Source organism: Pseudomonas sp. BN607 (genome assembly GCF_029871175.1).
In the GTDB taxonomy this organism is placed as follows: Bacteria; Pseudomonadota; Gammaproteobacteria; order Pseudomonadales; family Pseudomonadaceae; genus Aquipseudomonas.
On record NZ_SSOE01000056.1, the window covers coordinates 171,569 to 228,006 of the forward strand.

Sequence of the window (56,438 nt, forward strand, 5' to 3'; positions counted from 1 at the left end):
GTTCTTAACACCTCTTTAATTACTGCCCTTCAAGCTGCGACGGCTGACGAAACGACGACGCGAGGGCTTGCGGCTATTGAATGACACAGCCGCTTGACCAGCGCGAAGCTCACGCCAAAACATCGATTTATTCGATTTTTAATCGCAAGTTTTTGCGCTTTTTAATCGAATTAACCGGCGTAGCATTAGACCTATAGAAACAAACAACTCACGATCCCCCGGAGCAATGACCATGAAAAACCAACTGATCCTCACCCTGGCCCTCTCGGTTTTCGCAGCTGGCGCCTTCGCCGAAGATGGCTTCGACCGTACCAGCGCTCACACGTTTGCCGCTGCTCAAGCTCAGTCCGCTCGCTACGCTGAAGATGGCTTCGACCGCACTGGCGGCCAGCGCTTTGCTGAAGACGGCTTCGATCACACCGGCGGCCAGCGCTTTGCTGAAGACGGCTTTGATCGCACTGGCGGCCAACGCTTCGCTGAAGACGGCTTCGATCGTACCGGTGGCCAGCGCTTCGCCGAAGACGGCTTTGATCGCACTGGCGGCCAACGCTTCGCCGAAGACGGCTTCGACCACACCAACGCTCACCGCATCAGCTGATCCCTGCTGCGCGCAACCAGCCCGGCTTTTGCCGGGCTTGATCATTTGCAGGCGGGCACAGGCTTGGCACACTAGGCACCTTGTCCACCAGGAGGTAGGGCCAGCAAGCCCAGTACAGATGTATTACTACGAACCCGCTAAAGGCCACGGCCTGCCCCACGACCCGTTCAACGCCATCGTCGGCCCCCGCCCTATCGGCTGGATCTCCTCGCAGGACCGCGAAGGCCGCTTGAACCTGGCGCCGTACAGCTTCTTCAATGCCTTCAACTACATTCCGCCGATCATCGGTTTCTGCAGCGTCGGGCGCAAAGACAGCCTGAACAACATTGAGCAGACCGGCGAATTCGTCTGGAACCTGGCCACCCGGCCGCTGGCCGAGCAGATGAACCAGAGCTGCGCACCGGTTGCCGCCGAAGTAAACGAATTCGAACTGAGCGGCCTCACCGCCACCCCCTCAAGCATCGTCAAGGTGCCGCGCGTGGGCGAAACCCCGGTAGCCTTCGAGTGCAAGGTCAGCCAGATCGTCCAGCTAAAGCGGGCTGACCAGGAACTGGTGCCCAGCTGGCTGATTCTTGGGGAAGTGGTGGCGGTGCACATTGCCGAGCACCTGTTGAACAACGGCATCTACGATACCGCTGCCGCCGAGCCGATACTGCGGGGTGGTGGCCCGGCGGACTATTTCGAGCTGGGCACACTGTTCAAGATGGGCAGGCCGACAGCCTGATCACCAGATCAGCTCACCCTCGTCGCTGACGCCCTGCAGGCGTTGCAACTCGGCGGTGGCCGCTTCGTCAGCGGCCACGGCGCCCTTGAACACCTGCCCGTCGAGCACTTTGTGAAAACGCGGCGCACCGCCCATGCCCAAGGCCTTGACCGCGATGGCCGCGGTATAACCACCGCCTTCTACCGGCACCATCGCCGAAACCGCTTCGAACTGCGGGAACTCCCTACGTGCCATGTTGCTACCCAATTCGTTGATCGTTGGCTGGCATCTTACGCTATTCACCAGTCTGGCCCTATCGCCGGCAAGCCAACTGCTGCGGTCTTTGTGGGGGCTGGCTTGCCGACGACAGGGCCGCTACAGACAACAAATCAATCGAAGGTATGCAAGTCCAGGCTGCTCACCACCTGCGCCTGCACCAGCTCACCAAACACCTCCAGCGTCGGCGAAGCAAAATACCCACTCATCGCCTGCTGGTCCTGCCAGCTGCCACTGAGCAACCACAAGTCGGCATCCGCCTGCGAGCGCTGTACGGTGAAACTCAGGCAACCCGGCGCACGCAGCGAAGGCTCGAGCAGGTCACGCAGACGCGCCCCCAGCTCCGCCGAGCGCCCGCTGCTGGCACGGATGAACGCAAGATGGGTGACCGGTTGTTTGAGGGTCATTGCACAATCTCCTTGAAGCAGGCGGACGGAAAAGCCAGGCTGCCAAGGTTAGGGGCTCACCCGCGCGACACGTTAGGCCATTACTGCTCGCCAATTGCCTGATCCTGCAGCACGGCAGGATCAGGCAATCGGCGTGCAGCTTTCGACTAGCGTCCGCCATTGCCCAAACCTATGCTGCGACGGTCAGTAGAGGAAAGCCATCATGACCACCGCCACGTCCCCCGACCAGACCCTGGAACTGCAGCGCCAGGAGCTGGCTGCGCTGATTACCCGCCACGCCGGCGAACCGCACGGCCCGGCATCGGCCATCGATGACCTGTACCTGGTGCGTTACACCGAGAACGTGCGTTCAGTGCCGACCCTGGCGCAACCCGCCCTGTGCATCCTGGCCCAAGGCAGCAAAAGCCTGTTCCTCGGCGACGAGCAATACGTCTACGACCCACTGCATTACATGGTGGTCTCGGTCACCTTGCCACTGAGTGGGGCCAAGCTGGACGCAAGCCCGGAAAACCCCAGCCTGGGCCTGCGCATGGACCTGGACCCGGCCGAGATCAGCCAGCTGATCGCCGAGAGTGGGCCAATGCTGGTGCCCAACCGGCCTTCTGGTCGCGGTCTGTACGTGGAGAAAACCGATGCTGCACTGCTCGATGCGCTGCTGCGGCTGATTCGCCTGCTGGACACCCCGCGTGATATCGCGATGCTGGCGCCGCTGTTCCGCCGCGAAATTCTCTACCGCATGTTGCGTGGCCCGCAGGGCTATCGGCTGTATGAGATTGCCTTGGCCAACAGCCAGACGCACCGGGTATGCCAGGCCATTACCTGGCTCAACAACAACTACCAGCAGCCGCTGCGTATCGAGGACCTGGCCCGTGAGGTCAACCTCAGTACCTCGACCTTGCACCACCGCTTCAAGGCGGTGACGTCGATGAGCCCCTTGCAGTACCAGAAACAACTACGCCTGCAGGAGGCGCGCCGGTTGATGCTGAACGACGGGCTGGAGGCGGCTGTTGCAGCCTATCGGGTGGGCTATGAAAGCCCGTCGCAGTTCAGCCGAGAATACAGCCGGATGTATGGTGCACCGCCGATTCGCGATGTGGCCAGGTTGCGCGCTACTGCTGGCTGAGTGTGCTGCTGGCTTGGCGGCGCTAGGGCCGACAAGCCAGCAACGCAAGACTCAAGGTTCAACCAATAACCATGCCCTGCCATTGATTCTGGTCCACCTGAATCAAGGTCGGCCCCTTGCGCTCCACCGCCTGCCCCAACGCTGCCTGCAGTTGTGCCACATCCGCGACAGTCTCCGCAGCAGCGCCCAACGCCCGCGCCACCCCGATGAAGTCCGGGGTATGGATATCCACCCCTACCGGCTCGATCGCCCGGTTGACCATGTACTTCTTGATTTCCTCGTACCCCTGGTTGTTCCACAGCAGCACGATCAGCGGCACCTGCGCCTCCACCGCACTGGCCAGTTCCGGCAGGGTGAACTGCAGACCGCCGTCACCAATCAGGCACACCGAGGGCGCACGCTCGCCAGGCTGCTCGGCGCTGCCCAACCAGGCGCCCATGGCCGCCGGCAAGGCATAACCCAGCGTGCCGTAACCGGTCGAGGCATTGAACCAGCGGCGTGGCTGGTCCATGTCCAGGGTCAGGTTGCCGGTGTACACCGGCTGGGTCGAGTCGCCCACCAGAATGGCATTCGGCAGGCGCTGCAAGATAGCGCTCAACAAGCGTGTCTGGCTCAAGGTCGGCTGATCCCAACCGGCCGCCAGCGCCTGGCGCAGGCTGACCACGCGGGCCACGCCCCAGGTGCTTTCAGGCACAGGTTGCGGCTGAGCCTGCAAAGCAGCCAGCAGCGCTTCGGTAGCCAGCTCGGCATCGGCCACCAGCGCCAGCTCCGGCAGGTAGTTGCGCACGGTCTGGTCCGGGTCGATGTCGATACGCAGCAGGCTGCCCGGGATTTCGAAGCCACCCTTGAAGGTCACGTCATAATCGGTTTCGGCCAGTTCGGTGCCAATCGCCAGCACCACGTCGGCCTCGGCCACCAGCGCCCGGGTGGCCGGCAGCGACTGGGTCGAGCCGATCTGCAACGGGTGGTTGGCCGGCAGCAAACCCTTGGCATTGATAGTCAGGGCCACGGGCGCCTGCAGATGTTCGGCCAGGCGCGCCAGCGCAGGGCCCGCCGCCAAGGCACCGCCACCGGCGAGGATCAATGGTCGGCGTGCACTGGCCAGGCGCTCAGCCATCTGTGCCACGGCCTGCGGTGCCGCGCCCGCCCGGCTGCTGCGCACCGGGCGACCCGGCAGCAGTTGGTCGGCCGGTTCAACCAGCACATCCAGCGGGATCTCGATATGTACCGGGCGCGGCCTGGCACTGTCGAACACGGCAAAGGCCCGCGCCAGCACCTGCGGCAGGTCGGCAGCACTCATCAAGGTATGGGAAAACGCCGCCACACCCGCCACCAGCCCCGCCTGGTTGGGCAGCTCGTGCAGCTTCCCCCGGCCACCGCCCAACTGGTCGCGAGACTGCACGCTGGAAATCACCAGCATCGGAATCGAATCGGCATAGGCCTGGCCCATGGCCGTGGTGATGTTGGTCATGCCAGGGCCAGTGATGATGAAGCACACGCCGGGTTTGCCACGGGTGCGCGCATAGCCGTCAGCCATGAAGCCGGCGCCCTGCTCGTGGCGCGGGGTAATGTGGCGAATGGTCGAGCCCGCCAAGCCGCGGTAGAGCTCCACGGTATGCACACCAGGGATGCCGAAGACATGGTCCACGCCATAGCCTTCAAGGAGTTTGACCAACACTTCGCCGCAGGTTGCCATCGGGTTCACCATGAATCTTGTTAGGTTATGCGCTTATTGGACCCAACCCACGGCTATCGCGACAATGCAAAAAAACACATACTAGCCATGTCTTGTGATCATGGCTTACTGCAATGAAACGCCTCCCGCCCCTGCCTGCCCTGCACACGTTCCTGATCACTGCCCAGTGCTGCAACTTCACCCGCGCCGGGCAGCAGTTGCACATCACCCAGGGCGCCGTCAGCCGGCAGATCGCAGCCCTTGAGGAGCACTTGGGTTATGCCCTGTTCCAGCGTCAGGCCCGCGGGCTGAGCCTGACCCGAGAAGGCCAGGACTGGCTGCCACGGGTGCAACAGGTTTTCGCGCTGATCGAACAAGGCGTGCGTGAAGTGGGTGAGCACAGCACCACCCTTCAGCTCAAGGCACCCACCTGCGTGATGCGTTGGCTGCTGCCGCGCCTGATGGAGTGGCAGGCATTGCGCCCGGACGTCCCCGTGGAGCTGACCACGACCGTGCAGCACGGGGTGGATTTCCGTCGCGAGGGTTTCGATGCAGCGGTGGTGTACGGCGATGCGCCCAACCACGGGGTGCAGGTACGCAAGCTGTTCGATGAGCAACTGACCCCGGTGTGCGCACCGTCACTGCGCGAAGGGCCAGTGCCGTTGCAGCAAGTGGAAGACCTGGCCCGACATATGTTGCTGCACCCCTCGCGCGATGAACATGACTGGCGCTTGTGGTTGCAAGCGGCTGGAGTGACGCTGGCCACGCATGGCCCTAAACAGCATTTCGAGACGCTGGACATGGCGATGGCCATGGCTTCGCAAGGGACAGGGGTGGCGATCGGTGACTGGTCGCTGATTGGCGATGACCTGCGCGGTGGGCGGTTGTGCATGCCGTTCGCACTGAAGGTGCTGACGGGCAAGGGGTATTACCTGGTGAGCCAGGCCAAGCCCTCGCCGCCAGGGTTGCTCGAACTGCTGGACTGGCTGGAGGGCCAGGCCAGCCTTTGAAGGCGCTTTCGCGGGCATGCCCGCCAAGCAGGACTCAATAACCGACTGTGAACCGCTGCCGCGAATGCTTGGGCTTCTCCAGCTCATCCAGCATGGCAATCGCATAGTCGGCAAAAGTGATCCAGCTCTTGCCGTCGGCACCGATCAACAGATGATCCTTGCCCAGGGTATAGCGCCCCGTGCGTTCACCCTCAACGAACTCAGCGGAAGGCGAGAGAAAGGTCCAGTCCAGGTTCGGCTCGCGCTGCAGCGCCTCCAGAAAACGTATGCCGGCAGTGGCCTCGGCTTTGTACGCCTTCGGGAAATCCGGGCTATCGATCACCCGGTGCCCCGATGGCAGCAACAGGCTGCCGGCCCCGCCCACCACCAACAGGCGCTTGACCCCGGCGCGCTTCACCGGCTCGATGATGGCGTGCGGTTCGATCGTCGAGAAATGCGCCGCGCTCAACACCGCGTCCGTACCTGCGACGGCAGTTTGCAGGGCCGCGCTGTCCTTGGCATCCAGCGCTTTGACCGTCACCCCGTCCCGCCCCTGCAGCTTCGCAGGGTCGCGGGCAATGGCCAGTACACTGTGACCGCGGCGCAAGGCCTCTTCCAACAACTGGCTACCCGCGCGGCCAGTGGCCCCGATAATTGCAATTTTGCTCATGGGATACGCTCCATCAATTGAATGGGATTACCACGTCATTCCGCCCTTAGACCACGCAAGTATGTGAACAGGGCGATTGGCTACGCCCTCAGCGTGGCGATACCCGACAGCTTAGTTGCCCAAACCGTGACAAAAAATGCCATGCTTGAACATAGTTTGTTTCTGAAATCGGGCAAATCATGGACCGTCTCAACGCCATGCGCGTCTTCGTCTGCGTGGTCGACCTGGGCAGCCAGTCGGCGGCGGCCGATCATCTGCAACTGTCGCGTCCCGTCGTGTCACGCTACCTGGCCGAACTGGAAGAGTGGGTTGGCGCACGCCTGATGCAGCGCACCACGCGCAAGCTCAGCCTCACCGCAGCCGGCCAGGAAACCCTGCCCCGCTGCCGGCAACTGCTGGAACTGGCCGGCGACCTGCAGGCCGCGGTACAGCAGCCGGATGATCCGCCAAGGGGTGCACTGCGCATCAGTGTCAGTACCTCATTCGGCCAGGCACAGCTGGTGGATGCGGTGGCGGCCTATGTGCGGCACTACCCTGGGGTAAAAGTCGAACTGCAGCTGCTCGATCGCACCGTCAACCTGGTGGACGAGCGCATCGACCTGGCCATTCGCACCAGCAACGACCTCGACCCCAACCTCATCGCCCGGCGCCTGAGCGTATGTCGTTCGGTAGTCTGTGCGGCACCGGGTTATCTCCGCGAGCACGGCACGCCGCAACAGGTCGAGGAACTGAGCCGGCACAACTGCCTGACCCATGCCTATTTCGGTCATAACCTGTGGCATTTCGAAGTGGCTGGCCAGCAGGTTGCCGTACCGGTAGCGGGAAATATCAGTGCCAATGAGGTGATGGCCCTGCAAAAGGCGGCATTGGCTGGTGCAGGTATCGCCATGCTGCCGACCTACCAGGCCGCCGAAGCACTGCGCACAGGTGAACTGGTGCGCCTGTTGCCCGAGGCAAAGCCGCGTGAGCTGAACCTGAATGCGGTGTACACATCGCGCAAGCATATGCCGGCAACCTTGCGCAGCATGCTGGATTTTCTGGTGCAGCGGTTCAAGGACGAGCCGGAATGGGACCAGGATCTATACTGACGAGGCAGGTATCACCTAACGCTGTTCAAGGAGGTGAGCACCATGGGCATCAAATCAAGAAGAGTCGCCCTCGTCATGGCCCTGACAGCAGTTGCGGGGCTTTACGGCTCAGCCTGCTGGCGCGCCGAGCTGCTACGCAGCCAGCCCAGCGCCGCCAACAGTTGCGAGCAGGCACATTGCGTGCCTCACACCGCAACGTTGAGCGCCGTCCGTTGAGTTAGACGGCGCCCTGCCGGTCACTCCTCGACGCTCATGTACTCCTTGGCCCAGCGGATGTAATCCTCGGGTTGGGTGTAGGTGTGCGAGAGTTCGGTAGCACTCAGGTTTTCCGACCTGTTCTGCCGGCCGCGTTGCAACCGCAGGCAATCGTAGGTGGCCTTGATTGCGGCAAAGTAGGCCGCATGGCCATCGACCACAATGCGCACGCCCAAGCGCGCCAGGTGCTCGTCATCGCGCAGGTTCGGGTTGCCATAGGTAACCAGCATCAGCGGCACGGTAAGGTGCTCGGCAATTTTCTCGAGCTGCTCGAAATCCTTCACACCTACCATGCAGATGCCATCGGCACCTGCCTTCTGGTAGCTCTGGGTACGCACGATGATTTCTTCAGTGGTAAGCACGCCAGCATTGGTCCGGGCAATGATCGACAGCGATGAATCGACCCGGGCTTCCAGCGCCGCGCGGATCTTGCCTACGCCCTCTTCGACCGGGATCAGGTCGGTGGACTTGCGCCCGAACTGGGCGGGCAGCAGGGTGTCCTCGATGGTCAGTGCGGCAACGCCGGCGCGCTCCAACTCGATTACCGTGCGCATCACGTTCAGTGCGTTGCCATAGCCATGGTCGGCGTCGGCCAGTACCGGCAACTGCGCGACACGGCCAATACGGGTGGCCTGCTCGACGAACTCGCTGAGGGTGATCAGGGCGAAGTCCGGTGCGGCCAGTACCTGCAACGAAGCGACGGAGCCACCGAGGATGCCGACCTCGAAGCCCAGGTCTGCAGCAATGCGTGCAGACATCGGGTCGAACACAGAGGCGGTGTGGAAACAGGATCCTGAAGCGAGCAGCTCGCGGAAGGCAAAACGCAGATCTTGATGGGAAGCCTTGGGCATGATCACTCCGCAATTATGTGTAAATTTGAACGGTAACTACCGACCCCTGTAATCGGGTCTACCTGACCTGTTCCAACCGTCGCCATCTGGGCGGTCATGCTCGACATGCAGGCAGAGGAATAAAAGGTGTGGGAGACAGCAGCCTGAAAAGCCTGCGGCATAATGTTGCACCAAGCTGGTGCAAGCCGCGACTTTAGGCCCCTGTGGCATACCAACGATATCACGCGGCCATGCAGCACTGGATGAATGCGCCAATGCCGATCTTGCATAGGGGATGCAGATAGTACATAGGGAGCTACCTAACTCGGGTTACAATCCGGGAGCTTCCTGGCGCGCGCACCCGGCTGCACAGGCCCATCGCATCCCGTGATACCTGCGCCGTACCTGTGCCTGCGTACCTGCCCGCGAAGCGGCCAAAACCGATAAACAAGGTATCCCCGTGACAGCCGCCCTGCCCCCCACCACCCTGCGCAACGTGCTCACTGCCCTGATGCTGGCGATCTTCCTTGGCGCACTGGACCAGACCATCGTCGCCGTCTCGTTGCCGGCTATCTCGGCCCAGTTCAACGATGTTGGCCTGCTGGCCTGGGTCATCTCCGGCTACATGGTGGCCATGACCATCGCCGTGCCGATCTACGGCAAGCTGGGGGACCTGTACGGCCGACGGCGGATGATCCTCACCGGTATCAGCCTGTTCACCCTGGCCTCGATTGCCTGCGCACTGGCCCAGGACATGCAGCAATTGGTGCTGGCCCGCGTGCTCCAGGGTATTGGCGCGGGGGGTATGGTCTCGGTCAGCCAGGCGATCATCGGCGACTTCGTCCCCCCGCGCGAACGTGGCCGCTACCAGGGCTACTTCAGCAGCATGTACGCCGTCGCCAGCGTCGCCGGCCCGGTATTGGGCGGCTGGCTGACCGAGTACCTGTCATGGCGCTGGGTGTTCTGGATCAACCTGCCACTGGGCCTGGTCGCCTTGTGGGCGATCCGCCGGGCATTGGCTGGCATGCCAGTCCAGCGCCGAGAGGCACAGGTGGACTACCTGGGTGCCGTGCTGTTGATTCTCGGCCTGGGGAGCCTGCTGCTGGGCATTACCTTGGTCGGCCAAGGTCATGCCTGGGGGGACCCTGCCGTGCTGGCGCTGTTCGCCTGCGCCGTGCTGGGCCTGGTGCTGTTCATCGCCCACGAGCGCCGCTGCCCCGAGCCGCTGCTACCGCTCGACCTGTTCGGCAACCGGGTTGCGGTACTGTGCTGGGCGGTCATCTTCTTCGCCAGCTACCAGTCGATTTCCCTGACCATGCTGATGCCTTTGCGCTTCCAGGGCATCACCGGCGCTGGTGCCGACACTGCCGCCCTGCACCTGTTGCCGCTGGTGATGGGGCTACCCATCGGTGCCTTCACGGGCGGGCGCATGACCAGTCGCACCGGGCGCTACAAGCCGCAGATCCTCGCCGGGGCATTGCTGATGCCGCTGGCCATCCTAGGCATGGCGCTGACCCCGCCGCAGTCCGGGTGGCTCAGTGCGCTGTTCATGTTGCTGACTGGCATTGCCTGCGGCTTGCAGTTCCCGACATCGCTGGTGGGCACGCAAAGCGCAGTGGCCAGCAAGGACATCGGCGTGGCCACCAGCACCACCAACCTGTTCCGCTCGTTGGGCGGGGCGATGGGCGTTGCGTGCATGTCCAGCCTGTTACTGGCGTTGCTGCACCAGGGCGGGTTCGAATTGCTCGGTAATCCCTTGCTGGGGAGCTTGAAGGCGGGCGAAGTGGACCTGGTGACCCAGACGCGGTTGCTGGAGACGTTCCGCCACCTGTTGATGGGGAGTGCGCTGATTGCACTGGTTGGTTTACTGGCTGCGGTGGCGTTGCCGGATCGGCAACTGCGCGGCCACTGAATGCTGTGCAATCCCGTAGCAACAGCCTGTGCTGCAAAGATGCATCACTGGCGAAAAGAGCTGCTGCCCTACGGCTGCCGCAGCAGGACAGCGGTGCGCCGAGCAATGGCGCAGTTACCCGCGAGCATTAATCCTCTCTTAATACAGAGAGGAAACACTCCCTCACAATCCTTAACAAAGTGTCATTTGCGCAGAGCCGGGCTCAAGCGCAGCATATCCAGGCCGGTGTCGACCCATTTTTCGACATCCCCCAACAGGTCGACACTGTCAGGCAGCAGCAGCCAGCGCCCGATCAGGCCATCGACATAAGCGAACATGGCCACCGCCGCGCGCTCGACATCCAGCTCGCCAGGCAACTGGCCCCGGCGCACGGCATTGGCCAGCGCCAGGGTGATGCCCTTGTGGCAATCCAGCACCGCACCCTGGCGCTGCTGGCGAATTTCACACATGTCATCGGTGAACTCGCACTTGTGATGCAGGATTTCATTGATACGCCGGGTTCGGGCATCGAGCACCAGCTCGTTGAACACCTGCAACAGCAGCTTGCGCATGCAGCCAAGCGGGTCGACTTCGTCCTCGCTTTCGCTCGCCCGCGCCAAATGGTCATGGGTCTCGTGCAGGCTGTCGAGCAACGCCTGAACCAGCTCGGCCTTGTTGTTGAAGTGCCAATAGATCGCCCCGCGGGTCACGCCCGCCAGTTCGGCGATGTCGGCCAGGGCGGTTCGCGCAACCCCGCGCTTGTAGAAGGCCTTTTCCGCTGCCTCGATGATCTGGGCGCGGGTCTCCTGGGCTTCTTCTTTGGTTCGACGGACCATGGCAGTACAACCTCATCTGGCCCGGACGCGCGGTGCGTACGGGAAACGCTCCGGGAGCACCTCTGCAGGGCACCTCACGGATGAACTAATCAAGGGCTGTGGCAGTAATCATGTACAACCCGGCGGTATTTACAAACAACCATGAATGTAAGTATATTCCTTAGCAAGCTATTTATCCACCGGATAGCACATTTCTCCAGATCCAGACTCTTCCATTACTCTTGAGCGTCTCCCTGCTCCAGCGACCCGAGGATCCTCATGCAATTCAAGCCAGCCGTTACCGCTCTGGTTTCCGCCGTCGCCCTGGCAACCCTGCTCAGTGGCTGTAAGAAAGAAGAAGCAGCGCCAGCGGCGCAGGCTCCTCAGGTCGGCGTCGTGACCATCCAGCCGCAAGCCTTCACCCTGACCTCGGAACTGCCGGGGCGTACCAGTGCCTTCCGCGTCGCCGAAGTGCGTCCACAGGTCAATGGCATCATTCTCAAACGCCTGTTCAAGGAAGGGAGTGACGTCAAGGAAGGCCAGCAGCTTTACCAGATCGACCCCGCCGTATACGAGGCCACGCTGGGCAATGCCCAGGCCAACCTGCAGGCTACCCGCTCGCTGGCCGAGCGTTACAAGCAGCTGATCGACGAGCAGGCCGTGTCGAAACAGGAATACGACGACGCCAATGCCAAACGATTGCAGGCAGAGGCTTCGCTCAAAAGCGCACAGATCGACCTGCGCTACACCAAGGTCCTGGCACCGATCAGCGGCCGTATCGGCCGTTCTTCGGTCACCGAAGGTGCGCTGGTGAACAATGGCCAGACCAACGCCATGGCCACCATCCAGCAACTCGACCCTATCTACGTCGACGTTACCCAGTCCACCGCCGAACTGCTCAAGCTGCGCCGTGACCTGGAAAGCGGCCAGTTGCAGAAGGCCGGCGACAACGCCGCCTCGGTCCAGCTGGTGCTGGAGGACGGCAGCCTGTTCAAGCAGGAAGGCCGGCTGGAATTCTCCGAAGTCGCGGTCGACGAGACCACCGGCTCGGTGACCCTGCGCGCACTGTTCCCCAACCCCGATCACACCCTGCTGCCAGGCATGTTCGTACATGCGCGGCTGAAGGCCGGGGTCAACGCCAACGCCATCCTGGCACCGCAGCAAGGCGTGACCCGCGACCTGAAAGGCGCACCGACGGCCCTGGTGGTCAACCAGGACAACAAGGTCGAACTGCGCCAGCTCAAGGCCAACCGTACCCTGGGTAGCGACTGGCTGATCGAGGAAGGCCTCAACCCGGGTGACCGCCTGATCACCGAAGGGCTGCAGTACGTGCGCCCAGGCGTCGAGGTCAAGGTCAGCGAAGCCACCAACGTCAAGAAGCCGGCCAGCCCTGATCAGGCCAACGCGGCGAAAGCAGACGCCAAAGCGGAGTAAACCATGTCGAAGTTCTTTATCGATCGCCCGATCTTCGCCTGGGTGATCGCCTTGGTGATCATGCTGGTCGGGGCCTTGTCGATCCTGAAGCTGCCGATCAACCAGTACCCCAGCATCGCGCCACCGGCCATCGCCATCGCCGTGACCTACCCGGGCGCCTCGGCGCAAACCGTGCAGGACACCGTGGTGCAGGTGATCGAGCAGCAGCTCAACGGTATCGACAACCTGCGGTATGTGTCGTCGGAAAGTAACTCCGACGGCAGCATGACCATTACCGCCACCTTCGAGCAGGGTACCAACCCCGACACCGCTCAGGTGCAGGTGCAGAACAAGCTGAACCTGGCCACCCCGCTGCTGCCGCAGGAAGTGCAGCAGCAAGGTATCCGCGTCACCAAGGCAGTGAAGAACTTCCTGCTGGTGATCGGCCTGGTGTCCGAAGACGGCAGCATGACCAAGGACGACCTGGCCAACTACATCGTCTCGAACATGCAGGACCCAATCTCGCGTACTGCAGGTGTGGGTGACTTCCAGGTGTTCGGTGCGCAGTACGCCATGCGTATCTGGCTCGATCCGGCCAAGCTGAACAAGTTCCAGCTGACTCCGGTCGACGTCAAGACCGCGGTTGCCGCGCAAAACGTGCAGGTGTCCTCCGGTCAACTCGGCGGCCTGCCAGCCATGCCGGGTACCCAGTTGAACGCCACCATCATCGGCAAGACCCGCCTGCAGACTGCCGAGCAGTTCGAGAAGATCCTGCTCAAGGTCAACAGCGATGGTTCGCAGGTAAGGCTGGGCGATGTCGCCCAGGTTGGCCTGGGCGGTGAAAACTATGCGGTCAGCGCCCAGTTCAACGGCAAGCCGGCTTCCGGCCTGGCGGTAAAACTGGCGACCGGCGCCAACGCCCTGGACACCGCCAAGGCACTGCGCGAAACCATCAAAGGCCTGGAACCGTTCTTCCCGCCTGGGGTGAAAGCGGTATTCCCGTATGACACCACTCCGGTGGTCACCGAATCGATCAGTGGGGTGATCCACACCCTGATCGAAGCCGTGGTCCTGGTGTTCCTGGTGATGTACCTGTTCCTGCAGAACTTCCGCGCTACCATCATTACCACCATGACCGTACCGGTGGTGTTGCTGGGTACATTCGGCATTCTTGCCGCCGCGGGCTTCAGCATCAACACCCTGACCATGTTCGCCATGGTCCTGGCCATCGGTTTGCTGGTGGACGATGCCATCGTCGTGGTGGAGAACGTCGAGCGGGTCATGTCCGAGGAAGGCTTGCCGCCCAAAGAGGCGACCAAGCGCTCCATGGAGCAGATCCAGGGTGCCCTGGTGGGTATCGCCCTGGTGCTGTCGGCAGTGCTGCTGCCCATGGCATTCTTCGGTGGGTCCACAGGTGTGATCTACCGGCAGTTCTCCATCACCATCGTCTCGGCCATGGGCCTGTCGGTGCTGGTGGCACTTATCTTCACCCCGGCGCTGTGCGCCACCATGCTCAAGCCGCTGAAGAAAGGCGAGCATCACACGGCCAAAGGCGGGTTCTTTGGCTGGTTCAACCGCAACTTCGACCGCAGCGTCAACGGCTACGAGCGCAGCGTGGGTACTATCCTGCGCAACAAGGTGCCGTTCCTGCTGGGCTATGCCCTGATCGTGGTCGGCATGATCTGGCTGTTCGCCCGCATTCCTACCGCGTTCCTGCCGGAAGAAGACCAAGGCGTACTGTTTGCCCAGGTACAAACCCCGGCCGGTTCCAGTGCCGAGCGCACCCAGGTGGTGGTCGACCAGATGCGTGAGTATCTGCTGAAGGACGAAGCCGACACCGTGTCGTCGGTGTTCACCGTCAACGGCTTCAACTTCGCCGGTCGTGGCCAGAGCTCGGGCATGGCGTTCATCATGCTCAAGCCATGGGATGAGCGTTCCAAGGAAAACAGCGTGTTTGCCTTGGCCCAACGCGCCCAGCAACACTTCTTCACCTTGCGCGATGCGATGGTGTTCGCCTTTGCCCCGCCAGCGGTGCTGGAACTGGGCAACGCCACCGGTTTCGACGTGTTCCTGCAGGACCGCGGCGGCGTTGGCCACGAGAAGCTGATGGAAGCGCGCAACCAGTTCCTGGCCAAGGCCGCGCAAAGCAAAGTGCTCAGCGCCGTACGCCCGAACGGCCTGAACGACGAGCCGCAGTACCAACTGACCATCGATGACGAACGTGCCAGCGCCCTGGGCGTGACCATTGCCGACATCAACAACACCCTGTCGATTGCCTTGGGGGCCAGCTACGTCAACGACTTCATCGACCGCGGCCGGGTCAAGAAGGTCTACATCCAGGGCGAGCCGAATGCGCGGATGAGCCCGGAAGACCTGCAGAAGTGGTACGTGCGCAATGGTGCTGGCGAGATGGTGCCGTTCTCCTCCTTCGCCAAAGGCGAATGGACTTACGGGTCACCGAAGCTGTCGCGTTACAACGGCGTTGAGGCCATGGAGATCCTGGGTGCACCGGCCCCAGGCCACAGTACCGGTGAAGCCATGGCCGAGGTCGAGCGCATCGCTGGCGAATTGCCGGACGGTATCGGCTTCTCCTGGACCGGCATGTCCTACGAGGAAAAACTCTCCGGCTCGCAGATGCCGGCGCTGTTCGCCCTTTCGGTACTGTTCGTGTTCCTGTGCCTGGCAGCCCTGTACGAAAGCTGGTCGATCCCGATCGCCGTAGTGCTGGTAGTACCTCTGGGTATCATCGGTGCGCTGATCGCCACCAGCCTGCGCGGCTTGTCCAACGACGTGTACTTCCTGGTCGGCCTGCTGACCACCATCGGCCTGGCGGCGAAAAACGCCATTCTGATCGTCGAATTCGCCAAGGAACTGCACGAGCAGGGCCGCAGCTTGTACGACGCGGCGATCGAAGCGTGCCGCATGCGTCTGCGCCCGATCATCATGACCTCGCTGGCGTTCATCCTCGGCGTGGTACCGTTGACCATCGCCAGCGGTGCCGGTGCCGGCAGCCAGCACGCCATTGGTACGGGCGTGATCGGCGGCATGATCAGTGCGACCGTGCTGGCAATCTTCTGGGTACCGCTATTCTTCGTCGCAGTGTCGTCGCTGTTCGGCAGCAAAGAGCCGGAAAAAGACGCCACCCCTGAAACTCCACGTTATGAGGCTGGGCAATGACCAAGTCTTTATTGTCCCTGGCGGTCACCGCTTTGATTCTTGGCGGCTGCTCGCTGATCCCTGACTACCAGACCCCGGAATCGCCGGTGGCAGCGCAGTGGCCGCAAGGCCCTGCGTACTCCCCGACCCAGTCGGCAGACGTTGCCGCCGCCGAACAGGGCTGGCGCCAGTTCTTCCACGACCCGGCACTGCAGCAACTGATCCAGACCTCGCTGGTCAACAACCGCGACCTGCGCGTCGCTGCGTTGAACCTCGACGCCTACCGCGCGCAGTACCGCATCCAGCGGGCTGACCTGTTCCCGGCGGTTTCAGCCACCGGCAGCGGCAGCCGCCAGCGAGTGCCGGCGAACATGTCGCAAACCGGGGAGTCGGGCATTACCAGCCAGTACTCGGCCACCCTCGGCGTCAGCGCCTATGAGCTGGACCTGTTCGGCCGGGTCCGTAGCCTGACCGAGCAAGCCCTGGAGACCTACCTGTCCAGTGAGCAGGCGCGCCGCTCCACGCAAATCGCCCTGGTGGCCAGCGTGGCCAACGCCTATTACACCTGGCAGGCCGACCAGGCGCTGTTCAAGCTGACCGAAGAAACGCTGAAGACCTACGAGGAAAGCTACAACCTCACCCGTCGCAGCAACGAAGTCGGCGTGGCTTCGGCACTCGACGTCAGCCAGGCGCGTACCGCCGTGGAAGGCGCCCGGGTCAAGTACTCGCAGTACCAGCGCCTGGTCGCCCAGGACGTCAACAGCCTGACCGTGCTGCTGGGTACCGGTATTCCTGCGAACCTGGCCAAGCCACTGGAGCTCAATGCCGACCAGCTGGCCGAAGTACCAGCCGGCCTGCCGTCGGACATCCTCCAGCGTCGTCCGGACATCCAGGAAGCCGAACACTTGCTGAAGGCCGCCAACGCCAACATCGGCGCCGCCCGCGCAGCGTTCTTCCCGAGCATCAGCCTGACCGCGAACGCCGGCAGCCTGAGCCCCGACATGGGCCACCTGTTCGCGGGTGGTCAGGGCACCTGGCTGTTCCAGCCGCAGATCAACCTGCCGATTTTCAACGCCGGCAGCCTGAAGGCGAGCCTGGACTATTCGAAGATCCAGAAGGACATCAACGTCGCCAAGTACGAAAAAACCATCCAGACCGCCTTCCAGGAAGTCTCCGATGGCTTGGCTGCGCGCAAAACCTTCGAAGAGCAATTGCAGGCCCAGCGTGACCTGGTGCAGGCCAACCAGGACTACTACCGCCTGGCCGAACGCCGCTACCGGATCGGCATCGACAGCAACCTGACGTTCCTTGACGCCCAGCGCAACCTGTTCAGTGCCCAGCAGGCGCTGATCGGCGACCGTCTGTCGCAGCTGACCAGCGAGGTCAATCTGTACAAGGCACTCGGCGGTGGCTGGTACGAGCAAACCGGTCAGGCGAACCAGCAGGCATCGGTGGATACACCGAAAGGCTGATTGCAGCTGTTGCCTCATCAAGCCCACCCTCGCGGTGGGCTTTTTGCTTTCTGGCGCCTGCACAGGCGATAGGGCCAGCACTGCAAAATTATTAACTAACCGGAACATTCCGTTCGATTATCGCCCCGTTCCGTTTGCGGCGAATTGCCTCACCCCCGTACAACCCCGCACCATCCACCCACGCAACGTTGCCCAAGTTCATCAAGAAAAGACCCGCACCTGCCGGCCCGACCCCGCAGTGCACCGGCTCGCCCCATAAAAACAAGAGATCCACGACAGATGAGCACTTTGCAACCCGCACGCCAGCTGCTGCCCGGCCTGTTGGCCATGTCCTGCGCCCTCCCCGTGTTCGCCGCCGACCAAGGTGGTTTCCTGGAGGACGCCAAGGCTACCCTCAACCTGCGCAACTTCTACATCAACCGCAACTTCGTCGACCCGGCCCACCCACAGGGCAAGGCCGAAGAATGGACGCAAAGCTTCATCCTCGATGCCCGCTCTGGCTTCACCCAGGGCACCATCGGTTTCGGAGTGGACGTACTTGGCCTGTACTCGGTCAAGCTCGACGGCGGCAAAGGCACCACCAACACCCAACTTCTGCCGGTACACGGCGATGGTCGCCCGGCCGATGACTTCGGCCGCCTGGGTGTGGCGCTGAAAGCCAAGTTGTCCGAAACCGAGCTGAAAGTCGGGGAATGGATGCCGGTCCTACCGATTCTGCGCTCAGACGACGGTCGTTCGCTGCCGCAAACCTTCCGCGGCGGCCAGCTGACGTCGAAGGAAATCGCCGGCCTGACCCTGTACGCCGGCCAGTTCCGCGGCAACAGCCCGCGCAACGACGCAAGCATGGAAGACATGTCGCTGAACGGTAGAGCGGCGTTCACCTCCGACCGCTTCAACTTCGGTGGCGGCGAGTACACCTTCAACGACAAGCGCACCATGATTGGCCTTTGGGATGCCCAGCTCAAGGACATCTACCGCCAGCAGTACCTCAACCTGACGCACAGCCAGCCGCTGGGCGACTGGACCCTGGGCGCCAACCTGGGCTACTTCATCGGCAAGGAAGATGGCGCCGAACGTGCCGGCAAGCTGGACAACCGCACTGCCTCGGCGCTGCTCTCGGCACGCTACCAGGGCCACACATTCTACGTCGGCCTGCAGAAAGTCAGCGGCGACGATGCCTGGATGCGGGTCAACGGCACCAGCGGCGGCACCCTCGCCAACGATAGTTACAACTCCAGCTTCGACAATGCCAAGGAACGTTCATGGCAGGTGCGTCATGACTTCAGCTTCGCTAGCGTCGGCGTACCCGGCCTGACCCTGATGAACCGCTACATCAAGGGTGACAACGTTACCGCTGGTGGCGTGGATGACGGCAAGGAATGGGCACGCGAGACCGAGCTGGCGTACGTGGTGCAGTCGGGCAGCTTCAAGGACCTGTCGGTGAAGTGGCGCAACTCCACCATGCGCCGCGACTTCAGCACCAACGCGTTCGATGAAAACCGGCTGATCGTGAGCTACCCGCTGAATCTGCTCTAAATCAACTGGCCTCTCGCGGGTAAACCGGCGCTTACGGGGTGACTACAGTTTCAAAAGCTGTGGCCACCCTGTGGGAGCCGGTTTTATACGCGAGGCGGTGAAAAATAACTTTCAGCTATAAACAAATCCATAAACCTTCTTTGACGACATAAGCAGTAACCGCTTGAATAGGGCCCCGCCCCGCCCTAGAGCCGTGAAATGGACCTTCGCCAGCTGCGCTACTTCATCGCCCTCACCGAATACCGCAGTTTCGTTCGTGCCGCCGAAGCCATGGGCATCACCCAGCCCGCCTTCAGCCGCGCCATCCAGGGCCTGGAACACACATTCGGTTGCCCGCTGGTCGACCGCGCCAGCAAGGCCCTGCCGCCTACCCCGGAAGGCCAGGTGGTGCTGCAACACGCCCGCCGCCTGGTGCAAGGCGCGGCGCAACTGAGCAACGAAGTGCTGCAAATGACCAAGCTCGACGCCGGCGAGCTGCACTTCGGCAGCGGCCCGACGCTGGCCGTGCGCCTGGTGCCCGATGCCCTGCGCCACTTCATCGAACGCCACCCTGGCATCCATACCTCGCTGCTGGTGGACAACGCCGAACGCCTTGGCCAGGCACTGCGCCGTGAACAGATCGAGTTTTTCGTCGACGATATCCGCCCGTTCGAAGCAGACCCCAGCTTTCACACCGAACCTTTGTCACGCCGCCCAGGCCTGTTTTTCTGCCGCCCGGGCCACCCGCTGCTGGCCAAGGAAAGCCTGTCGACCAACGACCTGTTCAGCTATCCGCTGGCCAGCGGGCTGCTCGCGCCCGGGGTACGCAAGCGCCTCGCCAACCTGAGCGGGCGCAGTGACTTCACTCCGCATTTGCAGACCGAGCACCTGGCCATCCTGCGCAGCGTGGTGCAGGCCAGCGATGCCATCGGTATTGCCAGCGAGGAAGCCCTGGCCGATGACCTGGCCAACGGCACCCTGGTGCGCCTGCACTGGCGCAATCTGCCGCCGGCGCTTGAGGTGCTCAGCGTGTACTGCGGGGTGGTCAGCCGCAGCGGCTACCGGCTGTCGCCAGCGGCGCGGGCGATGATCGAGACCTTGGTCGGGCTGGATATGCCAGTGCGGGCCGCCGCCATTCGCTGAGCTGATGATGGTGGTGGCTGCGGGCTATCCTGAGCTATATCGGTTGCCAGTTCAGGCCCTATCGCCGGAACCGGCAACACCCCCGACCAGGCAAACCAGGGAGGCACAACAATGAAAACCCTCGTCGACCACCTGAGCCAGTACGCCAGCTATCACCGCGACCCACGCAACATCGTCACCCACTTCATCGGTATCCCCATGATCGTGCTGGCGGTCACCATCCTGCTGTCGCGCCCCGGCTGGCAAGTCGCGGGCATGTGGCTATCCCCCGCCCTGCTGGCAGCGGCCGCCTCGGTATGGTTCTACCTGCGCCTGGACCTGCGCTTCGGCCTGGTGATGGGGTTGCTGCTGGGCTTGTGCCTGTGGGTCGGTCAGGCTCTGGCGGTTCAGGCTACCGGGCTGTGGCTTGGCGCCGGGGTGGGGGGATTCGTGGTGGGCTGGATCATCCAGTTCGTCGGCCATTACTACGAAGGCCGCAAGCCCGCCTTTGTCGACGATGTCAGCGGGTTGATCATCGGGCCACTGTTCGTGGTGGCCGAAGCGGCATTCATGCTAGGGCTGTGCCCGGTCCTGAAACAGGCCGTGGAGAGCCATGCAGGGCCGGTGGCCGTGCGGCCCATGTAAAAACTTACGCGGGCTGTGCGGGAGCGGCCTTGTGTCGCTCCCACAGTAGGGGACTGCGTAGCGATCAGCTACGCGACTCCACCCCCAGTTCATCCCACACCGACTCTGCCATGTGGAAGGTGGCATTGGCCGCCGGAATGCCGCAGTAGATCGCGCTCTGCATCAGCACTTCCTTGATCTCGTCGCGGGTCACGCCATTGTTGGCCGCTGCACGCAGGTGCAACTTCAGTTCATCGTTGCGGTTCATGCCGATCAGCATGGCAATGGTGATCAGGCTGCGGGTATGGCGCGGCAGGCCTGGGCGGGTCCAGATGTCACCCCAGGCGTGGCGGGTGATCATTTCCTGAAATTCGCCGTTGAAGTCGTTGAGCTTCTCCAGGCTGCGGTCCACGTGGGCATCGCCAAGTACCGCGCGGCGCACTTGCATGCCGGCGTCGTAACGTTGTTTCTCGTCCATGGCAGTGTCCTCAGTGAGCCAGCAGGAAGTCGAGGACGCGACGGCTGAATGCCTCGCCAATCTCGACGTTGGACAGGTGTGCCGCCGGGAAGTCGACGTACTCGGCACCGGCAATACCGGCTTGCATGAAACGGCCATGCTCTGGGGTCGTCACCACGTCCTCGGTCCCCGACACGATCAGTGCAGGCACCTGGATACGGCCCAGTTGCTCACGATAATCGGCGTCACGCACTGCCGCGCAGTTGCCGGCATAGCCCTGCGGGCTGGTTTGCGCCAGCATCTGACAGATGCGCTGGGCCTCTTCAGCCTGCGCCTGGGCGAAGCCTGGGGTGAACCAGCGGGCGATCGAGGCATCGCGCAGGTCGACCATTGCCTGCTGGCCGCCCTTGAGCACGGTGTCGATACGGGTGTTCCACACCTCGTCGTTGGCGATCTTGGCGGCAGTGTTGCACAGGGTCAGGCTGTGCAGGCGGTCGCCGGCATTGATGCCCAGCCACTGGCCGATCAGGCCGCCCATCGACAGGCCGACGAAGTGGGCCTTCTGAATGTCCAGGCCGTCGAGCAGTGCCAGCACGTCGCGGCCGAGTTGTTCGATGCTGTAAGGGCCTTCAGTGACCAGCGATGCGCCGTGGCCTCGGGTGTCGTAGCGCAGCACACGGAAGTGCTGGCTCCATAGCGGTATCTGGGTGTCCCACATGCCCAGGTCGGTACCCAGCGAGTTGGACAGGACCAGCACCGGGGCGTTTTCCGGGCCATCGATCTGGTAATTCAAAACGCCATCAGCCAGTTGCAAATGCGCCACAGCGGTCTCCTTCAGGCAGTGAAACGTTGATGTTCGGACACGGCACGCGCCACCCAGACGCGGGCCTGGCCCAGGTAATGGGCTGGGTCGAGCAGGCGATCGAGTTCCTCAGCGGACAGCTCGGCACTGACCTGGGGTTCGTCACCCAGCACAGCACGCAGGTGACGCTGCTCGGCCACCGCGCGCTGACAGCATTGCTCCAGCAGGTGGTGGGCCCGGTCGCGCCCCAGGCGCTGGGCGAGGACGATGCTCACGGCTTCGGCCAGCACCAGGCCCTGGGTCAGGTCGAGGTTGCGGCGCATGCGCGCGGCATCCACCTCCATACCCTCGGCAATCACCTGGGCCTGGCGCAGGGCGCCGGAGACCAGGCAGCAGATATCAGGCAGGGTTTCCCATTCGGCATGCCACAGGCCCAGGCTGCGCTCATGCTCCTGAGGCATGGCACTGAACAGCGTCGAAACCAGCCCTGGCACCCGGGTCGCAGCGCCGATCAGCACGGCAGCGCCGACCGGGTTGCGCTTGTGCGGCATGGTCGAAGAACCACCCTTGCCCGGCGCGGACGGTTCGAACACCTCCCCTGCCTCGGTTTGCATCAGCAGGCTGATATCGCGGCCAAACTTGCCCAGGCTGCCCGCAACCAGGCCCAGTACCGAAGCAAACTCGACCAGTCGATCGCGCTGGGTATGCCAGGGTTGCTCGGGCAGGGTCAGCTTGAGTTGCCCGGCCAACGCCTCGGCCACTGGCATCGCCTTGCTACCCAAGGCGGCCAGGCTGCCCGAGGCACCGCCGAACTGCAGCACCAGCAAGCGCGGGCGCAGCTCCTGCAGGCGCTGGCGGTGGCGGGTCAAGGCGCCCAACACCCCGGCCAGCTTCATGCCCAGGGTCACCGGGGTGGCGTGTTGCAGCCAGGTGCGGCCCACCAGCGGTGTATCGGCATGCTTCAGGGCTTGCTGCGACAGCGTCTCGGCCAGCCTGCCAAGGTCGGCTTCGATCAGGTCGAGGGCATCGCGCAACTGCAGGATCAGCCCAGTATCCATCGCATCCTGGCTGGTAGCCCCCAAGTGCACGTAGCGCTCGGCTTCAGGCACGCCAGTGGCGATTACCTTGCCCAACGCCTTCACCAGCGGGATCGCCGAGTTGCCCGCGGTCGCGATGGCATTGGCCAAGGCGCCAACGTCATAGCGCTCGGCCTGGCACGCTGCCTCGATGGCCGCCACTGCGCTGTGCGGGACCAGCCCGGCAGCAGCTTCGGCATGGGCCAGCGCGGCCTCGAAATCGAGCATGCCCTGCAGGCGGCCACGGTCGGAGAAGATCTCGCGCATGGCCGGCGCGGTGAAGTAGGCGTCGAACAGTTGGTTGCTCATGCAGCATCCTTAGTGATCATGGTGCAGGTACTCGGCCTGCTTCGGCAGGCGCAGGCTGAACAGGAAGGCTATCGCCATCATCGCCGTCACGTACCAGTAGAAGGTATTTTCCATACCCATGGTCTTCAGCCCCAGGGCCACGTACTCGGCCGAACCGCCAAATGCGGCGTTGGCCACCGCATAGGCCAGCCCCACACCCAGCGCGCGCACCTGCGGCGGGAACATCTCGGCCTTCACCAGGCCGCTGATGGAGGTGTAGAAACTGACGATGCACAGTGCCAGGCTAATCAGCACGAAAGCCATGAACGGGCTGGTCACGGTTTTCAGTGCCATCAACAGCGGCACGGTGCACAGCGTACCCAAGGCGCCGAACAGCAGCATCGAATTACGCCGCCCGATGCGGTCGGAGAGCATCCCGAAGAATGGCTGCAGCACCATGAACAGGAACAGCGCGCCGGTCATCACGTAGCTGGCGTTCTTCGCCGTCATGCCCGCGGTGTTCACCAGGTACTTCTGCATGTAGGTGGTGAAGGTGTAGAAGATCAGCGAGCCGCCAGCGGTATAGCCAAGCACGGTGACGAAGGCCGCAGCATGGTTGCGGAACAGCCCCTTGATGGTGCCAGCGTCCTTGTCCTGGCGGGTTTCGGCGCTGCTGGTCTCATGCAGCGAGCGGCGCAGCATCAACGAGATCAGCGCGGCGATGGCCCCCACCACAAAGGGAATGCGCCAGCCCCAGGCGCGCAGTTCATCTTCGGTCAGCAACTGCTGCAGGATCACCACGACCAGCACCGCCAGCAACTGGCCGCCGATCAAAGTCACGTACTGGAACGAGGCAAAAAAGCCGCGCTGCCCGCGCAGGGCCACTTCGCTCATGTAGGTGGCGGTGGTGCCGTACTCGCCCCCCACCGACAGGCCCTGGATCAGGCGGGCCAGCAACAGCAGCGCCGGAGCCCAGGTGCCAATGCTGGCGTAGGTAGGCAGACAGGCGATCATCAGTGAGCCGAAGCACATCATCAGCACTGAGATCATCAGGGAATTCTTGCGACCATGGCGGTCAGCGAGGCGGCCGAATATCCAGCCACCGATGGGGCGCATCAAAAAACCTGCGGCGAATACGCCTGCGGTGTTCAGCAGCTGAACGGTAGGGTCGTCGGAGGGGAAGAAGGCCGGGGCGAAGTAGATCGCGCAGAAGGCGTAGACGTAGAAGTCGAACCATTCCACCAGGTTGCCTGAAGAGGCACCAACGATAGCGAAGATGCGCTTACTGCGCTCTTCGCCGGTGTAATAGGTTGAGGTCATGACGGTTTTACTCCTGGAGGGTCCTAGGTAAGTCTAGACATACCTAGTAACACACTCGTTCCGCTATCTGGCTGGCAATTGGCCCTACGTCTGACAAGTCCGGCCTCTTCGCGGGTAAACCCGCTCCCACAGGGGTTGCGTGGATCCCTGTGGGGGCGGGTTCACCCGCGAAGAGGCCGGTACAGGTCAAACTCGCTCGATGGCCAGCGCCAGACCTTGGCCGACACCTACACACATGGTCGCCAGGCCCTTGCGTCCACCACTCTTCTCCAGCTGATGCAGCGCCGTCAGCACCAGGCGCGCACCGCTCATGCCCAGCGGGTGGCCCAGGGCGATCGCGCCGCCATTAGGGTTCACCTGCGGCGCGTCATCGGCCACACCCAGCTCACGCAGCACCGCCAGGCCTTGGCTGGCGAAGGCTTCATTCAGCTCGATCACATCGAAATCATTCACCGCCACACCCAGGCGCTCGGTCAGCTTGCGCACCGCCGGCACCGGGCCGATACCCATCACCCGCGGTGCAACGCCGCCGCTGGCCATGCCCAACACGCGGGCACGTGGGGTCAGGCCGTGTTTCTTCACTGCTTCGGCCGAGGCCAGAATCAACGCTGCTGCACCGTCGTTCACGCCCGATGCGTTGCCAGCGGTGACAGTCTTGTCCGGGCCATTGACCGGCTTGAGCTTGGTCAGCGCTTCCAGGGTGGTTTCCGGGCGCAGGTGCTCGTCACGCTCAACGATGACTTCGCCTTTCTTGTGGGCGATACGCACCGGTACGATCTCTTCGGCGAAGAAGCCAGCAGCCTGGGCAGCAGCCGCCTTCTGCTGACTGCGCAGGGCGAAGGCGTCCTGGTCAGCACGCGACACCTGGTAATCGTCGGCCACGTTGTCAGCGGTTTCCGGCATGGAGTCGACGCCGTACTGGCTCTTCATCAGCGGGTTGATGAAACGCCAGCCGATGGTGGTGTCTTCCAGCTTCATGTTGCGCGAATAGCCGCTCTCGGCCTTGCCCATGACGAACGGGGCACGCGACATCGACTCGACGCCGCCGGCAATCGCCAGCTCCATTTCACCGCTGGCGATAGCGCGGAAGGCGGTGCCGATGGCATCCATGCCGGAGGCGCACAGGCGGTTCAGGGTCACGCCTGGAATGCTTTCTGGCAGACCAGCCAGCAGCAGCGCCATACGTGCCACGTTGCGGTTGTCTTCACCGGCCTGGTTGGCGCAGCCGAAGAACACCTCGTCGACCTGGTCCCATTGCACGCCGGGGTTGCGCTCGATCAGCGCCTTAAGCGGCACAGCGGCCAGGTCGTCGGCCCGCACACCCGCCAAGGCACCGCCAAAGCGGCCGATCGGGGTACGGATGGCGTCACAGATGAATACGTCTCGCATCAGGCTTCTCCTGCCGGCTGGCCATGGGCCGCGGCGGTACGGGCATCGAGGTCACGCAGGGCGGACAGCTCGATTTCGGTGGGTTCGGTAGTGGTCTGCACGTGGCATTTGGAGGCTCCTGGTCAGGGTGCTTCAGTGAGCTCAGATTAAGGAGACTGGTGGGTGGCTTACAATCCGATAATCGACTCTATGTGCGGTTATCGAACAATTTGTTGTCCTGCTACTCATCTCCGTTCGGGGGCTGCTCGGCAGCCTTACCGCGACACAACGCCACTTCTACAGAAGAGCAGTGAGGCGATAAGGCCGCAGAGCCACCCCTGCTTTCACGTCGCGTCGGCGTGGCTCACCAGGCCCTTCACGACCACACCCACGGTCGCCAGCGCTGCCGGCACCAGCAATGCAGTCAGCACCTGCTCGAAGTTCCAGCCCAGCCCCAGCAACGTCGCGCCACTCCAGGCGCCGAGGATGGCACCAAACCGACCGATGCCCAGCATCCACGATACACCCGTGGCACGGCCCTGGGTCGGATAGAAGCGTGCTGCTAGCGATGGCATCGCCGACTGCGCGCCGTTCACGCACATGCCCGCGATCAGCACCAGCGTGGCCAGTACGGTGATATTGCCCAGGCTCTGCCCGACGGCGTAAGCGAAAACCCCGGCCAGCAGGTAGAAAATGCCGATCACCTTGTGCGGGTTGAAGCGGTCCATCGCCCAACCTACGCCAACGGCACTGAGCACGCCGCCAAACTGGAACAGCGCGCCGATGAACGCGGCCTGCTCCATGCTCGCGCCACTGTCACGCATCAGGGTGGGCAACCAGCTGGTCAGCAGGTAGACGATGACCAGGCCCATGAAGTAGGTCAGCCACAGCAGCACGGTCCCCAGGCCATAGGTGCCAGAGAAGATCACCGCAAACACGTTGCGCGCGGCCACGGCCTTCTGTTCCGGCACGCTGAAGCTACCCGCCTCGGCCACTACCTGTGGCGCAATCGGCGACAAGGTCTTGCGCACCTTGTCGGTGCCACGGTTGCGTACCACCAGGAACCGCGCCGACTCCGGCAGCCAGACCATCAGCACGACCGCCAGCAGCAAGGGCAGCACGCCGCCAATCACCAGCAGACTGTGCCAGCCATAGGCCGGGATCATCTTCGCGGAAATGAAGCCACCACCGGCCATGCCCAGGTTGAAGCCGCAGAACATGCTGGTCACCAGCAACGACTTGAGGCGCTCCGGGGTATATTCGGACAGCAGCGTGGTGGCGTTGGGCATGCCGGCGCCAAGGCCCAGGCCGGTCAGGAAACGCAGCACCAGCAACTGGTCGACATTGGTGGCATAGGCCGAGGCCAGGCTGAAGCCACCGAACACCAGTACCGCCCCTACCAACACACCCTTGCGGCCAAATCGGTCGGCCAGCGGCCCGGAGCCGAGAGCGCCGAATACCATGCCGATCAATGCGGCACTCATCACCGGGCCGAGACTGGCGCGGTCGATGCCCCATTCCTGTGACAGCGCCGGGGCGATGAAGCCCATGGCGGCGGTGTCAAGGCCATCGAGGAAGACGATCAGGAAGCACAACAGCACGACCCGCCACTGGTAGCGGGACAGCGGCTGCTGATTGATGAACGACTGGACGTCGAGGCTTTTGCCGACGTTGTTTTGCGCTTGGTTCATTGTTGTTATCCAGAATATGAGGCACAGCCAAGCCACTGCACGCGGCTAACCGGTACAAGTTGGCAATGATCGGAAAAATCGGCCTGTGTCAGCCTGGATACAACGGGACTGCATGCGGGTGCGGCCGCGGCAGCGAAGGGACAGTATGCATGGTGAGTGCCTCTTATGTTTTTCTTGTTCGGTCGGCACAGCCGACCGTTGCGAGAAACATTAATCAGCGGGCGCAGGTGACGCAATTCACCGGGAGCGACACTGTGCGTTTATCGCACAGAGATGGCTTTTACCTGTTCTATTTTGGGGCCGCTTTGCGGCCCCGGCCAGATCAACCAAACAATTGATGGCAAAGGTCGCGGCTGGCCGCCAGCAGAATCGGCAGGAAGCGCTGCTCCAGCTCGCTGCGCGTTACCCGCCCAACATGGGTGCTCACGTTCAACGCCGCCAGTACCTGCCCCGAAGCGTCATACACTGGTACTGCAATCGACCGCAGCCCCTGCTCCAGTTCCTGGTCCACCACGCACCAGCCCTGGGCACGCACCTGCTGAATGCAGGCAAACAGCGACTCAGGGTCATGCAGTGTACGGCTGGTCCGCGCCTTCAGGTCGGCGCGCTCCAGGTACTCGCGCAAGCTGGTGTCATCCAGCGCCGCCAGCAGGATGCGCCCCATCGACGTGCAATAGGCCGGCAGGCGCCCGCCCACCGACAGGTCCACCGAAATCAACCGCTCGACCGTGGCCGATCGGGCTATATAAAGGATGTCATCGCCTTCGAGGGTGGCCATGTTGGCCGCCTCATGCAATTGGTCGCTGATACGGTCCAGGTAAGGCTGGGCCGAAATCGCCAGGGGCGTCGACGACAAGTAGGCATGCCCCAAGGTCAGCACTTTCGGCAACAGCGAATAAGTACGCCCATCGGTGGTGGCATAGCCGAGCTTGATCAACGTGTGCAGGCAGCGGCGCACGGCGGCACGCGGGATTTCCGTGCGATGGCTGATCTGGGCGATGGTCAGGTGGCGCTTGCGCTCCTGGAAGGCCTGGATGACGGCCAGCCCACGCGCCAGCGATGTCATGAAGTCCGGATCGCCGGTAAAAGCCTGGATGCGCTTGGCCGGGGAGGCCACGATTGGCGGCGCCATGGCCGCAGACGCAGGTCGCCCCGCCTCCGGATTGGCGGAATCGTTGTCCACGGTTTGGTCACTCATCGCACACCTCAAAAAAAACGCCGGTTCGTGCGATTATCGAACAAACGGCCGATAATCGCAATTGACCGCTGACACTTTTGCTTATACCTTTCTCATGCCACTTGTGGCTTCTTTGGAGAGACTGGTCAGGTACCCACCGTAGAAGTCCCCAGGCAACGGCCTCGCCTTGCGGCGAGGCCGTTTTTCATAACTACCCCGCCCGTACATTTCAGCGAACTTTTATCCGCGTTGCCTTTCCAAGTTGTACGAAAGGCCCAAATTGTTTGCGGGCACCTTCTACTCGTTATGTCAGGCGATGTCAGGCTTGGTTAAATAACGCTGTTCGGCGATTTATCGATTGCTATAATCAAGTGCACAGGCCCCACTGTACGTAGTGGCAGTGCAACCTTGCGGTCATGAAGCCGTTGCGGCCTGCGAGGGGTGTGCGTACTGCACATCGCCCGACATTAGCCATTACTCTTAATTCAGGTACTGCATGTGACGAAAGATGAACTGCGCGCAGAACTCGAGCGCCAGGCTGAACGTTACAAGGATGTTTACGGCGGCGAAGTGACCACTTATGCCGCGCAACCCGATCCGGAACGCAAACCTTGGCGCAAACGCGCCAGTGTGCGCGACCAGGCCTTCAGCCAGGAACTGGAACGTATTGAAAAGGAACTGCGCAGCGACGCTCCCTGACCCGGGACCACGCCAGCGCGTCGTCGCCCGGCCAGCCCGGGCGCGGTCGATCTTTACTGCTCGGCCGATGATGAAATGGAATTACACAAATTTCATACGACCGTTTGAATCTCGATGGCACTGTTTTTTTTGGCATTTTTTGCCTAGTTTCGGCATTTTTCGCGCTTTTTGAACGATTTTTACCTGCCTGAACGCCCCGCCTTGCACCACGCCTTGCGGCCATGAAGATTGCCATCGGTCTGTAGCGGGTGCATCGATTGCCAAGGTTTTCTGGCATAATCCCGCCCCCCTATGACCGCCAGACAACCTTCATGATCGATTTATTCAGCGGACTGGATGCCTGGGTGTTGGTGAGCTTGCTGCTCGCCTTGACCTTCGTACTCGCCTTCGAGTTCATCAATGGCTTTCATGACACCGCCAACGCGGTAGCTACCGTCATCTATACCAAAGCCATGCCGCCGCACCTCGCCGTGTTCTTCTCCGGCGTGTTCAACTTCCTTGGCGTTCTGCTGGGCGGTGTCGGGGTGGCCTATGCCATCGTGCACCTGCTGCCGGTAGAGCTGCTGATCAATGTGAACACCGGACACGGCCTGGCCATGGTTTTCTCGCTGCTGGCTGCGGCCATCACCTGGAACCTGGGCACCTGGTACTTCGGTATCCCCGCCTCCAGTTCGCACACGCTGATCGGCTCCATCCTTGGTGTCGGCCTGGCCAATGCGCTGATCAACGACATTCCGCTGGGCGACGGCGTCAACTGGCAGAAGGCGATCGACATCGCCATGTCGCTGGTGGTCTCGCCGATGGCCGGCTTCGCCGTTGCAGCCCTGGTACTGATCGGCCTGAAATGGTGGCGCCCGCTGTCGAAGATGCACAAAACCCCCGAGCAGCGCCGCAAGCTCGACGACAAAAAGCACCCGCCGTTCTGGAACCGCATGGTGCTCGTGGTCTCGGCCATGGGCGTCAGCTTCGTGCACGGCTCCAATGACGGTCAGAAAGGTATCGGCCTGATCATGCTGGTGCTGATCGGTATCGTCCCGGCCAAGTTCGTCCTCGACCTGAACAGCACCACCTACCAGATCGAGCGCACCCGCGACGCCACCCTGCACATGAGCCAGTTCTACCAGCGTAACGCCGCTACCCTGGGCGACTTCCTGGCCCTGGGCAAGGCCAAGGCCAGCGACCTGCCGGAGCAGTTCAGCTGCAACCCGCAGCAGACCGAGCCGACCATCGCCGCGCTGCAGTCCTCGCTGCAGGGCGTAACCGACTACCACAGCCTGGATACCGAAAAGCGCATCGAAGTACGCCGCTACCTGCTGTGCCTGGATGACACGGCGAAGAAGGTTGGCAAACTGCCTGGCCTGGATGCCCGCGAAAAGGCCGACCTGGAAAAACTGCGCAAAGACCTTACCGCCACCACCGAATACGCCCCGTTCTGGGTAATCGTGGCCGTCGCCTTGGCCCTGGGCCTTGGCACCATGGTTGGCTGGAAGCGCGTGGTGCTGACCGTTGGCGAGAAGATCGGCAAGCAGGGCATGACCTATGCCCAGGGCATGTCGGCACAGATCACCGCAGCCTGCGCCATCGGCATGGCCAACGTGTTCGCCCTGCCGGTGTCGACCACCCACGTGCTGTCGTCCGGTGTGGCCGGCACCATGGTCGCCAACAAGAGCGGCCTGCAGGGCGGCACCGTGAAGACCATCCTGCTGGCCTGGGTCCTGACCCTGCCGGCCTCGATGGGCCTGGCCGCTGGTCTGTTCTGGCTGGCGTCCAAAGCCATTGGCTGAGTGACACCGCTATTGAAAAAGGCGCCATCGGCGCCTTTTTCATTGGTGTAACCCCTGCACCGGCACTACTTCTTCTTGCTCCCCAACAACGACCCCATCAAGCCTCGCATCAACTGCCGCCCCAACTGATTGGCCGCCTGGCGCACCGCCGACTTGATCGCCTGCCCCGCCGCGCTCTGCAAGAAATCACCGGCCTTGTCGGCAAAGCTCTCTTCATCGACCTTCGGTTGCGGCGCCGGCTCCACCGCCTGGCCTTTACGCTGAGTCAGCATTTCATAGGCCGACTCACGGTCCACCGGTTTGTCGTAACGCCCCGCCAACGGCGAAGCGGCCAACCGTGCACCGCGCTCCGCAGCACTCAACGGCCCGATTCGCGATTGCGGCGGTGCAACCAGTACCCGCTGCACCATGGCCGGCGTGCCCTTCTCTTCCAAGGTACCCACCAGCGCCTCGCCGATCCCCAGCTCGGTGAGCACTGCCAGGGTGTCGAATGCCGGGTTGGGCCGGAAACCATCAGCCACAGCCCGCAACGATTTCTGCTCCTTGGCAGTGAACGCCCGTAAGCCATGCTGAATGCGCAAGCCCAGCTGGGCCAGCACTGCATCCGGCAAGTCGCCGGGTGACTGGGTAACGAAGTACACGCCAACCCCCTTGGAGCGGATCAGCCGCACCACCTGCTCCAGGCGGTCCTGCAAGGCCTTGGGGGTACCGTTGAACAGCAGGTGCGCTTCATCGAAGAACAACGCCAACACCGGTTTGTCGGCATCGCCGCGCTCGGGCAACTGCTCGAACAACTCGGCCAGCAGCCACAAAAGAAAGGTCGCGTAAACCTTGGGCGCCTCATGCACCAGCCGGGTGGCATCAAGCAGGTGGATACGGCCTCGGCCATCCGCGTCGGGGCGCAGCAAGTCCTCAAGTTGCAACGCCGGCTCGCCAAACAGCGCCTCGGCGCCCTGCTGCTCCAGGGTCGCCAGCCGCCGCAACAAGGCCTGGGTAGAAGCCGTAGTCATCAACGCGCTGTCTTCGCCCAGCAGCTGTGGGTTGTCCTTCAGGTGCGCGAGCAGTGCCTTGAGGTCCTTGAGGTCGAGTAGCAGCAGGCCCTCGCGATCGGCCACCTTGAACGCCGCATACAACGCCGCCTGCTGGCTGTCGGTCAGCTCCAGCAAGTTGCCCAGCAGCAGCGGCCCCATTTCGCTGAGTGTGGTGCGCAACGGGTGGCCGGACTGCCCGGCGATATCCCACAAGCTGACCGGATAGGCCTGCGGCACATGCCCCAGCCATGGCATGCCGGCGATCCGTTCCGCCACCTTGCCCTGTGGCGCACCGGCAGCACCCAGGCCGCAGAGGTCCCCTTTGACGTCGGCGGCAAACACTGCCACCCCGGCGTCGCTGAACACTTCCGCCAGGTGTTGCAGGGTGACGGTCTTGCCAGTACCCGTCGCACCCGCCACCAAGCCGTGACGGTTGGCAAGTCGCATGGCCTGCCCGACTGGCTGGCCATCCGGGCCAGCACCTACAACGATGGTCGAAGTTTCCGGCATCTCATCAATCCTCTGCTCAAGCTTTAACTAAATTCGGCCGATACCTTTGGGTGATATTCGCCTTAATAGAGAGGAACAACCGAAAAGGGACTTTTCGGGATGTTGCACTGGCTACAGCTCCACTCGTGCGAACGCCTGATATAAAACCTTAGCGGAACCGATTACGCCATGAACAAAAGCCTTCGTTTCAGCCACAAGATTCTATTGGCAGCATCACTGATCGTGATACTCGCCTTCAGCCTTTTCACCCTCTACAACGATTACCTCCAGCGTAATGCGATCCGCGAGAACCTGGAAAACTATCTGGCTGAAATGGGCACCTCCACTTCCACCAATATCCGCAACCTGTTCGAAGGCCGGATCAAACTGGTGGAAAACCTGGCGCAGAACATTGCCCAGGACCCGGCCAACGCCGAGACCCTGATGGGCCAGAATGCACTGGTTTCCAGCTTCCTCACCGTCTATCTGGGCAAGGTCGATGGCGGTTTCAGCGTGCGCCCTGATTCGAAGATGCCGGACGGCTACGACCCGCGCACCCGCCCTTGGTACAAAGATGGCATGAATGCCAGCGGGGCGACCCTGACCGAGCCGTACATCGACATGACCACCAACAAGATGGTCATCGGCATCCTCAGCAAGGTCTCCAGCAGTGTTGGCGTAGTCGGTGGCGACCTGGCCCTGGACGGCCTGGTGCAGATCATCAACTCGCTGAATTTCGGCGGCATGGGCTACGCCTTCCTGGTCAACGACCAAGGCAAGGTTCTGGTGCATCCGGACAAAGACCTGGTGATGAAGTCGCTGTCAGACCTGTTCCCGCAGCACACGCCTAAATTGACCGGTGAGCTGACCGAAGTACACAGCGATGGCCAGACCCGCCTGCTGACCTTCAGCCCCATCACTGGCCTGCCATCGGCCAACTGGTACATCGGCCTGTCGGTGGACAAGGACAAGGCCTTCTCGATGCTCAGTACTTTCCGCACCTCGGCGGTGATCGCCACGGTGGTGGCGGTGGTAATCATCATCGGCCTGCTCGGCCTGCTGATCCGCGTGCTGATGCAGCCGCTGCACACCATGACCCGTGCCATGGAAGACATCGCCGAGGGTGAAGGGGACCTGACCAAGCGCCTGCGCATCCACAACCACGATGAATTCGGCATCCTCGGCAACGCCTTCAACCGCTTCGTCGAACGCATTCACAGCAGCATCAGCGAAGTTTCCTCGGCCACCGAGCAAGTCAACGAAGTGGCCCTGCGGGTCATCAGCGCTTCCAACTCGTCGATGACCAACTCCGACGAGCAGTCCAACCGCACCAACAGTGTTGCCGCCGCCATCAACGAACTGGGCGCCGCAGCCCAGGAAATTGCCGGTAATGCCGCCCAGGCTTCGCAGCACGCCAGCTCGGCGCGCCTGTTGGCCGAAGAAGGCCAGCAGGTGGTCGAGCGCAATATTGCAGCCATGAACCGCCTGTCGGACCTGATCGTCACCTCCAGCGAGCACATCGAAACGCTGAACAGCAAGACCGTGAACATTGGCCAGATCCTCGAAGTGATCACCAGCATTTCCCAGCAGACCAACCTGCTGGCGCTGAACGCCGCCATCGAAGCGGCCCGCGCCGGGGAAGCCGGGCGAGGTTTTGCCGTGGTTGCCGATGAAGTGCGCAACCTGGCACATCGCACCCAGGAATCAGCGCAACAGGTACAGACCATGATCGAAGAACTGCAGGTCGGTGCCCGCGAATCGGTCGAGACCATGGACCAGAGCCAGCGCCACAGCCAGGACAGCATGCAGATCGCCAACCAGGCCGGCGAACGCCTGGACAGCGTGACCGTGCGCATTGGCGAGATCGACGGCATGAACCAGTCGGTGGCCACGGCCACTGAAGAACAGACCGCCGTGGTCGAGGCGATCAACATGGACATCAACGAGATCAACATGCTCAACCAGGAAGGCGTCGAGAACCTTCAGGCCACCCTGCGTGCGTGCGCCGACCTTGAACAACAGGCCGGGCGCCTGAAGCACCTGGTGGGCAGTTTCCGCATCTGACAGGTACTCCACCGCCCCTGCAGGAATAGCCTTGTGCTGCGAAGCGGCCAGTTCAGCCTAAACAGCTGTACTCGCCCTTCGCAAAACAAGGCTGCTCCAGCAAAACAGCGGTTTTCCTTCCTGCTACACCCCGCCCAACCCCGATCGAACAAACTATCCTTCACAAAGGTCAACCTTTAGGCGTGTCATCGCCGGCAATCCAGCGCCGGATGACAGACCCGAAGACGATCCCGGAGGGATGCTGATCGTGCACATCGCCGACATCACCATGTTCTACGCCCCGGCCAGCGGGGGCGTACGTACCTATCTTGATGCCAAACACCGCCGCCTCGACGCCATCCACGGCGTACGCCACAGCCTGTTGATTCCCGGCCCCAGCGCCCAGCACGCTGATGGCGTCTACCAGGTACCCGCCCCCCCTCTGCCGTTTGGCAAGGGGTACCGCTTTCCGGTACGCCTGGCCCCGTGGTGCAAGACACTGCGCACCCTCAAGCCCGACCTGATCGAAGTCGGCGACCCTTATCTGACCGCCTGGGCAGCGCTGGAGGCACGGCGCCAGCTCGATGTCCCGGTGATCGGCTTCTACCATTCCGATCTGCCGCTGCTGGTCAGCAACCGTATGGGCAACTGGTTCACCCCCAATGTCGAAGCCTATGTCAGCAAGCTTTACGGCAATTTCGACCGGGTGCTGGCCCCCAGCCAGGTCATGGCCGACAAGCTGCGCCGCCTGGGTGTACGTGACGTCCACGTGCAGCGCCTGGGTGTCGACCTGGCCACCTTCCACCCCGAACAGCGTGACCCGGGCCTGCGCGCGCAACTGGGCATTGCCGACACCAGCCGGCTGCTGATCTACGCCGGTCGCGGCTCGCGGGAGAAGAACCTGCCGGTTCTGCTCGACTGTATTCAGCAGCTTGGTCAGCCCTACCACCTGTTGCTGGTGGGCTCGAACATGCCGGCCAATGTGCCGCACAACGTCAGCGTGATCGACCACTTCTGCCCCGCAGCAGAGGTCGCCCGGCTGATGGCCAGCGCCGACCTGCTGGTGCATGCAGGTGACCAGGAAACCTTCGGCCTGGTCATTCTCGAAGCCATGGCCAGCGCCACCCCTGTGGTCGCAGTGCGCGCCGGTGCGTTTGGTGAAATCATCAACGAGCAGTGCGGCCGCCTGTGTCGCCCCAACGATGCCCAGGCCATGGCCACGGCAGTGCGCGAGGTATTCGAAACCGGAGTAGACGAACTCGGCGCACAGGCCCGTCGACATGTAGAACAGCACTACTCCTGGGAGAATGTGGTCACCGGCCTGCTGCAGCACTACCAGGCTGTGCTTGGCCACCAGCCGCAGGTACTCGCCCATGGTTGAGCCACTACCGGCATCGCGCAGCCTGATGCTGGTGCTGCACGATGTCGCGCCCGAGACCTGGCCCGACTACCAGCCCTTCGTCCAGGCCGTCGATGCCATCGGCGGCGTGCCCATGACCTGGCTGGTGGTACCGGACTTTCACCAGCGCAACCCGCTGCTGCGCTCACCGGGCTTCTGCAGCCTGCTGGAGCGGCGCCTGGCCCAAGGCGATGAGTTGGCCCTGCACGGTTATCACCATGCCGACAATGGCCCGCCGCCGCGCACCCCCGGCGAATACTTCATGCGCCGTATTTACACCCACGAAGGCGAGTTCTACGGCCTCGACCAGCAACAGGCGCTGCAACGCCTGAAACACGGCCTGGCGCTGTTCGACCAGCAGGGCTGGCCGGTGGCCGGCTTTGTCGCGCCGGCCTGGCTGATGAGCGAAGGTACCCGCCAGGCCCTGCGCCAGCTGCCCTTGCGCTACACCAGCACACCGCAGCATCTGTACCGCCTGCCGGAGTTCACCCCGATCAAAGCCCCCGGGCTGGTATGGAGCGCCCGCAGTGCCTGGCGCCGCGGGCTGTCGAGGGCGCTGTGCGACTGGCAATGCCGGCGCTGGCAGAATGCCGAAACCTTGCGCCTGGGCCTGCACCCGGTGGACATGCGCCACCGCACCTCCCGTGAATACTGGCTAAGCACCTTGCGCAGCCTCATGGCACAAGGCCGCGAGCCACTGACCAAGTCGGCCTGGCTGGACCGCCAGGCCAGCGCATGAATCGCCTGGCCTGGCTCGGCCTGGCGCTGATCGGCGCCGTGCTGGTGCCAACCTTGCTCGGCGGCAGCGAGCTGCTGCCCAGGCTACAGCGCTTCGACCCCGGGCTGATGCTGACGCTGCTGGGCATGATCCTGTTGTGCTGGGTAATCAACGCAATGCGCCTGCGCTTGCTGCTCGGCCAGCAGGGCTCAAGGCTTGGACGCATTCGGAGCCTGGGCGTGGTGATGGCCACCGAGTTCGCCATCTGCACGACCCCCGGCGGGAGCGGTGGGCCACTGACCCTGATGGCCCTGCTGGCGCGTGAGCGTATCGGCCCCGCGCGCAGCGGCGCGGTATTCGCCATGGACCAGCTGAACGACCTGGTGTTTTTCTTTTGCGCCATGCTGGCAATCGCCGGCTATGCGTTGTTCCACAGCCTGGGGCGTAGCCAGGAAAGCATGTTGCTAGGCAGTGCACTGCTGCTCTGCAGCGCGTTGGCTGGCGTGATCGGGTTGTTGCGCTACCGACGCCCGCTGATGCGTCTGAACGGCAAGCTACTGCAACGCCTGGGCGTAGGCCACCCGCGCAAACGCCGCTGGGCGCGCAAGGTGTTGCATTTCATCGACGCGCTGGCACAGACCTGGGGGCTGCCTAAACGCACGCTGACAACGGTGTTCATCCTCACCTGCGTCCACTGGGGGCTGCGCTACAGCGTGCTGTATCTGGTATTGCGCGGGTTGGGCGTGGACCTGGCGTGGATCCCCAGCTTCCTGGTGCAGATGGTGTCGCTCAGTGCCGGCCAGTTCAGCTTGCTACCCGGCGGAGCAGGTGCTGCCGAGCTGACCTCGGCCAGCCTGCTGACGCCACTCGTGGGCAGTTCCACAGCAGCTGCTGCGATCCTGATATGGCGAGCGGTTACTTATTACTTCTACCTGTTGGCCGGTGGGCCGGTGTTCGTATGCCTGCTGGCGCGTCCGTTACTGGAGCGCTGGCGGCGTCAGGCGGGTTGAGCTGTTGCCAGAGCTCGGCAGCACCGGGGAAGTCGGTGCCGTCGGTGTCGGCCAGGGCTTCGGGGTCATAGCGGGCAAGGCAACCTTCGCCCAGGGTGGGAGGGGGTGAGGCATGGGGTTGGTTGCGCCGCTTGGCCATCGGGATCTCCCTCAAGGTTGCCGGGGGCCCTTCCCACCCCAACCGCCGGCAAGCCAGGTGCAATACCTGTGAAAGCTTGCCGACGCTGGGCTGCAAGGCAGCCCCCTACACCATCAATCAAACACCACAGTCTTGTTGCCATGCACCAGTACGCGGTCTTCCAGGTGATAGCGCAAGCCACGAGCCAGCACCATCTTCTCGACATCGCGGCCAAAGCGGACCATGTCCTCGATGCTGTCGGCATGGCTGACACGTACCACGTCCTGTTCGATGATCGGGCCGGCGTCCAGCTCTTCGGTGACGTAGTGGCAAGTTGCGCCGATCAGTTTCACGCCACGCAGCGAGGCCTGGTGATAAGGCTTGGCGCCCACGAACGACGGCAGGAAGCTGTGGTGAATGTTGATCACCTTCTCGGCATAGTCCCGGCACAGTTGTGGCGGCAGAATCTGCATGTAGCGGGCAAGCACTACAACGTCGGCAGCATGCTCCTCGACCAGGCGCGACACTTCGGCAAAGGCCGGGGCCTTGTCCTTGGGGTCGACCGGTACATGGAAGAACGGAATACCGTGCCACTCGACCATGCTGCGCAGGTCGTTGTGGTTGGAGATCACACAGGGAATCTCGCAATCCAGCTCATCGGTGTGCCAGCGGTGCAGCAGGTCGGCCAGGCAGTGCGATTCACGGCTGGCCATCAATACCACGCGTTTTTTTTGCGCCGAGTCGGTAACACGCCACGTCATCGAGAACTCTTCGGCGATGGGGGCAAACGCCTCGCGGAAGGCTTCAATACCGAACGGCAGCGATTCAGCGCGGATTTCATGGCGCATGAAGAACCAACCGCTCTGCTCATCGGAGTGGTGGCTGGCTTCGTTGATCCAGCCATTGTACAAGGCCAGAAAATTACTGACTTTCGCCACGATGCCTACACGGTCGGGGCAGGCGATCACCAGACGATAGGTGCGCATGAATGAGACTCCAGAACTTCGCAAAGGCGCCTATTCTAGCGGCCCGCCAGGAAAAACGCAGTATCGATTGCAGCAGCCGGGCCGGAGTGGCGAAGGCGACGTACTGTAGCCGTGTGTGACAGACATGACCAAACACAGGGCTTTATGTAAATTTTTGTTCACCTGAGAAATATTGTCACAGCTTAATTAACAGTTAACTGGCCAATATTAGGTTTACTTGCGAGTATCGCCTGTCTATTATTGCCTCACACATTTTCCGAACACGCATTAAGGAACACTCCATGTCCCTGATCAACGAATACCGCGCTACCGAAGAAGCCATCAAGGAACTTCAGGCCCGCCTGGCCAACCTGTCCCAGGATGACAAGCTGAAGAAAGAACTGGAGTTCGAAGGCAAACTGCGCAACCTGATGGGCGAGTACTCCAAGTCGCTGCGTGACGTGATTGCCCTGCTGGACCCAGAGTCGAAACTGAGCAAGGGCCCGCGTGGTGCAGTCAAGGCTGTTGCCACCAAGCGTGCGCGCAAGGTCAAGCAATACAAGAACCCGCACAACGGTGAAGTGATCGAAACCAAAGGCGGCAACCACAAGACCCTGAAAGAGTGGAAAGCCAATTGGGGCGGTGATGTGGTTGAAAGCTGGGCTACCCTGCTGGACTGATTGTCCGCCTACGCCCTTGCTTATCGCAGCAACAACGCCGGCATATTGCCGGCGTTGTTGTTTCTGGCCTTCAGCCAATTGCAAACTGCTGCTGCAACTGCCGGGCATGCACTTGCCAGGCCTCCAGCACACGCCGGCCCGCCTCATTGGCGCCCTCCCAGGCTTGCTGGCGCGCCTGTTCGAAGTCGCCCAGCGTGTTTGGCGCGCCCCATTGCGGCTCGCTCAGGCGCTGCCGACAGAAGCCATGCCAGCGTTGCCGCTCTTCGCCACTTAGGGTCTCGGGGAAGTTGCGCGCCCGATAGCGGAACAACAGTTCCGGCAATCGCGGGTCGTCGAACATCCAGTGGCCGTGGCTCAACTGCGCCGGTTCCAGGCCCCGAACTTGCTCGCACAAACGGCGGTCACGGTCACCGATAAAACCGTCATACAACTGCTGTTCAGGATCTTCACTCGGGGCGAAGTCTTCCGTGCCGTAGATGTGTTCCAGCTTGTCTTGCCATTGCGCCTGTTGATTGGCCAACTGTTCGCCACGCAATTGTAACAACGTCAAGTCCAGGCCTAACCGTTGTTGATCGGCTGGTCGTAATACCGACAGCGGCGCCAGTACCGGGCAGCGGTTGATCTGTACCAGTTTCAACGGTACCGGTAATTCCCCGTCGGCCAATTCATCATGCCGGGTGTACAAACGCTGGCGCAAAACTTCGGCACTTTCCCTCAGTAACGGTAGGGTTTCCTGATGCAGATCGCACACAATCAATGCATTGCGATTGCGGGGGTGCCACGCCAGTGGCAATACGACACCCAGGTAATTACGTGCTGCTGAAAAGCGCCCGGAAATATGCACCAGTGGCTGCAATAAACGGATCTGCTCCATCACTTTGTGCTTGCTGCGCAACTGGAACAGCCAGTCATACAACTTGGGCTGCTTCTGGCGGATCAGGCGGGCCAGTGCAATGGTTGCCCGCACGTCGGAAAGCGCTTCGTGGGCATGGCCGTGGTCAATGCCATTGGCCTTGCTGAGCAATTCCAGGCGCAGGCTGGTGCGCCCGTCCTGCTGCGGCCATTGAATGCCGTCGGGGCGCAAGGCATAGGCGGTGCGCACGATGTCAATCAGGTCCCAGCGGCTGTTGCCGCCCTGCCATTCACGGGCATAGGGGTCAAAAAAGTTGCGGTACAGACTGTAGCGCGTCACTTCGTCATCGAAGCGCAGCGTGTTGTAGCCAGCGCCACAGGTACCCGGCTGCGCCAGCTGTGCGTGCACCCGGGTCATGAACTCGGCTTCGCACAGGCCCTGCTCGGCCAACAGTTGCGGAGTGATGCCAGTCACCAGGCACGCCGCCGGGTGCGGAAGGATGTCGTCGGAGGGGCGGCAATAAAGGCTGATCGGCTCATCGATCTCGTTGAGGTCGAAGTCAGTGCGCACGCCGGCCACCTGCAGCGGCCGGTCGCAGCGCGGGTTGATGCCGGTGGTTTCGTAGTCGTGCCAGAAAATGCTGGAGGTCACGGGGTCGTCCTGTATCAAGGTCGACCCGATTCTAGCGCGATTCCTGGCGAACCAAGGCTCAGACGGAGGCGTTGGCGGGGCGGAAGCTGAAATAGTCGCGCAGCGAATGCACGAAATCATCGTACTCACGGGGCGCTTGCAGCAGCATGAAGCCCGAATCGTAATGCCCTGGCGTCTGGTCTTCGCTGCACCACAGGCAACTGGCGGTAAGGTTGACGAACTGATGGCCGCCGCCAACCAACGGCATGCGTAATTGCAGCTCGTAGTCGGGCCCGACCAGCACAGGTAACTGGCTGATGACCATCAGGCCGTCTTCGGAGGCGTTGCCCAGCTGGCCGATCTCCTGACCGGTAAAGCGGTTGAACACCTTGAGGACGCAAGGCAGCTGATGGCGTTCGATGTGGCGCTTGTTGAACATGATCGCGAGTGTATTCCGTACCTGATGCCAGGAATACAAGGTACTGGCGGTTGTTGTAACAGCTGAGTTACAGATTAGCGCAGGGCGCGCGGCAAATCCCGTGAAATAAATCACACCTTGGCATTAACGCCAAGGTGCACTCGTCACCGGGCTGGCCACGGCAGCTTCGCCGCGACGGTAATGCCCCAGTTTCTCGAGGGTCTGCAGGCGTGCCTGGGCGCGGTAGGCGTATTCGTTGCCCGGGTATTTCTGGATCAAGTACTGGTAGGTCTGCGCGGCATCAACGTACAAGGCCTGCCGCTCGAGGCATTGGCCGCGCAGCAGCGACACCTCGGGGTGGATGAACGGCCGCGCACGGCTGGTGCGGTCGACTTGCGACAGCTCAAGCATGACCCGCGCACAATCGCCACGGTCGTAGGCGCGATAGGCATTGTTCAGGTGGTGGTCCATGGACCAGCGGGTGCAGCCGACAGCGCTGGCGGCCAGGGCTAAAACGATCAGGGCTCGCATGGGGATCTCCTTTGATACCAGTGTATCGGCGTTTGCATGCAAATCTTCACACCCTTTTGCCAGGATACCTTGCCCGTTCAAATGCCACCCTGCCTTGGTCGCAGGTAGTGCAACGGAACAATGACTACAGCGCAATTGAGGAGTAGCCTTTCGCTGCGCTTCACTATAGGAGTCTGTGCATGAGCATCCGCCGTACCAAAATCGTCGCCACCCTTGGCCCCGCCAGCAACTCGCCGGAAGTGATCGAACAGCTGATCCTCGCCGGCCTGGACGTGGCACGCCTGAACTTCTCCCACGGCACTCCGGACGAGCACAAGGCCCGCGCGCGCCTGATCCGTGACATCGCCGCCAAGAACGGCCGCCATGTTGCACTGCTGGGCGACCTGCAGGGTCCCAAGATCCGCATCGCCAAGTTCGCCAACAAGCGCATCGAACTGAAGATCGGTGACAAGTTCACCTTCTCCACCGCTCATCCGCTGACCGAAGGCAACCAGGACATCGTCGGTATCGACTACCCCGATCTGGTCAAGGACTGCGGCGTCGGTGACGAACTGCTGCTCGACGATGGCCGCGTGGTCATGCGCGTCGAGACTGCCACCGCAGACGCCCTGCACTGCGTGGTGATCATCGGTGGCCCGCTGTCGGACCACAAAGGCATCAACCGCAAAGGTGGCGGCCTGACCGCACCGGCCCTGACCGAAAAAGACAAGGCCGACATCAAGCTGGCGGCGGAAATGGACCTGGATTACCTGGCCGTATCCTTCCCGCGCGATGCCAGCGACATGGAATATGCCCGCAAGCTGCGTGACGAGTCCGGCGGCAGCGCCTGGCTGGTGGCCAAGATCGAACGCGCCGAAGCGGTAGCCGACGACGAGACCCTGGACAAGCTGATCCTCGCTTCCGACGCCGTCATGGTTGCCCGTGGTGACCTGGGCGTGGAAATCGGCGACGCCGAGCTGATCGCCATCCAGAAGAAGATCATCCAGCACGCTCGCCGCAACAACAAGGCGGTGATCGTGGCGACCCAGATGATGGAGTCGATGATCCAGAACCCGATGCCGACCCGTGCCGAAGTGTCCGACGTGGCCAACGCCGTGCTGGACAACACCGACGCGGTAATGCTGTCGGCCGAGAGTGCTGCCGGTTCTTACCCGATCGAAGCCGTACAGGCCATGGCCCGTATCTGCTCCGGCGCCGAGAAGCACCCGACCAGCCAGAAGTCCAGCCACCGCCTGCACACTACGTTCGAGCGCTGCGACGAGAGCATTGCCCTGGCGGCCATGTACACCGCCAACCACTTCCCGGGCGTGAAAGCGATCATCGCACTGACCGAAAGCGGCTACACCCCGTTGATCATGTCGCGCCTGCGTTCGCACGTGCCGATCTTCGCCTTGTCGCCGCACCGCGCTACCCAGGCCCGTGCCAACATGTTCCGTGGCGTCTACCCGATTGCCTTCGACCCGGCCTCGTTGCCGGCCGACAAGGTCAGCCAGGCAGCCGTCGACGAACTGCTCAAGCGCGGCCTGGTGGAGCAAGGTGACTGGGTGATCCTGACCAAGGGTGACAGCTACCACACCATCGGTGGCACCAACGGCATGAAAATCCTGCACGTCGGTGATCCGCTGGTCGGTTGATAGCGCCGAGGGGCCGCGTTGCGGCCCAATCGCCGGCAAGCCAGCTCCCACAGGCTCAGGCCTGATGCAATCCTGTGGGGCTGGCTTGGCGGCGATCAGGCCAGACTCATCACCCCCAATGCCTCAGGCATGCTCAACGAACACATCTGCGTACACCTGCCCCCGCGGCACCCCGGCAATGAACAGCCGCCGGGCAAACCGCTCTACACTCCCCGGCGCGCCACAGAGCAACGCTACCGTCTGCCGTGACGACGGGCGCAAGCTGGCAAGCGCTTCATCCAGCTGATCCGCCAGCACCAGCTCTACATTCACCCCGGGCAACGCCTGCAGCGCCTGCGCCAAATAATGCCCTGCCTGATCCCGCGCTACATGCAGCAGCCGAATCTCCCCCCGGTGCCCCTGGCGCAATGCATCGCGCAAGATGCCCCACAACGGCGCCAGCCCGGTCCCCGCTGCCAATAACCAAAGCGGCCGCTCCTGCCAGTCCGGGTCGTAATGCAAGGCTCCGCCCCTCAGCTCACCCAGGCGCAGCTCATCGCCAACCTGTAACCCCCGCGCCTTGTCACAAAAGGCACCCGGGCGCAGGCAATCGATATGAAACTCAAGGTAATCATCCTCACCCGGCAGGCTGGCCAGGGAATAAGGCCGGGCAACCTCGCCCAGCCACAGCACCACATGCTGGCCCGCCTGATAACGCAGTGCTCGCGTGGGCTGTAAACGTAAACGCAACACATCGCCGAACCAGTCCAGTGCACTGACCTTGGCCGGCACACCATCGTGCCGAGGGTCGAACAGTGCCACGTGCACGTCTTCGACCACCCGGCACTGGCAGGCCAGGCGCCAGCCTTGGGCATGCTTGTCCAGGGCCAGGGCCTCGGGCATGGCGTCCAGCAGCTGCCCGCCCTGGCAATGCACCAGGCAGGCATGACAGCTACCGGCGCGGCAACTGTACGGCACATTCAACCCGGCCTCGTTCAAGGCATCGAGCAGGTTGCTGCCGGTCGGCACCGCCCAGCGGCGCTCGCCCACGCAAAGTTCGGGCATGTTCAGGTATCTCTTCCACTGCAGGTTGTTGGGGGCGCAAAAGAGCCACCAGAGATTTTAAGGCCAGTCACAAGTGTCAGCAGCAAAAAGGATGCCTGCCCCCCAACCGACCATGGTCCAGACCACTCGCAGGTGTTTCACGCCGTGAGGCACGCTATACTGCCGCGCCCTTTTGCGTCGGCCATGCTGCCGGCGCGCCTTTGCAAGGCGTTTCGACATGCTGGTCGGCACCGTCGAGCGTCTCTATGAATGTTCCCGTCTTTAAGAGGAGCGCGCTGCATGACCGTGATCAAGCAAGACGACCTGATTCAGAGCGTCGCCGACGCCCTGCAATTCATCTCGTACTACCACCCCGTCGATTTCATCCAGGCCATGCACGAGGCCTATCTGCGTGAGGAGTCGCCTGCTGCACGCGATTCCATCGCCCAGATCCTGATCAACTCGCGCATGTGCGCCACCGGCCACCGCCCGATCTGCCAGGACACCGGTATCGTCACCGTGTTCGTGCGCGTGGGCATGGACGTGCGCTGGGACGGCGCCACCCTGAGCGTCGACGACATGATCAACGAAGGTGTGCGCCGCGCCTACAACCTGCCTGAAAACGTCCTTCGCGCTTCGATCCTGGCCGACCCGGCAGGTGCCCGCAAGAACACCAAGGACAACACTCCGGCAGTGATCCACTACTCCATCGTCCCTGGCGACAAGGTCGAGGTCGATGTCGCAGCCAAGGGCGGCGGCTCGGAGAACAAGTCGAAGATGGCCATGCTCAACCCGTCCGACTCGATCGTCGACTGGGTGCTGAAGACTGTGCCGACCATGGGTGCTGGCTGGTGCCCGCCTGGCATGCTCGGCATCGGCATCGGCGGTACCGCCGAGAAGGCCGCGGTCATGGCCAAGGAAGTGTTGATGGAGTCCATCGACATCCACGAACTCAAAGCGCGTGGCCCGCAGAACCGTCTGGAAGAAATCCGCCTGGAACTGTTCGAGAAGGTCAACCAGCTGGGCATCGGCGCCCAGGGCCTGGGTGGCCTGACCACCGTGCTCGACGTCAAGATCATGGACTACCCGACCCACGCCGCTTCCCTGCCGGTGTGCATGATCCCCAACTGCGCAGCCACCCGCCACGCTCACTTCGTGCTCGATGGCTCCGGCCCGGCCGAGCTGGAAGCGCCGTCGCTGGACGCCTACCCGGAAATCGTCTGGGAAGCGGGCCCAAGCGCCCGTCGCGTCAACCTCGACGACATTACCCCGGAAGAAGTCGCCAGCTGGAAGCCGGGCGAAACCATCCTGCTCAACGGCAAGATGCTGACCGGTCGCGATGCCGCGCACAAGCGCATGGTCGAAATGCTCAACCGTGGTGAAGCGCTGCCGGTGGACCTGAAAGGCCGCTTCATCTACTACGTCGGCCCGGTCGACCCGGTCGGTGACGAAGTGGTAGGCCCAGCCGGCCCGACCACCGCCACCCGCATGGACAAGTTCACTCGCCAGATCCTCGAGCAGACTGGCCTGCTGGGCATGATCGGCAAGTCCGAGCGTGGCCCAACCGCAACCGAAGCGATCAAGGACAACAAGGCCGTGTACCTGATGGCCGTGGGTGGCGCTGCCTACCTGGTGGCCCAGGCCATCCGCAAGTCGAAGGTCCTGGCCTTCGCCGAGCTGGGCATGGAAGCGATCTACGAGTTCGAGGTCAAGGACATGCCGGTGACTGTTGCCGTAGACAGCAATGGTGAGTCGGTGCACATCACTGGCCCTGCCCTGTGGCAGAGCAAGATTGCCGAAAGCCTGGCCGTCGAAGTGAAGTAACCTGATGTAACTGCGGCAGCTGCTTCGCGGGCAAGCCCGCTCCCACAGGTAACGCGTAGCCTTCTGGCTTGCGCTGTCCTTGTTGGAGCGGGCTTGCCCGCGAAGGGGCCGCCACTGTCATTAAAGGACTCTCTCAAACTGCTCCGGCCAGTCCCGCCAGGTAAACACCTGCCCCTCCCGCCTCACCCGTCGCACTTCCTCCAGGTCCACCTCACACACCAGCCACTGGCTGCAGTCCGGGTTCAACTGCTCACTCAACGCCACCACGCCATCGCCCGGCATGCCGTGATCCGGCGGCACGAACAAGCCTGCCCGGCCGATATTCTCGTCCAACGCCGGCGACCAGGGCGCCACCCCCACCGTAGGGCTCTGCAACACAGCAATCTGGTTCTCCAGGGCTCGTGCCTGAGCGCCAATCCGCACCCGGTGGTAGCCGGCCTCGGTATCGGTACAACTCGGCGCCAGGATCAGGTCGGCACCACCCTCGGCCAGGCGCCGGGCCAGCATCGGGAATTCGTTGTCATAGCAGATCAGGATCCCCAGGCGGCCCAGTTCGGTCTCGAACACCTGCAGTCCCTGGCCCGCCGCGATGTCCCACTGTTCCCGCTCGAAGCGGGTCATCATCAGTTTGTCCTGGTAACCCAGCATACCCTTGGGCCCGAACAACCAGGCCCGGTTGCGGTAGCGCCCGTCGCTGTCCAGCACCGGCACACTGCCCGGTTGCAGGTAGATCCCCCAGCGCCGGGCAAGGCTTTCACACAAGGCTTTCCACGGTTCGATCAGCGGCTGGATACCGGCAATCGACGCCTGCAGGTCACCGCGCAGTTCAACGCTCAACTGGCCGCTGAGCACCAGCCCGGCGTACTCCGGCAACAGCAGCAAGCGGGCACCCGCCTCCACGGCTTCAGCGCACAGGCCTTGCAGGTGGTCGGCGTAAGACTCCCAGGTTTCATGCAGCTCGACGGCATACTGGCAGGCCGCCAGGCGGATCATATCGGCAGTTCCTTGAGCCAGAACGACATCAGCTTGTCGGAGCTTTCTGCTTCGTCAATGTCGCGCCAGGCATAACGGGTACGCAGCGATGGGTCGTGCAGGAAGCCGCGGTTGCGCCAGAAGCCATGCAAAGGCTTGTAATCGGCGGGCCGGCGTGGGTGCACACCCGGCCGCTCGACCGCGCAGAACGCGCAGTAGTCGAACTCGGCCAGTTTGTGCGCGTAGGATTCGCGTTCGATGAAGAACCGCACCCCCAGGCCCTGGCCGCGGTATGCCGGCAGTACCAGGGACTCACCGAAGTAGTAAACGCTGGCCGGGTCGCGCCCCTGAGCCACGAAGGGCTGCTGGAATTCAGGCGCTACGTCCACCAGCGGCAGGCCGGTGGAGGCGCCGACCACCTCGCCGTCATCCAGTGCCAGCACCACCAGGCTGCGCCCGGAACGGGCGTAGCTGGCGAGGTAATCAGCTTCGTACTCCGGGGTGCCGTCGTAAAGGTAGGGGAACTCGCGGAACACACTGAGGCGCAGGCGAGCGAGGTCATCGATGTAAGGCGCGATAGCGGCGCCGTGCAACAGGCGTATTTCCATGCTTGGCGGTCGTTTTGTCGATGTGGATGACGCGCTCGGCTAAGCCGGGCTTGAGGGGAAACCCTATCATCCGTCGCAACGACCCGCCTTTTCCCTACACGACAGGTATTGTTCCATGACCGCTACCGAACTGGTAAATGCTTACTACGCCGCCTTCAACGCTGGCGACATGCAGGCCTTCATGGCGCTGCTCAGCGAGGACGTGATCCACGATATCAACCAGGGCGAGCGGCAGATGGGCAAGGCCAGGTTCGCCGCGTTCATGGACAAGATGAACCGCTGCTACCGCGAGCGCCTGGCCGATATCGTGGTGATGCAGAACGCCGACGGCAGCCGTGCAGCGGCAGAATTCACGGTGCAGGGTGAATACCTGGCCGATGACGAAGGGCTGCCGGCGGCCAACGGGCAGACCTACGTGCTGCCGGCGGGGGCATTCTTCTATATCCACTGCGGCAAGATTGCCCGGGTGACCAACTACTACAACCTCACTGACTGGGTTGAGCAGGTAGCCTGAAGCCTGTTTGAGCCGTGTTGGCTGCACTGGCCTCTTCGCGGGTAAACCCGCTCCCACAGGGACCCACTGAACCTGAGAAGTGTGATGTACCCGCGAAGAGGCCCTGTCAGGCGATGCGGGTGCCCAGCACCTTCAGGAATGCCGCCAGCCAGGCAGGGTGAGCCGGCCAGGCCGGCGCGGTGACCAGGTTGCCATCCACATGCGCCTGGTCCACCGCAATATCGATGAACGTGCCGCCCGCCAGGCGTACCTCCGGTGCACACGCCGGGTACGCACTGCATTCGCGCCCCTCCAGCACGCCAGCCGCCGCCAGCAGTTGTGCGCCATGGCACACCGCCGCAATCGGCTTGCCGGCCTGGTCGAATGCCCGCACCAGCTCCAGGACCTTCTCATCCAGGCGCAGGTACTCCGGCGCGCGGCCACCCGGGATCAGCAGTGCGTCGTAACCCTCGGGCCGCACCCGCACAAAGTCATAGTTCAGGGCAAAGTTGTGCCCAGGCTTTTCGCTGTAGGTCTGCTCACCCTCGAAATCGTGAATCGCGGTGCGCACGGTCTGCCCCGCCAGCTTCTCAGGGCACACTGCATGCACCGTGTGGCCGACCATGCTCAGCGCCTGGAAGGGCACCATCGCTTCGTAATCCTCGACGTAATCGCCAACCAGCATCAAAATCTTCTTAGCCGTCATCGCACCCACTCCTTCGATTGCCTTGGGACAGTCACTGCACGATAGCCGCTCTCAGTCGCGACGGTCGAGCAAGTTCACCACCAGGCGATCGAGCCAGCCCCACACCCGCTGCTTCACCCGCCGCCACAACGGCCGGGCATGCCAGTGAGCCAGGTCGATTTCCTCGCTCAGGGCAAAGTCGCGCTCGAAGCTGGCGACCACGGCGGCCGTCAAAGGCGGGTCCAGTGCCTCGATGTTGGCCTCAAGATTGAAGCGCAGGTTCCAGTGGTCGAAGTTGCACGACCCCACACTCACCCAGTCGTCCACCACCGCCATTTTCAGGTGCAGGAAGCACGGCTGGTATTCGAATATCCGCACCCCGGCGCGCAGCAGGCGCGGATAGTAACGGTGCCCGGCATACCGCACCGAAGGGTGGTCGGTGCGTGGGCCGGTCAGCAACAACCGCACGTCAAGCCCTTTGCTGGCCGCACGGCGTAACGAGCGGCGTACGCTCCAGGTGGGCAAGAAGTATGGCGTTGCCAGCCAAACCCGCTGCTTGCCACTGTTCAGCGCCCGTACCAGCGCATGCAGGATGTCCTGATGCTGACGGGCGTCGGCATAGGCTACCCGGCCCATGCCCTGCCCCTGCGCCGGTACCTTGGGCAGGCGCGGCAAGCCAAAGCCCTCGGCCGGGCGCCAGGCGGTGCGGCGGTTGTTTGCCTGCCACTGGCGGTCGAACAGCAGTTGCCAGTCAGTCACCACCGGGCCTTGCATCTGCACCATGACCTCGTGCCAGTCGCTGCTCGGCTCACCCGGCGTCCAGAACTCGTCGGTAACCCCTGTCCCGCCCACCACGGCCCAGCGCTCATCCACCAGCAACAACTTGCGGTGATCGCGGTACAGGTTGCGCAACCCGCGCTTCCAGCGCAGGCGGTTGTACCAGCGCAGGTACACGCCCGCGTCCAGCAGGCGCTGGCGCAATTTGCTGTTGAACGCCAGCGAACCATAGTCATCGAACAGGCAGCGTACCCGCACGCCACGCCGGGCGGCCTGCTCCAGCGCCTCGACCACTGCATCGGCACAGGCGCCAGCCTCTACCAGGTACAGCTCCAGATCGACCTGGAACTCGGCGCGCACAATCGCCGTGAGCATCCGCGGAAAGAACTCGGGTCCGTCGATCAGCAGTTCGAACTGGTTGCCATCCCGCCAGGGGAAGACCGGCCCCGGCATGTCAGCGAGCGGTGAAGATCAGCACCGCATTGACCGGTACCGACGGGTTGATGGATTTGAGCTTGGCGAATTTACGCAGGCTTTCCAGCCCCGGCAGCAGGCCGAAATCCTCGGCACGCAGCACCAGTGGCTCAAGTGTCACCACCTGGAACCGCCGCGCATCCAGACGGGTGGCCAGCAACAGCGCATTGTAGCTGTGCGATTGGCCATGCAGGGTAACTGTCAACGGCAGGCGCAACTCGATCTGCGCGCCGTCGGCCAGGTCGTTGATCGGCCGCAGGTCGATGTGCGCCCGCACGGTCGCCTCGGCAAAACGCTCGACCTCGAACAGGCTGTCGCGCATCTGCTCATCGCGCAGCGGAATACCACTGCTGACCGAATCCATCTCGATCCGCAGCCCGGCCGTGCCCTTGCGATCGACACTGCCGTGCAACACCAGAAAACGATGGACTTCGGCGGTATCACCGTTCTTGCCGGTCACGAACGACAGGCGCGAAGACTCGCCATCAAGATGCCAGTTGGCATGGGCGGGCAGGCACAAAGCCAGCAACAGGGCGGGTAGCAGGCGGGGCAACTTGAACATGACTGATCTCGTGAAACCAAGCCGCCAACCTTACCCGCCCACCTTCACGGCAGCAAGCGGCAGCCCTCGCGAGGGCCTTGCCAGGCAGCCTGGTTGCGCTGGCCAAGGCCCTCGGCGGTAACCAGACGCTGCAGGCTGTTTTCCTCCAGCCGGCGCAACGGCAGCCATTGCTTCACGTAGCCCCGGCAGTACGCCTCGTCGAAGCCCATGACGAAGCGGCACGAGCAGTACTCCTTGGCCGAGTAAGCCGAGAGAATGCCCGGGAAGTCTGCCAGCGCCTGGCGCTCCAGCCACGCCCAGCCGAGCAAGGCGAGCATGGCCAGCAACAGCGCACGCCTCATGCACCCTCCTTGGGTAACGCCGCCAACACCCGCTTCAGCAGTTCGTCATGACGGTAGCTGCCGTCACGGTCATCGCCGTAACGCACGATAACCAGCTTCTGCGAAGGCAGCACATATAGCGCCTGGCCCCAATGACCCAGGGCGGCGAAGGTATCGGCGGGCGCACTCGGCCAAGGCCGATCGGCGCCGGTCAGCGGTTGGTTGAGCCACCAGTGGCCGCCGGGGTTGGCCTCGCCGGGCAGCGCTTCGGCCTGGGCAAAGGCTGTACGGTTGAAGGCCACCCAAGCCCGGGGCAACAGTTGTTGGCCCTGCCAGCGCCCGTCGCGCTGCATCAGCAAGCCAATGCGCGCCAGGTCGCGGGCGGTGAGGTACAGGTAGGAAGAACCGACATAGGTGCCTGCCCGGTCACGCTCCCACACGGCACTGTCGATACCCAGTGGGTGGAACAACGCCTGCCAGGGGTAGTCAGCATACTGCCCGGCGTCGAGCATGCCGCGCAGTGCGGCGGCCAGCAGGTTGCTGTCGCCGCTGGAATAGAGGAAGCGCTGACCGGGGCTGGCCGCCGTACCCCGCGCAGCGGTGTAGGCGGCCATGTCCTCGCGGCCGCGGGTATACAGCATGGCCACCACCGAAGACTTGAGCGGGGCATACTCGTAGTCTTCCTGCCAACTCAAGCCACTGGCCCAGTGCAGCAGGTCGACCATGCGTATGTCCGGGTGGGTGCGCATGGCCGGGTAGAAGCGGCTGACCGGGTCTTGCAGCTGGAACCGGCCCTGGCCCTGAGCCACGCCCAGCAGCGTGGCCAACACGCTCTTGCTGATCGACCAGGTGAGGTGCGCGGTGGCAGCGCTGCTGGGGGCGCTGTAGCGTTCGTGGAGAATACGGCCGTCGCGGATGATCAACAGGGCGTCGGTACGGATGCCTTTGCGCTCAGGCACGGAAGTTGCGGGGAACGCGTAGGCGTCAACGGCTTGAAAGTCGAGGCTGGCAGGGTCGATCAGCCAGTCCGGCTGGGGCCAATCTTCTGCCCAGGCGCACCCCGTAACCAGCGCCAGTGTCAGCAGGAGTGCCTTCATCGTGTTCGCCTTCTTTGGGGCCGCTTTGCGACCCCGGGGTTCATCGAATCACAGCAAACTATCAGGCATTCATGACAATCCCGCAGCAGCCCAAGCCTTGCTCAGCCGCTTCTCTCGCGCCGCCATGGCCAGCGCCATCACCCCCTGGTCACGCTGCCAAAGCTCGGCCCAATGTGCCGGCCCCGCCGCCAACGCTGCGTCGATCTCCCCTCGCAGCGCCTGAAACTGCGCAAACAACCCGCCCAGCAACAAATGGCAACCCGGGCTGTCGGCACACTGCCGGCTACCCTCGGCACACCCGGCCAACAGCCCCAGCAGTTGCAGGCGCAACCCCTGTGGCCAGCCACATGCCTGCCCCACGCCGTACAGCCAGGCCGTCAACGCCGTAAGTACATACAAATCCTCCAGCGAGCGGAACGGTTTAACGTAGGCATCCCAACCGTCACCGGCCAGCAGCTCGCACGCGGCCTGTTCCAGCAGCAGCCGGCCGTGGCCCACTTCCGGCATCAGCGGCAAGGTCGGCAGCGGCTCCAGCGTCACCCCCGGCTCGCCGGGGTAAACCACTGCAAGTTTCAAGCGCGGCGCCGCACCTGCCGGCTCGCTGCGCGCCGCCACCAGCAGCCACTCTGCCTCAAGCCCAGCGGTGACGAAATCCTTGCTACCCGTCAGCCGCAAACCGTCCAGCCGCGTGTGCATGTCGGCCGGCCGCACGCTGCGCCGCTCCGTGGCACACAACGCGCCAAGGCTGGGCGGCGCACTGGGCCACAGCACGCGCAAGGCCGCCTGGTAACCCACCAGGAAGGCCAGGCCCGGGGTGGGCATCGCGCGCCCGCCCAGTACCGCCAGTTCGAGCGGCGCAACCGGGCCAAGGCGCTCTAGAAGCGCGGCATAGGTTTCGCCCAGGGTGCCCGCCAGCGCTTGGCGTAGCGGGTCGTTGAGTCGTTGCAACCAGGCCATGAAACAGCTCCTTGCCGGGGGCTTTCGATGAAGGCTCAGGGGGTGTCACGCAAGCATCACCAAAGGTTCACAGGGGTGACACCGCGTCTACCTAGGCTGACTTTGCACAACAAAGCCGACCGGCCGCAACCCTTCATGGCTGGCTTATGGAGACTCGTAATGACTCGGATCGCTCACGCTGGCGACAACAGCACCGAACGCCGTCTGCAAGCCGAACGCCTGGTTGGCGCCGCGGCGCTGCAAGAGGCCCAGGCCCTGCGCTACAAAGTGTTCAGCGCAGAATTCAAGGCCAAGCTCAAAGGTGCCGAACATGGCCTGGACATGGACGACTACGACGTGCACTGCCGCCATATCGGTGTACGCGACCTGAGTACCGGCAAGCTGGTTGCCACCACCCGCCTGCTCGACCACCAAGCGGCCAGCAGCCTCGGCCGCTTCTACAGCGAAGAAGAATTCAGCCTGCACGGCCTGGTGCAACTGCAAGGACCGATCCTTGAACTGGGCCGCACCTGCGTGGCCCCCGACTACCGCAACGGCGGCACCATCGCCGTGCTCTGGGGCGAACTGGCCGAGGTCCTCAACGAAGGCCGCTACAGCTACCTGATGGGTTGCGCCAGCATCCCCATGCAGGACGGTGGCGTGCAGGCCCATGCCGTGATGCAGCGCCTTCGCGAGCGCTACCTGTGCACCGAACACCTGCGAGCCGAGCCGAAGAAGCCGCTGCCGAGCCTCCCGCTGCCCAGTAACGTCATCGCCGAAATGCCACCGCTGCTCAAGGCCTACATGCGCATGGGCGCCAAGATTTGCGGCGAACCGTGCTGGGACGAGGACTTCCAGGTGGCCGACGTATTCATTCTGCTCAAGCGCGACGAGCTGTGCCCACGCTACGCCCGCCACTTCAAGGCCGCGGTCTGATGGCCAAGCTGCGGGTACTGGCCCGCCTCTGCAGACTGATGCTGGTATTGCTGCTAGGCATGCTGATGGCCAGCGTTATCGCCGTGGGCGAGCGGCTGGGCATCAAGACGTCGATCGAGCGACGCCAGCGCTGGAGCTGCCTGTTCATGAAACACCTGGTCGCGGCCCTGCCCTTCGATGTGCGGGTAGTCGGCGAGCTGCCTCAGCGCCCTATGCTGTGGGTCAGCAACCATGTTTCCTGGACCGACATTCCGCTGCTGGGCATGCTGCTGCCGCTGTCGTTCCTGTCCAAGGCCGAAGTGCGCCATTGGCCAGTGGCCGGCTGGCTGGCGGAAAAGGCCGGCACCCTGTTCATTCGCCGTGGTGGTGGTGACAGCCAGCGCTTGCGCGAGCAAATTGCCGGGCAATTGGGCCTGGCCCGCCCGTTGCTGATCTTCCCCGAAGGCACCACCACCAGCGGTCGCACCCTGCGTACCTTCCATGGTCGCCTGCTGGCAGGCGCCATCGACCGTGGCGTGGCGGTGCAGCCGGTGGCTATCCAGTATTTGCGTGACGGCCAGATCGACCCGGTTGCGCCGTTCATCGGTGATGACGATCTGGTGTCACACCTGCTGCGCCTGTTTGCCCAGCCCCGCGGCGAGGTGTGCATTCACCTGCTGGCGCCGATTGGCAGCGTGGGCAAGGAGCGCGCGGCGCTGGCGGTGCAGGCGCAGCAGGCGATCCACCGGGCGCTGTTCGGGGAGGACGACGTCGAGTTTGCCCCACGGCGGCAGGCTCGAGCTGCCTGAGCTTTTTGCACTGTCCGTGCAGGCTTGGGGTTGTCAGGTGTTCGCCATGGCATCTTCAGCGCCTGTGAAATCGAGCGCCGCCCGCGCGGCGCTCGATCTCACAGGCGCTGCATACCTTATGACCAGAACCTGTCAGCCCTGATGCGATCCCTTTGCGGCAAGCCCGCGAAAAAGGGCAATACAAAACTAACGGCCAGACACCCGCCGTGCCGCCGCAAACGCCTGCAACTGCGGGTAAAACTCGCGGAAATCCGCCATCAGCGGCTCATACAGCCGTTCCAGCTCAGTCATGACCCCAGCCATCCCCTCGGGCCGCGACAACCTTCGGGCAATGCCGTTGAACACCTGCTCCAGCGTGGCGAACTCGCCATACGCCCCTAACCAGTCATCCGCTGCCATGAAGGGCGCAATCCGCGCCAGCCGCCCCGGCAAATCCGGCTCCGCCAGCAGCACCCGATAAAAATCCCCGGTGAACTGATCCAGCGGCTGCTCGGCATAGTCGCCCCAGTGCCGCGCCAGGCAATGATCGAAGAACACATCCAGCACGATCCCGGCAAACCGCCGCCGCTCGCGCGGAAAACGCGCCAGCGCCGCCAGTACCAAAGGGTGTTGGTCGGTGTAGCTATCGATATGCCGGTGCAGCCGAATGGCCGCCTCCAGCGCAGGCGGAAAACGCCCAGCCAGCGAACCTTTGACGAAGTCACCATACAGGCTGCCCAGCAGTTGTTGCGGCGCCGGGCCGCCCAGGTGCAAATGTGCGAGGTAGTTCATGTGGGCATTCTAGCATCGCCCCTGTCTATATCGTTGTAACGCGATATAGCGATTCGTACTCAGCTCAGAACCTCTTCATATTTGTATATCGGAATTCTACGATTTATATTTCGTCCTATCGCGATATACCGCTACAACGAGCCAACCCCATGCCACTCGATCTCGACGAAATCATAAAAGCGCTGGCCCATCCGGTCAGGCGAGAAATCCTCAGCTGGCTGAAAGACCCGGCAAACCAGTTCCCCGACCAGTACCACAGCACCGAAAACGGTGTGTGTGCCGGGCAGATCGACCAGCGCTGCGGCCTGTCGCAGTCGACCGTTTCTGCCCACCTGGCCACCTTGCAACGCGCCGGGCTGATCAACAGCC

53 protein-coding genes and 1 pseudogene (1 of these 54 cut by a window edge) are annotated in these 56,438 nt (G+C 62.9%); 25 read left to right on the plus strand and 29 right to left on the minus strand.

Annotated features, from left to right (window positions below; genetic code table 11):
• Positions 1–232 precede the first annotated feature (232 nt).
• Entirely contained in the window at positions 233–598 is a 366-nt protein-coding gene (locus E8E68_RS14690) for a heme utilization protein (RefSeq protein WP_280342467.1), read from the plus strand.
• Between the two features lie 118 nt (positions 599–716).
• Positions 717–1,322: a flavin reductase family protein gene (locus tag E8E68_RS14695; RefSeq protein WP_266031805.1), complete on the plus strand. Its 606-nt coding sequence runs from the start codon at positions 717–719 to the stop codon at positions 1,320–1,322.
• Here E8E68_RS14695 and E8E68_RS14700 read toward each other — a convergent pair whose 3' ends face one another.
• On the minus strand, positions 1,323–1,556 hold the full coding sequence (locus E8E68_RS14700; protein ID WP_110742690.1) for a hypothetical protein: 234 nt from the start codon (positions 1,554–1,556) through the stop codon (positions 1,323–1,325). It lies immediately after the preceding gene.
• A gap of 134 nt (positions 1,557–1,690) precedes the next feature.
• Positions 1,691–1,984, minus strand: coding sequence for an antibiotic biosynthesis monooxygenase family protein (locus tag E8E68_RS14705; RefSeq protein WP_003251976.1), 294 nt, complete (start codon positions 1,982–1,984; stop codon positions 1,691–1,693).
• A gap of 202 nt (positions 1,985–2,186) precedes the next feature.
• Between E8E68_RS14705 and E8E68_RS14710 the strand changes: the two genes are divergently transcribed.
• Positions 2,187–3,107: an AraC family transcriptional regulator gene (locus tag E8E68_RS14710; RefSeq protein ID WP_266031808.1), complete on the plus strand. Its 921-nt coding sequence runs from the start codon at positions 2,187–2,189 to the stop codon at positions 3,105–3,107.
• A gap of 58 nt (positions 3,108–3,165) precedes the next feature.
• On the opposite strand, the gene E8E68_RS14715 is transcribed toward E8E68_RS14710, so the two are convergent.
• Positions 3,166–4,803, minus strand: coding sequence for a 5-guanidino-2-oxopentanoate decarboxylase (locus tag E8E68_RS14715; RefSeq protein WP_280342473.1), 1,638 nt, complete (start codon positions 4,801–4,803; stop codon positions 3,166–3,168).
• Positions 4,804–4,916: 113 nt separating this feature from the next.
• Here E8E68_RS14715 and E8E68_RS14720 point away from each other — a divergent pair, with 113 nt between their 5' ends.
• Positions 4,917–5,792, plus strand: coding sequence for a LysR substrate-binding domain-containing protein (locus E8E68_RS14720; protein ID WP_266031812.1), 876 nt, complete (start codon positions 4,917–4,919; stop codon positions 5,790–5,792).
• Positions 5,793–5,826: 34 nt separating this feature from the next.
• Here the strand turns inward: E8E68_RS14720 and E8E68_RS14725 are convergent, their stop codons facing one another.
• Positions 5,827–6,441 (minus strand): NAD(P)-dependent oxidoreductase, encoded by a 615-nt coding sequence (locus E8E68_RS14725; RefSeq protein ID WP_280342478.1) that lies wholly within the window; start codon positions 6,439–6,441, stop codon positions 5,827–5,829.
• Between the two features lie 179 nt (positions 6,442–6,620).
• Between E8E68_RS14725 and E8E68_RS14730 the strand changes: the two genes are divergently transcribed.
• Entirely contained in the window at positions 6,621–7,529 is a 909-nt protein-coding gene (locus E8E68_RS14730) for a LysR family transcriptional regulator (protein WP_266031816.1), read from the plus strand.
• 236 nt (positions 7,530–7,765) lie between these two features.
• Here the strand turns inward: E8E68_RS14730 and E8E68_RS14735 are convergent, their stop codons facing one another.
• On the minus strand, positions 7,766–8,635 hold the full coding sequence (locus E8E68_RS14735) for an oxaloacetate decarboxylase (RefSeq protein ID WP_266031817.1): 870 nt from the start codon (positions 8,633–8,635) through the stop codon (positions 7,766–7,768).
• 439 nt (positions 8,636–9,074) lie between these two features.
• Between E8E68_RS14735 and E8E68_RS14740 the strand changes: the two genes are divergently transcribed.
• Positions 9,075–10,526 (plus strand): MDR family MFS transporter, encoded by a 1,452-nt coding sequence (locus tag E8E68_RS14740; RefSeq protein ID WP_280342483.1) that lies wholly within the window; start codon positions 9,075–9,077, stop codon positions 10,524–10,526.
• Positions 10,527–10,708: 182 nt separating this feature from the next.
• On the opposite strand, the gene ttgR is transcribed toward E8E68_RS14740, so the two are convergent.
• Positions 10,709–11,341, minus strand: a complete 633-nt coding sequence (gene ttgR, locus E8E68_RS14745) for an efflux transport transcriptional regulator TtgR (RefSeq protein ID WP_266031820.1) — start codon at positions 11,339–11,341, stop codon at positions 10,709–10,711.
• Between the two features lie 258 nt (positions 11,342–11,599).
• Between ttgR and ttgA the strand changes: the two genes are divergently transcribed.
• The 6 genes from ttgA (at position 11,600) to E8E68_RS14775 (ending at position 20,643) form a co-directional block, all read left to right on the plus strand.
• Positions 11,600–12,754, plus strand: a complete 1,155-nt coding sequence (ttgA, locus tag E8E68_RS14750) for a toluene efflux RND transporter periplasmic adaptor subunit TtgA (RefSeq protein WP_266031822.1) — start codon at positions 11,600–11,602, stop codon at positions 12,752–12,754.
• 3 nt (positions 12,755–12,757) lie between these two features.
• On the plus strand, positions 12,758–15,910 hold the full coding sequence (gene ttgB, locus E8E68_RS14755; RefSeq protein ID WP_266031823.1) for a multidrug efflux RND transporter permease subunit TtgB: 3,153 nt from the start codon (positions 12,758–12,760) through the stop codon (positions 15,908–15,910).
• Positions 15,907–17,361, plus strand: coding sequence for an AdeC/AdeK/OprM family multidrug efflux complex outer membrane factor (locus E8E68_RS14760; RefSeq protein ID WP_266031824.1), 1,455 nt, complete (start codon positions 15,907–15,909; stop codon positions 17,359–17,361). The genes ttgB and E8E68_RS14760 overlap by 4 nt, the downstream gene beginning before the upstream one ends.
• A 279-nt stretch (positions 17,362–17,640) precedes the next feature.
• Positions 17,641–18,897, plus strand: coding sequence for an OprD family porin (locus E8E68_RS14765; protein ID WP_266031825.1), 1,257 nt, complete (start codon positions 17,641–17,643; stop codon positions 18,895–18,897).
• Between the two features lie 198 nt (positions 18,898–19,095).
• The gene (locus tag E8E68_RS14770; protein ID WP_280342489.1) at positions 19,096–20,019 is read left to right on the plus strand and encodes a LysR family transcriptional regulator; all 924 of its coding nucleotides are present in this window, start codon (positions 19,096–19,098) and stop codon (positions 20,017–20,019) included.
• A 111-nt stretch (positions 20,020–20,130) separates the two neighbouring features.
• Positions 20,131–20,643 carry an Mpo1-like protein gene (locus tag E8E68_RS14775; protein WP_110742678.1) on the plus strand — a complete coding sequence of 171 codons (513 nt, stop codon included), beginning with the start codon at positions 20,131–20,133 and terminating at the stop codon, positions 20,641–20,643.
• Between the two features lie 64 nt (positions 20,644–20,707).
• Here the strand turns inward: E8E68_RS14775 and pcaC are convergent, their stop codons facing one another.
• From pcaC to pcaR, 8 genes and pseudogenes are all read right to left on the minus strand, one after another.
• On the minus strand, positions 20,708–21,100 hold the full coding sequence (gene pcaC / locus E8E68_RS14780) for a 4-carboxymuconolactone decarboxylase (RefSeq protein ID WP_012273983.1): 393 nt from the start codon (positions 21,098–21,100) through the stop codon (positions 20,708–20,710).
• A 10-nt stretch (positions 21,101–21,110) separates the two neighbouring features.
• Positions 21,111–21,902 (minus strand): 3-oxoadipate enol-lactonase, encoded by a 792-nt coding sequence (gene pcaD / locus E8E68_RS14785; RefSeq protein WP_266031827.1) that lies wholly within the window; start codon positions 21,900–21,902, stop codon positions 21,111–21,113.
• Positions 21,903–21,913: 11 nt separating this feature from the next.
• A complete protein-coding gene (locus E8E68_RS14790; RefSeq protein ID WP_266031828.1) occupies positions 21,914–23,266 on the minus strand; it encodes a 3-carboxy-cis,cis-muconate cycloisomerase in 1,353 nt (450 codons plus the stop codon).
• A gap of 9 nt (positions 23,267–23,275) precedes the next feature.
• Positions 23,276–24,565, minus strand: coding sequence for an MFS family transporter (locus E8E68_RS14795; RefSeq protein WP_110742675.1), 1,290 nt, complete (start codon positions 24,563–24,565; stop codon positions 23,276–23,278).
• 186 nt (positions 24,566–24,751) lie between these two features.
• Positions 24,752–25,957: a 3-oxoadipyl-CoA thiolase gene (gene pcaF / locus E8E68_RS14800; protein ID WP_175442624.1), complete on the minus strand. Its 1,206-nt coding sequence runs from the start codon at positions 25,955–25,957 to the stop codon at positions 24,752–24,754.
• Positions 25,954–26,055 (minus strand): annotated as a pseudogene (locus E8E68_RS14805) (CoA-transferase subunit beta); the annotation flags it as partial. The gene pcaF and the pseudogene E8E68_RS14805, both read right to left, overlap by 4 nt.
• 222 nt (positions 26,056–26,277) lie before the next feature.
• The gene (locus tag E8E68_RS14810) at positions 26,278–27,624 is read right to left on the minus strand and encodes an MFS transporter (protein WP_266031829.1); all 1,347 of its coding nucleotides are present in this window, start codon (positions 27,622–27,624) and stop codon (positions 26,278–26,280) included.
• 322 nt (positions 27,625–27,946) lie between these two features.
• Positions 27,947–28,822, minus strand: coding sequence for a pca regulon transcriptional regulator PcaR (pcaR, locus tag E8E68_RS14815; RefSeq protein ID WP_110742673.1), 876 nt, complete (start codon positions 28,820–28,822; stop codon positions 27,947–27,949).
• 477 nt (positions 28,823–29,299) lie between these two features.
• Between pcaR and E8E68_RS14820 the strand changes: the two genes are divergently transcribed.
• Positions 29,300–29,500, plus strand: coding sequence for a hypothetical protein (locus E8E68_RS14820; protein ID WP_110742672.1), 201 nt, complete (start codon positions 29,300–29,302; stop codon positions 29,498–29,500).
• 311 nt (positions 29,501–29,811) lie between these two features.
• The gene (locus E8E68_RS14825; RefSeq protein ID WP_110742671.1) at positions 29,812–31,284 is read left to right on the plus strand and encodes an inorganic phosphate transporter; all 1,473 of its coding nucleotides are present in this window, start codon (positions 29,812–29,814) and stop codon (positions 31,282–31,284) included.
• A gap of 65 nt (positions 31,285–31,349) precedes the next feature.
• Here E8E68_RS14825 and E8E68_RS14830 read toward each other — a convergent pair whose 3' ends face one another.
• A complete protein-coding gene (locus tag E8E68_RS14830; RefSeq protein ID WP_266031830.1) occupies positions 31,350–32,825 on the minus strand; it encodes a helicase HerA-like domain-containing protein in 1,476 nt (491 codons plus the stop codon).
• Positions 32,826–32,993: 168 nt separating this feature from the next.
• On the opposite strand from E8E68_RS14830, the gene E8E68_RS14835 reads away from it, so the two are divergent.
• The 4 genes from E8E68_RS14835 (at position 32,994) to E8E68_RS14850 (ending at position 37,974) form a co-directional block, all read left to right on the plus strand.
• Complete coding sequence (locus E8E68_RS14835) at positions 32,994–34,868, plus strand: methyl-accepting chemotaxis protein (protein WP_266031831.1); 1,875 nt, start codon at positions 32,994–32,996, stop codon at positions 34,866–34,868.
• Positions 34,869–35,106: 238 nt separating this feature from the next.
• Positions 35,107–36,228: a glycosyltransferase family 1 protein gene (locus E8E68_RS14840; protein ID WP_266031832.1), complete on the plus strand. Its 1,122-nt coding sequence runs from the start codon at positions 35,107–35,109 to the stop codon at positions 36,226–36,228.
• Positions 36,221–36,985, plus strand: coding sequence for a DUF2334 domain-containing protein (locus E8E68_RS14845; protein WP_266031833.1), 765 nt, complete (start codon positions 36,221–36,223; stop codon positions 36,983–36,985). Before E8E68_RS14840 ends, E8E68_RS14845 begins: the two co-directional genes overlap by 8 nt.
• A complete protein-coding gene (locus tag E8E68_RS14850) occupies positions 36,982–37,974 on the plus strand; it encodes a lysylphosphatidylglycerol synthase transmembrane domain-containing protein (RefSeq protein ID WP_266031834.1) in 993 nt (330 codons plus the stop codon). Before E8E68_RS14845 ends, E8E68_RS14850 begins: the two co-directional genes overlap by 4 nt.
• A 252-nt stretch (positions 37,975–38,226) precedes the next feature.
• Here the strand turns inward: E8E68_RS14850 and purU are convergent, their stop codons facing one another.
• On the minus strand, positions 38,227–39,078 hold the full coding sequence (gene purU, locus E8E68_RS14860; RefSeq protein ID WP_110742665.1) for a formyltetrahydrofolate deformylase: 852 nt from the start codon (positions 39,076–39,078) through the stop codon (positions 38,227–38,229).
• A gap of 281 nt (positions 39,079–39,359) precedes the next feature.
• Between purU and mvaT the strand changes: the two genes are divergently transcribed.
• The gene (gene mvaT / locus E8E68_RS14865) at positions 39,360–39,737 is read left to right on the plus strand and encodes a histone-like nucleoid-structuring protein MvaT (RefSeq protein WP_110742664.1); all 378 of its coding nucleotides are present in this window, start codon (positions 39,360–39,362) and stop codon (positions 39,735–39,737) included.
• A gap of 70 nt (positions 39,738–39,807) precedes the next feature.
• On the opposite strand, the gene sbcB is transcribed toward mvaT, so the two are convergent.
• The 3 genes from sbcB to E8E68_RS14880 form a co-directional block, all read right to left on the minus strand.
• Positions 39,808–41,241, minus strand: coding sequence for an exodeoxyribonuclease I (gene sbcB, locus E8E68_RS14870; protein ID WP_280342503.1), 1,434 nt, complete (start codon positions 41,239–41,241; stop codon positions 39,808–39,810).
• Positions 41,242–41,299: 58 nt separating this feature from the next.
• The gene (locus E8E68_RS14875) at positions 41,300–41,659 is read right to left on the minus strand and encodes a PilZ domain-containing protein (protein ID WP_110742662.1); all 360 of its coding nucleotides are present in this window, start codon (positions 41,657–41,659) and stop codon (positions 41,300–41,302) included.
• A gap of 123 nt (positions 41,660–41,782) precedes the next feature.
• Positions 41,783–42,169 carry a tetratricopeptide repeat protein gene (locus tag E8E68_RS14880; RefSeq protein ID WP_110742661.1) on the minus strand — a complete coding sequence of 129 codons (387 nt, stop codon included), beginning with the start codon at positions 42,167–42,169 and terminating at the stop codon, positions 41,783–41,785.
• Positions 42,170–42,348: 179 nt separating this feature from the next.
• Between E8E68_RS14880 and pyk the strand changes: the two genes are divergently transcribed.
• On the plus strand, positions 42,349–43,803 hold the full coding sequence (gene pyk / locus E8E68_RS14885) for a pyruvate kinase (protein WP_110742660.1): 1,455 nt from the start codon (positions 42,349–42,351) through the stop codon (positions 43,801–43,803).
• Between the two features lie 123 nt (positions 43,804–43,926).
• On the opposite strand, the gene E8E68_RS14890 is transcribed toward pyk, so the two are convergent.
• On the minus strand, positions 43,927–44,847 hold the full coding sequence (locus E8E68_RS14890) for an iron-sulfur-binding ferredoxin reductase (protein WP_280342509.1): 921 nt from the start codon (positions 44,845–44,847) through the stop codon (positions 43,927–43,929).
• Positions 44,848–45,126: 279 nt separating this feature from the next.
• Between E8E68_RS14890 and E8E68_RS14895 the strand changes: the two genes are divergently transcribed.
• Positions 45,127–46,650 (plus strand): fumarate hydratase, encoded by a 1,524-nt coding sequence (locus tag E8E68_RS14895; protein ID WP_280342512.1) that lies wholly within the window; start codon positions 45,127–45,129, stop codon positions 46,648–46,650.
• A gap of 120 nt (positions 46,651–46,770) precedes the next feature.
• Here E8E68_RS14895 and E8E68_RS14900 read toward each other — a convergent pair whose 3' ends face one another.
• Together E8E68_RS14900 and E8E68_RS14905 are read right to left on the minus strand one after the other, a co-directional pair.
• A complete protein-coding gene (locus E8E68_RS14900) occupies positions 46,771–47,643 on the minus strand; it encodes a carbon-nitrogen hydrolase family protein (protein ID WP_110742658.1) in 873 nt (290 codons plus the stop codon).
• Positions 47,640–48,230 carry a GNAT family N-acetyltransferase gene (locus tag E8E68_RS14905; RefSeq protein ID WP_266031838.1) on the minus strand — a complete coding sequence of 197 codons (591 nt, stop codon included), beginning with the start codon at positions 48,228–48,230 and terminating at the stop codon, positions 47,640–47,642. Before E8E68_RS14905 ends, E8E68_RS14900 begins: the two co-directional genes overlap by 4 nt.
• A 115-nt stretch (positions 48,231–48,345) precedes the next feature.
• On the opposite strand from E8E68_RS14905, the gene E8E68_RS14910 reads away from it, so the two are divergent.
• The gene (locus E8E68_RS14910; RefSeq protein WP_280342517.1) at positions 48,346–48,744 is read left to right on the plus strand and encodes a nuclear transport factor 2 family protein; all 399 of its coding nucleotides are present in this window, start codon (positions 48,346–48,348) and stop codon (positions 48,742–48,744) included.
• Positions 48,745–48,850: 106 nt separating this feature from the next.
• Here E8E68_RS14910 and E8E68_RS14915 read toward each other — a convergent pair whose 3' ends face one another.
• The 6 genes from E8E68_RS14915 to E8E68_RS14940 form a co-directional block, all read right to left on the minus strand.
• Positions 48,851–49,429 (minus strand): DJ-1/PfpI family protein, encoded by a 579-nt coding sequence (locus E8E68_RS14915; protein ID WP_266031840.1) that lies wholly within the window; start codon positions 49,427–49,429, stop codon positions 48,851–48,853.
• Positions 49,430–49,480: 51 nt separating this feature from the next.
• Positions 49,481–50,638 (minus strand): phosphatidylserine/phosphatidylglycerophosphate/cardiolipin synthase family protein, encoded by a 1,158-nt coding sequence (locus E8E68_RS14920; protein ID WP_110742654.1) that lies wholly within the window; start codon positions 50,636–50,638, stop codon positions 49,481–49,483.
• Position 50,639: 1 nt separating this feature from the next.
• Positions 50,640–51,221, minus strand: coding sequence for a YceI family protein (locus tag E8E68_RS14925; RefSeq protein WP_266031841.1), 582 nt, complete (start codon positions 51,219–51,221; stop codon positions 50,640–50,642).
• A 44-nt stretch (positions 51,222–51,265) separates the two neighbouring features.
• Entirely contained in the window at positions 51,266–51,562 is a 297-nt protein-coding gene (locus tag E8E68_RS14930) for an amidase (protein ID WP_266031842.1), read from the minus strand.
• Positions 51,559–52,638, minus strand: a complete 1,080-nt coding sequence (locus tag E8E68_RS14935; protein WP_280342521.1) for a serine hydrolase — start codon at positions 52,636–52,638, stop codon at positions 51,559–51,561. The genes E8E68_RS14930 and E8E68_RS14935 overlap by 4 nt, the downstream gene beginning before the upstream one ends.
• Before the next feature lie 69 nt (positions 52,639–52,707).
• On the minus strand, positions 52,708–53,595 hold the full coding sequence (locus E8E68_RS14940) for an acyl-CoA dehydrogenase (protein WP_266031844.1): 888 nt from the start codon (positions 53,593–53,595) through the stop codon (positions 52,708–52,710).
• A gap of 159 nt (positions 53,596–53,754) precedes the next feature.
• On the opposite strand from E8E68_RS14940, the gene olsB reads away from it, so the two are divergent.
• A complete protein-coding gene (gene olsB, locus E8E68_RS14945; RefSeq protein ID WP_280342524.1) occupies positions 53,755–54,510 on the plus strand; it encodes an L-ornithine N(alpha)-acyltransferase in 756 nt (251 codons plus the stop codon).
• On the plus strand, positions 54,510–55,298 hold the full coding sequence (locus E8E68_RS14950) for a lysophospholipid acyltransferase family protein (RefSeq protein ID WP_280342526.1): 789 nt from the start codon (positions 54,510–54,512) through the stop codon (positions 55,296–55,298). The genes olsB and E8E68_RS14950 overlap by 1 nt, the downstream gene beginning before the upstream one ends.
• A 186-nt stretch (positions 55,299–55,484) precedes the next feature.
• On the opposite strand, the gene E8E68_RS14955 is transcribed toward E8E68_RS14950, so the two are convergent.
• Positions 55,485–56,069, minus strand: a complete 585-nt coding sequence (locus tag E8E68_RS14955) for an ACP phosphodiesterase (RefSeq protein WP_266031847.1) — start codon at positions 56,067–56,069, stop codon at positions 55,485–55,487.
• A 149-nt stretch (positions 56,070–56,218) separates the two neighbouring features.
• Between E8E68_RS14955 and E8E68_RS14960 the strand changes: the two genes are divergently transcribed.
• Positions 56,219–56,438: the 5' portion of a helix-turn-helix transcriptional regulator gene (locus E8E68_RS14960; RefSeq protein ID WP_110742646.1), read on the plus strand. The gene runs 83 nt beyond the window's last position; 220 of the gene's 303 nt are visible here — the first part of the coding sequence; its start codon is at positions 56,219–56,221; its stop codon lies off the right edge, out of view.

Excerpts from the sequence above, each read along its gene's own strand:
- E8E68_RS14790 (WP_266031828.1), bottom strand. The coding sequence starts at position 23,266 with ATGAGCAACCAACTGTTCGACGCCTACTTCACCGCGCCGGCCATGCGC.
- E8E68_RS14700 (WP_110742690.1), bottom strand. The coding sequence starts at position 1,556 with ATGGCACGTAGGGAGTTCCCGCAGTTCGAAGCGGTTTCGGCGATGGTG.
- E8E68_RS14930 (WP_266031842.1), bottom strand. The coding sequence starts at position 51,562 with ATGAGGCGTGCGCTGTTGCTGGCCATGCTCGCCTTGCTCGGCTGGGCG.
- purU (WP_110742665.1), bottom strand. The coding sequence starts at position 39,078 with ATGCGCACCTATCGTCTGGTGATCGCCTGCCCCGACCGTGTAGGCATC.
- E8E68_RS14950 (WP_280342526.1), top strand. The coding sequence starts at position 54,510 with ATGGCCAAGCTGCGGGTACTGGCCCGCCTCTGCAGACTGATGCTGGTA.
- E8E68_RS14835 (WP_266031831.1), top strand. The coding sequence starts at position 32,994 with ATGAACAAAAGCCTTCGTTTCAGCCACAAGATTCTATTGGCAGCATCA.
- E8E68_RS14735 (WP_266031817.1), bottom strand. The coding sequence starts at position 8,635 with ATGCCCAAGGCTTCCCATCAAGATCTGCGTTTTGCCTTCCGCGAGCTG.
- E8E68_RS14770 (WP_280342489.1), top strand. The coding sequence starts at position 19,096 with ATGGACCTTCGCCAGCTGCGCTACTTCATCGCCCTCACCGAATACCGC.
- E8E68_RS14925 (WP_266031841.1), bottom strand. The coding sequence starts at position 51,221 with ATGTTCAAGTTGCCCCGCCTGCTACCCGCCCTGTTGCTGGCTTTGTGC.
- E8E68_RS14890 (WP_280342509.1), bottom strand. The coding sequence starts at position 44,847 with ATGCCCGAACTTTGCGTGGGCGAGCGCCGCTGGGCGGTGCCGACCGGC.
- E8E68_RS14760 (WP_266031824.1), top strand. The coding sequence starts at position 15,907 with ATGACCAAGTCTTTATTGTCCCTGGCGGTCACCGCTTTGATTCTTGGC.
- E8E68_RS14935 (WP_280342521.1), bottom strand. The coding sequence starts at position 52,638 with ATGAAGGCACTCCTGCTGACACTGGCGCTGGTTACGGGGTGCGCCTGG.
- E8E68_RS14940 (WP_266031844.1), bottom strand. The coding sequence starts at position 53,595 with ATGGCCTGGTTGCAACGACTCAACGACCCGCTACGCCAAGCGCTGGCG.
- E8E68_RS14710 (WP_266031808.1), top strand. The coding sequence starts at position 2,187 with ATGACCACCGCCACGTCCCCCGACCAGACCCTGGAACTGCAGCGCCAG.
- E8E68_RS14730 (WP_266031816.1), top strand. The coding sequence starts at position 6,621 with ATGGACCGTCTCAACGCCATGCGCGTCTTCGTCTGCGTGGTCGACCTG.
- E8E68_RS14915 (WP_266031840.1), bottom strand. The coding sequence starts at position 49,429 with ATGACGGCTAAGAAGATTTTGATGCTGGTTGGCGATTACGTCGAGGAT.
- E8E68_RS14795 (WP_110742675.1), bottom strand. The coding sequence starts at position 24,565 with ATGACCTCAACCTATTACACCGGCGAAGAGCGCAGTAAGCGCATCTTC.
- E8E68_RS14905 (WP_266031838.1), bottom strand. The coding sequence starts at position 48,230 with ATGGAAATACGCCTGTTGCACGGCGCCGCTATCGCGCCTTACATCGAT.
- E8E68_RS14910 (WP_280342517.1), top strand. The coding sequence starts at position 48,346 with ATGACCGCTACCGAACTGGTAAATGCTTACTACGCCGCCTTCAACGCT.
- pcaR (WP_110742673.1), bottom strand. The coding sequence starts at position 28,822 with ATGAGTGACCAAACCGTGGACAACGATTCCGCCAATCCGGAGGCGGGG.
- E8E68_RS14830 (WP_266031830.1), bottom strand. The coding sequence starts at position 32,825 with ATGCCGGAAACTTCGACCATCGTTGTAGGTGCTGGCCCGGATGGCCAG.
- E8E68_RS14845 (WP_266031833.1), top strand. The coding sequence starts at position 36,221 with ATGGTTGAGCCACTACCGGCATCGCGCAGCCTGATGCTGGTGCTGCAC.
- E8E68_RS14895 (WP_280342512.1), top strand. The coding sequence starts at position 45,127 with ATGACCGTGATCAAGCAAGACGACCTGATTCAGAGCGTCGCCGACGCC.
- E8E68_RS14825 (WP_110742671.1), top strand. The coding sequence starts at position 29,812 with ATGATCGATTTATTCAGCGGACTGGATGCCTGGGTGTTGGTGAGCTTG.
- E8E68_RS14850 (WP_266031834.1), top strand. The coding sequence starts at position 36,982 with ATGAATCGCCTGGCCTGGCTCGGCCTGGCGCTGATCGGCGCCGTGCTG.
- E8E68_RS14715 (WP_280342473.1), bottom strand. The coding sequence starts at position 4,803 with ATGGCAACCTGCGGCGAAGTGTTGGTCAAACTCCTTGAAGGCTATGGC.
- E8E68_RS14875 (WP_110742662.1), bottom strand. The coding sequence starts at position 41,659 with ATGTTCAACAAGCGCCACATCGAACGCCATCAGCTGCCTTGCGTCCTC.
- E8E68_RS14840 (WP_266031832.1), top strand. The coding sequence starts at position 35,107 with ATGCTGATCGTGCACATCGCCGACATCACCATGTTCTACGCCCCGGCC.
- ttgA (WP_266031822.1), top strand. The coding sequence starts at position 11,600 with ATGCAATTCAAGCCAGCCGTTACCGCTCTGGTTTCCGCCGTCGCCCTG.
- E8E68_RS14720 (WP_266031812.1), top strand. The coding sequence starts at position 4,917 with ATGAAACGCCTCCCGCCCCTGCCTGCCCTGCACACGTTCCTGATCACT.
- E8E68_RS14880 (WP_110742661.1), bottom strand. The coding sequence starts at position 42,169 with ATGCGAGCCCTGATCGTTTTAGCCCTGGCCGCCAGCGCTGTCGGCTGC.
- E8E68_RS14955 (WP_266031847.1), bottom strand. The coding sequence starts at position 56,069 with ATGAACTACCTCGCACATTTGCACCTGGGCGGCCCGGCGCCGCAACAA.
- E8E68_RS14900 (WP_110742658.1), bottom strand. The coding sequence starts at position 47,643 with ATGATCCGCCTGGCGGCCTGCCAGTATGCCGTCGAGCTGCATGAAACC.
- mvaT (WP_110742664.1), top strand. The coding sequence starts at position 39,360 with ATGTCCCTGATCAACGAATACCGCGCTACCGAAGAAGCCATCAAGGAA.
- E8E68_RS14725 (WP_280342478.1), bottom strand. The coding sequence starts at position 6,441 with ATGAGCAAAATTGCAATTATCGGGGCCACTGGCCGCGCGGGTAGCCAG.
- E8E68_RS14920 (WP_110742654.1), bottom strand. The coding sequence starts at position 50,638 with ATGCCGGGGCCGGTCTTCCCCTGGCGGGATGGCAACCAGTTCGAACTG.
- olsB (WP_280342524.1), top strand. The coding sequence starts at position 53,755 with ATGACTCGGATCGCTCACGCTGGCGACAACAGCACCGAACGCCGTCTG.
- E8E68_RS14810 (WP_266031829.1), bottom strand. The coding sequence starts at position 27,624 with ATGAACCAAGCGCAAAACAACGTCGGCAAAAGCCTCGACGTCCAGTCG.
- E8E68_RS14690 (WP_280342467.1), top strand. The coding sequence starts at position 233 with ATGAAAAACCAACTGATCCTCACCCTGGCCCTCTCGGTTTTCGCAGCT.
- E8E68_RS14765 (WP_266031825.1), top strand. The coding sequence starts at position 17,641 with ATGAGCACTTTGCAACCCGCACGCCAGCTGCTGCCCGGCCTGTTGGCC.
- ttgR (WP_266031820.1), bottom strand. The coding sequence starts at position 11,341 with ATGGTCCGTCGAACCAAAGAAGAAGCCCAGGAGACCCGCGCCCAGATC.
- ttgB (WP_266031823.1), top strand. The coding sequence starts at position 12,758 with ATGTCGAAGTTCTTTATCGATCGCCCGATCTTCGCCTGGGTGATCGCC.
- pcaC (WP_012273983.1), bottom strand. The coding sequence starts at position 21,100 with ATGGACGAGAAACAACGTTACGACGCCGGCATGCAAGTGCGCCGCGCG.
- E8E68_RS14695 (WP_266031805.1), top strand. The coding sequence starts at position 717 with ATGTATTACTACGAACCCGCTAAAGGCCACGGCCTGCCCCACGACCCG.
- E8E68_RS14705 (WP_003251976.1), bottom strand. The coding sequence starts at position 1,984 with ATGACCCTCAAACAACCGGTCACCCATCTTGCGTTCATCCGTGCCAGC.
- pyk (WP_110742660.1), top strand. The coding sequence starts at position 42,349 with ATGAGCATCCGCCGTACCAAAATCGTCGCCACCCTTGGCCCCGCCAGC.
- E8E68_RS14775 (WP_110742678.1), top strand. The coding sequence starts at position 20,131 with ATGAAAACCCTCGTCGACCACCTGAGCCAGTACGCCAGCTATCACCGC.